We start from the raw sequence: 56442 nt of genomic DNA on the forward strand, positions 1-56442 counted from the left end.
AGGTCGGCAGAATTGATGACCTTTGCCCGCTCGTTCACATCCTTGCGGCCCTCCTCGGAAATGGAGAGCAGTTCAATTTCGGGCCGGGCGGCCAGACGGTCGGCAATGCGCAGACCCGTGGTGCCTGCGGAGCCGTCGATAAAGACCTTTACGCTCATGCGTTGTTCGCCTCCCATGCGGCCAGCTGGTCCATGGCCAGCCGGATCTGGTTGTTGACGCTTGCCTCGCTGGGGCCGCCGTAGCTGGTGCGGCCCTCACAGCATTTGATGAGGTCGATGGCATCATAGATATCGTTCTCGAACAGGGCGCTGTAGCCCTTGAACTCGTCAAGAGTCAGTTCCTCCAGGGTCTTATCCTTTGCGATGCAGTCGGAGACCATGCAGCCGGTCAGCTTGTAGGCATCCCGGAAGGGCATCCCCTTCTTGGTCAGGTAGTCGGCGCAGTCGGTGGCATTGATAAAGCCCTTGGCGGCAGCGCGGCGCATGTTGGCAGGCAGGGTCTTCATGGTGTCCAGCATGGGGGTGACGGTCTTGAGGCACAGCTCCAGCGTATCCACTGCATCGAAGATGGCTTCCTTGTCCTCCTGCATATCCTTGTTGTAAGCCAGTGGAATGCCCTTCATCATCACCAGCAGGGTGTTCAGGTCACCGTAGACGCGGCCGGTCTTGCCGCGGATCAGCTCGGTGACATCGGGGTTCTTCTTCTGGGGCATAATGGAGGAGCCGGTGGTAAAGGCATCGTCCAGCTCGATAAACTTGAACTCCCAGCTGCACCAGAGGATGATCTCCTCGGAAAGGCGGGACAGGTGCATCATGCAGATGGAGATGGCGTTGGCCAGCTCGATGCAGAAGTCACGGTCAGAAACGCCGTCCAGGCTGTTGGCACAGGGTGCGGCAAAGCCCAGCTTTTCGGCGGTGAACTGACGATCCAGCGGGTAGGTGGTACCGGCCAGAGCGCCGGAGCCCAGTGGGCACTGGGCATCCATGCGGGCGGTGGCATCCTCAAAGCGCTGCAGGTCGCGCAGGAGCATGGAGGCGTAGGCCATCAGCGCATGACCAAAGGTGATGGGCTGGGCGCGCTGCAGGTGGGTGTAGCCGGGCATGACAGCGGTGGTATTCTCCGCCGCCTTGCTGCAGATGACCTTGATGAGCTCCACGATGTAAGCCTGCAGGGTGTGGCTGTAGTCCCGCAGGGTCAGGCGGATATCCAGCGCCACCTGATCGTTGCGGCTGCGGCCGGTGTGCAGGCGCTTGCCTGCATCGCCGATGCGGGCGGTCAGGGTCTGCTCCACAAAGGTATGCACATCCTCGGCGTTGGGGTCGATCTCCAACGCACCGCTTGCCAGATCGTCGGCAATGGAGGCCAGCCCGCTGAGGATATCCTCGCAGTCTTTTTCGGAGATGATGCCCTGCTTGGCCAGCATAGCGGCGTGGACCCCGCTGCCGCGCATATCCTGCGCGATCATCCGCTGGTCAAAGCGGATGGAGGAGTTGAAGTCATTGACGCGCGAATCGACCGCCTTGGAGAAGCGGCCCTTCCAGAGTTGTTCTGCCATAATATTCTTCCTTTTCTGATAGGCGGCTCGCCCTCTCCGTCATTGCTTGCGCAATGCCACCTCTCCCAAAGGGAGAGGCTCTGGCGCAACCGAGAACTTCACGGCTTGACCGGAAACTTTGCCGTTATGCCAAGGGCTCTCCCTTTGGGAGAGCTGTCACCGTAGGTGACTGAGAGGGCGAGGATGTTTATCTTGTAAATAAAAACAGCTAAAAACGGCAAAGCCGCCGCAGGGGAAAACGCTCCTGCGGCGGTGCCGCCGGCAACTATGCCGGTTTTGGAACTCCGTTGTGAAAGTGTAGAAAACACACCGGAGAGAAAATTGGCTTTGTGTGATCCCGGTGGATCAGCCGCTTAGTCCTCGATCTTCGGCCAGCTCTTGGACAGCTTTGCGCGCTCCTTGATGGACAGGCCGAACAGGTTGATGAAGCCTGCTGCATCTGCCTGGTTGTAATCCTCGTCCTCACCAAAGGAAGCAGTCTGCTCATCATACAGGGTGAACGGAGAGGTGACACCGGCGTTGATCATGTTGCCCTTGTACAGCTTCAGCTTCACATCGCCAGTCACGGTCTTTGCCAGACTGTTGGCAAAAGCATCCAGAGCCTCACGCAGCGGGGTGAACCACTGGCCGTTGTAGACGATGTCGGCATACTTCTGAGCCAGCTGCTCCTTGAGGTGTGCGCTCTCCTTGTCCAGGGTGATGGTCTCCAGAACATTGATGGCCTTGTACAGGATGGCACCGCCGGGGGTCTCGTACACGCCGCGGCTCTTCATGCCCACCAGACGGTTCTCCACGATATCCAGCAGGCCGATGCCGTTCTCGCCGCCCAGCTTGTTCAGGTACTCCACCAGCTCCACAGCGCCCATCTCCTTGCCATCCACGGCAGTGGGAACGCCCTTTTCAAAGTGAATGGTCACATAGGTCGGGGTGTCGGGAGCCTGCTCGGGGCTGACACCCAGCTCCAGGAAACCGGGGTGGTTGTACTGGGGCTCGTTGGCGGGGCTCTCCAGATCCAGACCTTCGTGGCTCAGATGCCACAGGTTCTTGTCCTTGGAGTAGTTGGTCTCGCGGTTGATCTTCAGGGGGATGTGGTGAGCCTCGGCGTAGTCGATCTCCTCGTCACGGCTCTTGATGTCCCACTCACGCCAGGGAGCAATGATGGCCATATCGGGGCACAGGGCCTTGAGGGTCAGCTCAAAACGCACCTGATCGTTGCCCTTGCCGGTGCAGCCGTGGCAGATGGCATCTGCGCCTTCCTTGATGGCGATATCGGCCAGAGCCTTGGCGATGCAGGGGCGTGCAAAGCTGGTGCCCAGCAGGTAGTCCTCGTACTTTGCACCGAACTTCAGGGTGGGGAAGATGTAGTTCTCCACAAAGTCCTTCTTCAGATCCAGAACGTACAGCTTGGAAGCGCCGGTAGCCTTGGCCTTTTCCTCCAGGCCGTCCAGCTCGGTGCCCTGACCCACGTCACCGGAAACGGCGACGACTTCGCAGTTGTTGTAGTTTTCCTTCAGCCAGGGAATGATGATGGAGGTATCCAGCCCACCGGAGTATGCCAGCACGACTTTTTTGATGTTTTCCTTTTTCATAATAAACGCGCTCCTTTTAATAAAAATACACTTTTGTACCCTGATGCGCACTTTCCCTTCGCATCCTCTGTCTTTGATTCGCGGTTGATGCTTTTATTATACGCAGCGCGGCTTTTCCGTCAATGCTGAAAACTGCCAAACATGCCGCGCATTTGCGGCAGGATTTGTTACACTTTGTATGTTTATGCAATACTTTACGTTTATATTCAAATTTTATGCAGCCAAAATGTATATATGAAATGCAAAAAAGCGCCCCGAAGGACGCTTTCTTTATGCCTGGTATCTTCCCAGGATCTCCTCCACCTGTTCCTGTGTCAGCAGGTGGGTGGGCTCCGGCTTTTCATTGCCCCTGCGCAGGGGCAGCCACCAGGTGGACAGGCCCAGCCAGCCGAACTTATAGGCGGTGTGGGGCTCACGGCCCACGCAGGTGAAGCCCAGGCGGGCATGGATACGCTCACTGGCGGGGTTGGGGTCTGCCACAAGGGCGTAGACATTCCAGTAACCCATCCCGTCCAGAATATCCAGCAGGGCGCGGTAGAGGGTATCCCCCACACCAAAGCCCCGGGCATCGGGGGCACAGTAGATGGTGCTCTCCACAGCCCAGTCGTAGGCCTCCCGGGGGTGGTAGCGGTGGGCGCAGGCGTAGCCCAGCAGTTTACCGTCCCCATCCCGGGCCAGCAGCAGAGGGATCAGCGCACGGGTGCTTTCCACCCAGTCCTCATACTCCGGCAGGGAAGAGGGCGTTACCTGAAAGGTTGCCGTGTGGTGCAGGACATACCAGTTGTAGATGTCCAGGATCTCCGCCGCATCGGCCCGGGTGGCCAGCGAAAGCCGGGGCAGGTTCTTCTCAGCCCATTCGGCGCACAGGGTTTCCTTCTGCGCCTTGGTCAGCTTTTTCAGGGCTGCTTCCCGGCGCAGGGCGGCAGATTTGTCTGTGCACCGTTCCAGATACGCGAACCGCTGTGCCCCCAGCGCACGGGTGCACTTGGCTCCCTTCCCGCTCTTGTGGGCGTGCAGGCGGCTGGCCGGGTCATTTGTCCAGCCCGTGTAGAGCTGGCCCCCGGCGCAGCGCACCATATAGACATAGGCCCGCTCTTCTTTTTCCGTTTCCGCCGCCATGTTACAGTCTCCCGTTGTTTTTCAGCACCTGACGGCAGGCGGCCAGCGCCGTCTCCTTATCCTTTGCGGTGATGAGGAACCGGCTGGCGTGGCAGAAGCTGATGCCCTCGATGCCGCTCTTCTGCTCAATGACCTCCTGCGGCTGGCCCGCCCAGCTCTGGGGGAAGGGCAGCTTCGGCTTTTTGGTCTTGTGGTCGGTCACGCACTGGGCACTCCACCCGCCGCGCTGGCTGGGGTAGATGACGAAAAGGGCATCGGTCTTGTACAGGCCATTCTTCCAGGGCAGGTAGCAGGGCAGGATCACGATGCCGTCCCGGGAATTCTTATAGGCCTGCTGCACTTTCTCGTCGGCGCGGTTCACAGCGTTCGCGCTCTCGATCTGGTTTTCCAGGATCTGCTTTGCCACAGCCACCGCCTTGAAGAAGCAGGTGTCCTGATCCTCCTTGGAATCCCACACCGGGTTGAAGAAGCCGATGGCATCGCACAGGCTGTTCTGCTCGCCGGTGTTGTCGTTCAGATCAAGGGGCTGGATAAAGTTTTCATCGATGAGCCGGGCCTGACGCTCCCCCACCAGCCCCGGGCCCAGCACCCGCCACAGCAGGCCGAAGGCCGCATATGGGATGCCGTTGGCGCGGTACTCTCGGGGCTCCTGATGGTGATCGAACATGCCAAAGCCGATATCATACACGATGCCGTCGAAATCGTCCGGCACCACAAAGCCGCGGGTGATCCTGATGTCCGGCCGGATGATCTGCAGCAGCGCCGTTGCAAATACGTCGTCCGCATGGAACTTGCCGGCGTGGGTAAATCCGTTTGCAGGAATTTTCATAACAGCAATACCTCGTTCTCTTTCTTTGGGAACAGTATATCACATTCTGAAGCAGGGGACAATAAAACCCCGGAACACGGAGTTTTCTTCCTTGTCTCGGGGCTGTTCTCTGGCTTCTGGTCACTTTCTCTTCCGTGCTGTCTTTGTAACGGCGCGGGTGGGAGTCTTGGTCACAGCCGTGGTGGGCTTCACGGCGGGGGAGAGGTTCGGCTTTTCGGTGAGGGCGGCGGTGGTGGGCTCGCCCAGTGCCAGCACCTCGGCCAGTTCCTTCTGCACCTTTGCGTTGATGGGGTCATTCACAGCCAGAACATCGGAGTAGAACTGCTCCATCTCTTCGCGGGTGGAGAAGGTTGCAACGTACATCTGGTTGCCCATGGCACCGGACAGAGCCTCGGGGATGCGGTCCACCATCCGCATATTCTTCTGGTACTTCTGCATGATCTGCTCATGGCTGTACACAAAGTTCTTGCCATCGCGGCGGCCCGCAAAGGGGCAGTAGTAGTGCTCGCCCACCGGCATATCCGTGCCGCCGAAGGCGATCATATCTGCCCAGATCTTGTACACGTTGGTGGAGCGGGCAAAGTTGATCATATCCGGGGTAAAGCCGCCGCAGGGGCGCATATTGACCTCCAGTGCCACGAGCTGGCCCTTTTTGCCCATGCTGGCCTGATCCTCGGTCATGCGGAAGAACTCAAAGTGGACGAATCGGCTCTTCACGCCAAAGCTCTTGACGGCGGCACGTCCGGCGGCGCGGGTATCCTCGGGCAGGTCCTTGATGATATAGTAAATGGAGTTATCGTTGTCGTTGACGATGTCCATGATGGACACCGGGCTGACGTTGCCCGCCTCAAAGATGGGGTTGCCGCTGCCGTCAATGATGGCATCGTAGCTGTTGACCTCGGCGTGGACGAACTCCTCCATGATGTAGGCGAGGTCGGGGTGATAGGTGCTCTTGTAGAGCAGGAAGCGCTTCAGTTCCTCATCGCTGGACAGCTTATGGGTATCGGAGGCACCCACACCGTTGTCCGGCTTGACCACCACCGGATAGCCCACCTCGTTGATGAACTTCCTGCAGCCCTCCAGGTCGTCCACCATGTGGTAACGTGCGGTGGCGATGCCGGCCTTCTGGTAATACTCCTTCATCTTGCTCTTGTACTTGATGCGGGGCATATCCTCGGTCTGGAAGCCGGACTTGATGTTGAAGTCCGTGCGCAGGGCCGCATCCCGCTCCAGCCAGTACTCGTTGTTGGATTCCAGCCAATCGATGCGGCCATACTTGAAGGCGAAGAACGCCACCGCCCGGTAGACCTCGTCATAATTCTCCAGACTGCCGACCTTATAGTATTCGTTCAGGCTGTCTTTCAGCTCTGGCTTCAGCTCATCATAGGGCTGGTCACCGATGCCCAGCACGTTCATGCCGTCGTTTTTCAGCTCCCGGCAGAACTGCCAGTAGTTGGTGGGGAAATTGGGGGAGATAAAGATAAAGTTCTGCATAGCTTGATGATTCCTCTTTTATCCAAGAATATAAGGCATATAATATACGACCTGCTGATACCACCAATCCCAGTCGTGCTTGACATCATAGCCCCACAGGTCCACCCAGACAGGGATGCCCTTCTGCTCAAAGATCTGCTTGAGCTGCCGGGTGGTATCGGGCTGCTCCCAAGCGCCCTGACCGCAGCAGATAACCGCCTTCCTGCTGCGGTAGAGATCCATATAGGGGTGATCGGTGGGGAAGTTGGCCATATAGTCCACGGGGGAGTTCTGGTAGACCACCTCGTCCATGTAATCGCCAAAGCCGTATTTTGCGGTGTAGATGCCGCTGAGGGCCAGACAACCATCGAAAAGATAGGGGAACCGCAGGTAGAGGTTGACGGCATGGGTCGCGCCCAGGCTGCAGCCAAAGGCGATCACGCCGGGGAGGCCGTCCCAGCCGTTGCGCTCCTTGGCGATATACTGGATCTTGGGCACGACTTCCTCCACGATGTAGCGGATCCACTGCTCATAGCGGCGGATCCGCCAGTAGGGGTCGCCGTTGGTGTCGGACCAGGTCTCCTGATCGATGGTGTCGATGGAGATGACCATGATCTGCCCGGATTCGATCCACGGTGCCAGCGTACCGGCCATGTGGAAGTCCTCAAAGTCGAAGAAACGGCCATCCTGACAGGGGATAAAGAGCATGGGGCGGCCTGCGTGGCCGTAGACCTTGCATTCCATCTCCCGGCCCAGTGCGGGGCTGTAATCCTTGAAGTATTGTGTTTCCATGTAGTTTCCCTCCTCTATATAAAAAACCTCTCCGGCGCTCCGCTTGGCTCTCCTATCAGGAGAGGAGACATCCCGAAGGGATGACGGAAAGGTTCAGTCCAACTCGTACATCAAAGTATGGAACACGAACGGCAGCTGCTTTTCCCAGCTGGCTTCGCTGTGGGTGCCGCCGGGCACCAGGCGGCTGGTCAGGTGGATGCCCCGGACCATGATCTTGCTGCACATCTCGGCAAATTCCCTGCGCATTCCCTCGTGGCTGCCCATCTCCTGGGAACCGTAGTCCATGTAGAGCACCGTGCCGGGCTCCAGCTTTGCGCGGCCCACCAGACCGCTGAGCTTTTCAGGAGACACCCAGATCGACGGCGACAGGGCTGCCGCGCGGCTGAAGGTATCGTTATACTGCAGCAGGGCGTACAGGCTCATCAGGCCGCCCATGGAGCTGCCGCCAATGAACGTGTGCTCCCGGTCCGGCAGGGTGCGGAAATTGTGGTCAATGAAGGGCTTGAACCGGTGGATGAACCAGCTCATGGTCGCCTGCCCCTTGCCGTCAAAGTGGCCATAGGTCGGGTCATCAAAGCGGTAGGGCGAATACTCCACAAGGCGCTCATTGTTGGGGCCTGCATTGCACTCCACTGCCGCCACGATGAGCGGGGTATCGGTGTAGTCCAGATAATCCGCCACGCCCCAGCTCTTGCCGTAGGTGGCATCCGCATCAAAGAACACATTCTGGCCGTCGAACATATACAGCACCGGATACCGGCGCTCCGGGTCTGCTTCGTACATGGTGGGCAGGTAGACATACACCCGGCGCTGCTCCACACCGTTCACCGCAGGATAGCTGACGCTCCATTTTTTGACCATATTCCAGTTCCCTCTCGTTTCTGTTTTTCTGCACATAGTCTAGCACTGTGCAGGCGGAAAAGCAATCGGGAGACAAAACCATGATACGGCAAACGCCGCCCGGCGGCATTCCCACCCGGCGGCGTTTGCAAAAATTCTGAACAGAGAGAAGCGCGGGAAGGATCAGTACTTTTTCTCAACCGGAACGATCCAGCCCTTGGTATCGGGGATCTTGCCCCACTGCATCCCGGTCATGGTGTCGTACAGCTTCTGGGTCACAGGGCCGATCTTGCCATCGCCAATGTAGGCGTGCTCGCCCTTCCAGACCAGCTCCTTGACAGGGGAGACGACTGCGGCGGTACCAGTGCCGAAGACCTCTTCCAGCTTGCCCTCACGGGCGGCCTGCATGATGTCCGCAATGGCCAGCTTGCCCTCGATGACATCATAGCCCCAATCCTTCAGCAGCTCGATGCAGCTGCGGCGGGTAACGCCGGGCAGAACGGTGCCGACGGTTGCAGCAGTGTAGACCTTGCCGTCGATCTTGAACATGATGTTCATGCTGCCGACTTCCTCAACGTACTTCTTCTCCACGCCGTCCAGCCACAGCACCTGTGCGTAGCCCTGCTCCTCGGCCAGCTCACCGGCCTTGATGGAAGCAGCGTAGTTGCCGCCGCACTTGGTGAAGCCGGTCAGGCCGGGAGCGGCACGGATGTATTCATCCTCAACGTAGATGCGGACGGGGTTGATGCCCTCGGCGTAGTAAGCGCCGGAGGGAGCACAGATGATGCAGAAGATATAGTGCTTGGAAGCGTGCACGCCCAGACCCACATCGTTTGCAAAAACGAAGGGACGGATGTACAGGGAAGCGCCATCGGTGTGGGGCACCCAGTCTCGCTCCACATCCACCAGAGCCTCAACAGCCTGCACAAAATCCTCCTCCGGGATCTTGGGGATGCACAGACGGTCGGCGGAATCCTGGAAACGCTTTGCGTTGCAATCAGGGCGGAACAGCTGAATGGTGTCATCCGCGGTGCGGTAAGCCTTCATGCCCTCAAAGATCTCCTGCGCATAGTGGAACACCACCGTGGCCGGGTCCAGCGGGAAGGGTGCATAGGGGACGATGCGGGCATCGTGCCAGCCCTCGCCCTCGGTATAATCCATCACAAACATGTGGTCGGTAAATTTCTTGCCGAAGCCCAGCTTGGTCTCGTCCTGGGGCTTCTCCTTGGGAGAAGTGGTACGAGTGATCTTGATATCCAACATGATATATTTCCCTCTTTTCTGATCTCACACAGCAGATTTTGCGCGGCACGCGCCCGCACCTGAAATGCCGAATGTTGTTTTCTATTATAGTAGTATGAGCCGGATTTGCAAGGAAACGCAAAATCTTTCATGTTTGGGGGCTGTAAGTTGTCGCAAATTGTGATAGAATGAAAACATAAGCCCTCTCAGTCAACGCCGATGGCGTTGCCAGCTCCCCCAAAGGGGGAGCCCATTGCGGCTTTTAGATTTTGGTTTTGCGAAAACTTTTCTCAAGAGGCGGCATTGCAAAGCAATGACGGAGAGGGTTATAATAAAAGGAGTTCTACCATGATCAACGGCGTGATTTTTGATATGGACGGCCTGATGTTCGACACCGAGCGGATGTGGGCCACTTTCTGGGAACCGGCGCTGGCGGCGCTGGGTCTGGAGTACAAGGAAGGCCTTGCCGAGGCTGAACGCGGCACGGCAGGCGAAACTTCCCGTAACATCGTGCGGCAGTTCTACGGAGAGGACTGCGATGCCAACGCCATCATCGACAGCCTGCACCGGGTGGCCGATGAGGAGTTCCAGAAACCGGTGCCCAAAAAGCCGGGGCTGGACGAGCTGCTGGCCTGGCTGGATGCCAACCACATCCCCATGGCGGTGGCATCCTCCAGCCGGGTCCATGTCATCGAGGGCAACCTGAACAACTGGGGCCTGACCCACTACTTCAAGGCGCTGGTATCCGGCCAGCAGGTCAAGCACTCCAAGCCCGACCCGGAGATCTTCCTGCTGGCGGCGGAAAAGCTGGGCACCGACCCCGCCCACACGCTGGTGCTGGAGGACAGCTACAACGGTGTCCGTGCCAGTGCCGCCGGCGGTTTTGTCACCGTCATGGTGCCCGATCTGCTCCCCGCCGACGATGAGATGCGCGGCCTGTACACCATGGAATGCGCCAGCCTGAACGAGGTGCTGGACAAACTGAAAACGGGAGAACTGTAATTAAGGGAAAGCTCCGAAAAAGAGTTCCCTGTTCCGGTGTTTTATTGTCTCTCGCGTTATGTTATAATAAAAGAAAAGAAAAAAGGAGACATTCCCATGAAGATCGCAGTTCCTTATGAAAACGGTATGGTATTCCAGCACTTCGGCCACACGGCAGAGTTCAAGTTCTACGAAGTCGAAAACGGACAGGTGACGGCCAGCGAGGTCGTTTCCACCAACGGGCAGGGCCACGGCGCACTGGTGGGCTTTCTGGCCCAGCACAATGCCAATGTGGTGTTCTGCGGCGGCATCGGCCCCGGGGCACAGAACGCCCTTGCACAGGCAGGCATCCAGCTGTTTGGCGGGATCAGCGGCCCGGCAGACGCGGCAGTTGCGGACTATCTGGCCGGAAAGCTCCGCTTTGACCCCAACGCCCATTGTGACCACCACGACCACGGCGAGGGCCACCATTGCGGTGAACATCATTGCGGCGGGCACTCCTGCGGCCAGTAACCCATAACATCACAAAACCCCGGAGCGATGCATCACAGCAAACGTTCCGGGGTCATTTTATGCCTTAGAAGAACCGGCAGAAGCCGGGGCAGTGCCGCGAACACTCGGCCTCATCTTGACAGCATTTTATTGGGACACAAAAGAGATGCTCTCGGTCTGCTTCGATGCGGCCGGGCGGGGCGGGTCTGCCTTGGTCAGCATCTGCTGGAATTTCCGCGCCGCTGTGTTCAACGGGCGGTGGCGGTCGTAAACAAGGCAGATCGAACGGGTCGGGATGATCTCCTGCAGGTGGAGCTGCACCAGCTCGCCCCGCTCCAGGCTATCCCTCGCCATGGGTTCCGGCACAAAGGCAAGGCCCAGCTCGCTTTTGACCAGCGTGAGCATCTGGTCGGTGGTGGCGGCTTCCGTATCCGGCTTGAGGACCGCGCCGTGATCCAGGAAGAACTGCCGGTACAGGCTGCGGGTCACGCTCTCGTCGCTGAGGGAGATGAGGGGATAGCTGCGCAGCTCCTTCAGGGTCAGGCTCTGACTTGCCAGCGCGGTGAAGGTCCTGCCACCCACCAGCACCTCGTAAAACGGCTTCAGCTCCACCATTTTCAGCCCCGACTCGATCTCCGCCGGGGTGCTCACAATGGCAAAGTCCACCTCGCCGTTCTTCACGGCCTGCACCGCCTGCGGGGTGGAGTGGTTCGAGATGCGCAGCCGGATGCCGGGATATTCGGTGTGGAAATCCCGCAGCTTTTTGGAAAGATAAATGTTGAGCGCCGTCTCGGTGGCGCTGATGCTGATGGTTCCGTGCTCCAGCGTGGCACTGGCGCTCAGTTCCTCTTCGGCATCCTGGATCTGCACCGCCGCCGAAGCAATGCGGGAGTAGAGCATCTCGCCTTCCGGTGTCAGGGTCACACCCCGGTTGGAGCGGATGAACAGCACGCAGTTCAGCTGGCTTTCCAGCCGGTTCATCGAGTGGGTGATATTGGGCTGGTTGTTGCCCAGAACCCGCGCGGCCTTGGTAAAGTTCTGATACTTCGCCACATAATAGAATATCTTGTAATACTCCCAATCCACATACATGATATGCCTGCCTCCTCCATGTAAAAATCGCATTTCTGCCTTGTGCAGAATACTTTTTGCACATTCTTTCCCTGCCCGTATCATAACAACTGCAATCGAAAATTGCAAGAGGAAATTGAAAAATAGTACACCTATCAGGACGAGCACGGCAAGAGCTGCGACAAATGGGAGAGCTTTCCCACCAAAGAGGAGGCGGTGAAACGCCAGAAGCAGATCGAACATGCCGACCCGGAAATGAAGGCAAAGCTGCGCTTAGCACTGCTCACCTGATGCAAAAAAGGGCACTGATTGCAATGCAATACAGCGCCCTACATAATCGGACATGGATAACACCGACCGTGCAGAAACCGTGCAGCCATGGCTTACAAAACAAAAAAGCCATGGAATCTTTCGATTTCACGGCATTTTCTGGTGCGATGGAAGTGACTCGAACCCCCGGCCTACTGATTCGTAGAGAGCCTTTATATGAGTTTCGGCGTTTTCGGTCATTGAAGTTTATATAGATTCATCGTTATTTTTGTGTTTGTTCATGCATGGTCGTTTCACTTCTTTTCGATTCGATAAGGCACAAATAAGGCACATTCCAGAGGACATATCATCCCATAAAACGGACACCATGAAAAAGTCAAAAAGCAGACGGCTCACGAGGGCGGCAGAAACGCCCCTGTGAGCCGTCTTTTGTTATGCGTGGGTCTTTTCCTTGATACGACTAAAAACGTCCGTCAGCGCGTCCGCTGCCGCCGCATCGCTGGAACGGATGAACCCGGCGTAAATATCCGTGGTGGTGCTGGTCTTTGCATGGCCAAGTCTGCCCGAAACCGTTGTAACAGGCACATGAGCCGCTATCAGCAAGCTGGCGTTGGTGTGGCGCAGGCTGTGGAAGTGAACCGCCGGGAGATCATGGGCGGCCAGAAAGCCCGGAAACCACGATGTAACCGCGTTGGGGTCGAACGGCTGGCCGTTCCAGCGAGTGAACAGCAGGTCGTTGTCAACCGTCTTGCCGTTCTCGATTTCCACCCTGCGCACCCATTCGGAGCCGACCTTGAACCGTTCGGCCTTCTGGTGCTGGCGATACTCCCGCAGCAGCTGCACACATTCCGAGCCTATCTTGATGCACCGCCGGGAACGCTTTGTCTTGGGGGCCGTGAACACCGTGCCGCGCCCGGCGATGTTCTGCACTGTCCTGTTAATGGAGATCACCCCGGCGGCAAGGTCAATGTCTGACCAGCGCAGGGCGCAGATTTCGCCCCGCCGTGCGCCGGTGAGCAGGGCAAGCTGTGTGATAACGCTGTACTGTGCTGGCGCGTCCTGCAGGGCTTCCAGCAGCTTTGCCACATCATCTTCCTGCAAGGCTTCCACTTCGATTTCTGCCGCTTTGGGGGCTTCTGTACGCTGGCAGGGGTTTTCATCAATCAGCTGCCACTTGACCGCCTTTGTGAACACGCTGGACAGGAAGCGGTGATAGTGCAGCTGAGTGTTACCGCCCAGCTTGCCACCCTCTTTGACGTTCTCGGTGAACGCCTTGGACAGGGGCAGCCCGGCGGCATCGGCTACCTTCTCAGCGGTTTTCCGGCTGACAGGCTTGCCGCTGCACAGGCCGCGCATGGTTTCTTCACCTATCCCGGCGGCTTCCCGCACCTTTGCCCGCTTGCCCTTGGGGAGCAGCTTCAGCAGGGCCGCCGTAGCCGTGTAGGTGGAATCCTGCCGCACTCCATCTTCAGACAGGTTTGCATAGAACGCCATGAGGTGCGCCGGCCGGATCTGATTTACCTTCAGGTGACCCAGTGCCGCCGACACTCTCGGAACCAGCTTTCTGTACTCGGCGGCTGTCTTGGGCTTGAGCTGCTTATCTGCGTACTCTGTGAACCAGCGTGCTATCAGCTCATCCAGCTTCATGGACGCATCCAACGAAATGCCGCTGTGGACTTCCTGTTCAAAGGCATCTGCCTGCCGTTGCAGCTCTTTTTCCAGCTTCTTCCCGGTCAGACCCGGCGATGGGGTGAAGGTGCGGTTTACCAGCACCTGACGGCCCTGCCGATCATAGCCGTTGGAGACCCGGATGCAGTAGGAGCAGGTGCCGTCCTTCTTTGTGCGCTTTATGATTTTCGCCATACTGTTTTCCTCGCATCAGCATCTCTGCTTTACAGATTTTCTATATCCACCTCAACAGACAGTTCTTTCAGTTTTTCATGCTTCAGATGCTTCATATAGTCTTCGACCGCTCTTGATGCTCTGAACAGGCAAAGTTCCATATCTGACGAATCAGCATCTCTTAAATCCAATTCCGCCTCCCCTTTCAACAGTTCCTCTGCTTCATGCACCTGTTCTTCAGTTGCTTTCAAGTAAAGATAAATGCTATTTACAATTTGGTGCAAACAGCTTTCATCTGAAAGCATATCAGACAATATTTTCTTTTGACTTCTATCATAACACTCAAACATTTCCGAATCTTTGAGTGCCAAAATCGCATTTTCCGTCAGTCCCGTATAATCAGCAACCGCCCTTAAATCTGTGTCTACCGTTTGGGCTTCCGTCAAACCCAGCAGGTAATCCGCTGATACACCAAAATACTTGGCAAGCTTCGCAATGGAATCCCCTCGTGGGGTCTTATTTCCGTTTTGCCAATCTGACAGGACACCAAGCGACACATCCAAATCCTTTGCCACAGCCCGAAGATTCTGTCCCGTTTCTTTCTTTCTCTTTTCAATGATTTCTCTTAGTCTGTTTCCAAAATCTTCGTTTATATTTCGCTTTTCCTCTACTGCCACAGCTATTCGCCTCCGTTTGTTCCGTTTTAGAGAACTTCATTGACTTTTGTTCTCCAAAAGTTTATAATTACATCAACGAGAACAGCAACAAGGCTTGTTCACCCAAAATTATATCTTGTTGACGTTTTATTGTCAACGTCAACGAGAAGAAAGGTTGATATTATGTTAAAACAGGCACAGTCAAACAAAGACATCCGGGAGGCCGCTGCATCGGCTGGCGTTTTTCTCTGGCAGGTTGCCGAGGCTATCGGTGTGACCGATGGAACTTTTTCCAGAAAACTCCGCCGGGAGCTTCCCGATGATGATAAGGCCGTAATCCTCCAAATCATTCAGCAGCTTAGTTCTTCGGCCAAGTCATAATCGCTTTCATTCATTGTATTGATGAATCAATTTCATCAATATTTTTTGATATGCAAAATCAGCAGCATTTATCCATAAATCAGGTAGGCATCCCTCTGTGAATCTATTGCAAAACAAGGTAATCCGTTGCAAAGCATGACACGGGATATCACCAGATGACACCAGATGGATTTTGACGCAAAGGACTTCATTTCAACAATGGTTCATGGCATCAAATTTCAATCGAATTTTGGCGGTATTGCATTATTTTTCAATTTGTGCTTTACTGCTGACACGGCATCAAGAATCAACTTTCAAGCAACACCAAGGAGGTGTATCGAGTGGGAGATTTAATCCGATACCCGGTCATGAAAACCGTGAAGGACGCCGCCGCAATCTACGGTCTACCGCCGACCTATATTCGGACCCTCTGCCGGACAGGCAAGATCAGGTACGTTGTGGCCGGTCACCGTTGGCTCGTGAATATGAACAGCTTGGCCCAGTATTTTGAGCGAGGCGATCCAGTCCCGGCGGAACAGGGTGAAGCTGTGGGCGGTATCCGCCGGGTGGCGAGGTAAGCGAATGGCTGTAAAACGAATGTTCTCAAGTTCAGTGACTGAAACAGACAGCTTTCTGGAATTGCCACTGAAATCGCAGGCCCTGTACTTTCATCTTGGTATGCAGGGTGATGATGATGGGTTTGTAGCAAACCCCCGCGCCATTATCCGTTCTATTGGCTGTACCGCTCGTGATTTGAAGCCCTTGGAAACCGCCGGATATGTCATTTCTTTCCCTTCAAAAGTGCTCGTTATCACCGATTGGAAAGCCAACAACAATTTACGCAATGACAGATACAAACCAACTGCGTTTCAAAACGAACTTGCGCAGCTTGAAGAAAGTGCGAATAAACGTTATATTTTGGCAAACCTTGGTATACCAACTGGCAACCAAATGGATACCATTGGTATACCATCTGACAACCAAGTGACAACCCAGCATAGCATAGCAGAGCATAGCTCAGGAAGAAGTTGTAAGAAAGCCGCCACAACAGCAGCTCGGACAGATTCAGACCTTGCTCAGATCGTACAGCATTTTCAGGCCGAGATAGGCGAGTTTCCCCGCTCTGCGCTGGACAAGCTACAACGCTACCGGGAAGCGTTTTCAACTGAGCTGATTTGCAAGGCCATTGATGAAGCCGCAGAAAACGGCGTGAGAAAGTGGCGCTATGTTGACGGCATTCTGAAAGGCTGGCAGGCTGATGGGGTGCGCACATTGGGCGATGTAGAAGCCCGCCGGGAGGCCCGGCGGAAGCCTGAACCGCCGCAGGAAAAGAAAATGGAGGTACTAACATGAACACACACAAAATTTTACTGGGTGCCCTGCTCATAAAGCCCGACCTAGCACCCTATTCTCTGCCAGAGCTGGAAATCGAATATTTCCCGGCGGATCTTCAACCAGTATTCGCCGCCCTGTCTGGCTTTTGGAATGCGACCGGGAAGCTGGACGCTGTGGAGGCTTGTGCCCGATACCCTGAGCAGAGCACGGCCATTGTGGAATGCGCACAGGCGTGTGAAGCAGAATGCATCCGCATCACCCGTGAAACCGTGGAGAGCTGGACGCAGCTCATTCGAGAACAGGCCGCCTTGACCCAGTTCCAGAGTTTGGCCCTTCAGGCAGGCAGCAGCCTGACCACCTTTGCAGACCTACCCGACTTGTACAGCAAAATGGGCGAAGCCTTGACTCTTGACCGGGAGGATCAGGATTTTAAGCCTATCGGGGATCTGGTAGACAACTATGTCCGCAAGTTGAATGAAAAGCCAAAGTACATCCCCAGCGGTATCTCGGTGCTGGACAAGCACCTGCATTTGTCGCCCGGTAACCTGTTCATCATCGGCGGCAGACCCAGCGCAGGCAAAACGGCTTTATCCTTGCAGATGGCTTGTGAGATGGCCCGGCGAGGGCTGAGAGTGTGTTATTTCTCGCTGGAAACCGGCCCGGACACTCTTGCCGCCCGCATCATCGCAAACCGTCTGGCGGTCCCACTGGCCGATGTAAAAGCCAAGACCGTTCCACAGTCTGACCTTGATAGTCTTGCAGATTTGCACAAGCTGCCGCTGTTCATCCGCTCTGCATCCGGCAAGGGCACGGGATGGATCAAGGCACAGGCCCAGCGAATGAAAGCACAGGTTATTTTTATCGATTATTTGCAGCTGCTAACCGTCAGCAAGGCAAAAGACCGATACCAGCAAATCACCAGCATTTCCATCGCCCTACACGAACTGGCACAGACCACAGGAATACTTGTGGTAGCTCTGGCCCAGCTGAACCGCAACGCTGCACACGCATCCCCCAGCACCGCCGATCTGAAGGAATCCGGCCAGCTGGAACAGGATGCAGACGCTATTTTGCTCCTGTCTGCTGACAAGGAAGAGTATCAAGCCATTCTGGCCAAGAATAAGGAAGGCAAAATTGGCGAAATTCCCTTGACCTTCGACAAGACCCGCCAGCGCTTTCTCGCCGTCACGAGTGAACTGGAAGGGAGGTGAACACACATGAAGCACAGTCAGAACAAACCGCGCCGCCGGGAACCGTACCACTATGACGCAAGCGGTGCACAGTATATCGCCTGCATCGAAACCGCCTTGCAGCACGGCCAGAGCATCCCGGTGCACGTTTTGCAGCTGGTCTACCATATGCTGCTGCCGTATATGCACAACTAAGCCACTTACCACACTTAACAACAGGAGGCACAGATGAATACCAACATCCATGTCAACGTGGACGAGATCCCGCCGGAGGTCGCAGAGCGAATCGGTCGAGTTTTCCTCGAATACCATAAGCGGTTCCAACAGGATCCGAAGCTCATGGCCGAGTTGGAAGCATACCGAGCCGCACGTCATCTGAACCATAAAGGCAGCGAGAGCGAGGCAACCACATGAGCAATCCCAATTCCGGCACACCGCAGCAACCCGGCAACGCCCCGCCGCAGGGTATCACACAAGAGTATGTTGCACAGTTGGTCCGTTGCCTTTATGCAGCTGTACGCTTGTATCCTCGCTCTACCCGGCGGGTATGAGGCTCTGCAAGCCGCCCAAGATATCATCACCTCGGACGCAAAACGGCCGGCAAACAGCATCGTCTTTCCGTTCCGGCAAACAAAGGGCAGACCATAGGGCAAAACAAAAGGCCGCCATGCAAGCAGCGAACTCGCAAGGCAGCCAAGCGGGAGCGATTGACAGACCACATCCCGCAGCCATTCTATCACACCCGGCAGCCCACCTCAAGCCCGGCGGCCCACTAATGCAAGGAGGACAGCTACATGAAAATCATCATCGCCATCAACGGCCACGGCCTCCGCTGGCACGTCTGCAACGCAATCGCCAAAGGTATCGTTGCTGAACTCTCTGCCAAAGATGGGAAGTATTACAGCCTCGAAGGTGCACGAGTAATGGTTGAAGGGGTTCCGACCCGGCGGCTATTCGTCCTCTTTGCAAAGTTTGTGCTCCTCCGCCCCATCCGGCGCACACCCTAAGCCCCCTCAAGGTACTGTGAACGGGTACCCTAGCCCTTAGCGGGTTCGATGACCCCTGTTGTGAGCTAGTCTTATAGGAAAATTTTGACCGTTTCGTTACGCATCCTGCACCCGGCCCTATATCCTCTTTGCACCCGCTGATGAAACAAACAAAGGATATTTCAGGAGGTAAGACTATGGGCAATGATATTCACATTCATCTTGACGAAATCCCCCCGGAAGTTGCTGACACTCTAGCGCGTGGCTGTCTGCGGCTCTATTATCAGATCATCGCCATGCCAAACGGACGAGAACTGCTGGATGATGCATGGGAAAAATATCAGCAGCGGAAGAAAGCTGAAGCTGCAACCCCATCTGCTGATAGCAGTTCCGAATAACCTACACCCCGCCGGGCGAGGCGTAACGCACTAGACTTTGTTCCAAAGTCCGTGTGCCCTTTCAGGGGGCTTTTAGCACTTGCAAGCAGTGCTTTTGTACGCACAAAGCCTTGCAAGCAATGTCTTTGTCTATACAAAGCCCTCTTGCCTTGCAAGAACTTGTTGGGCAGCATCCCAAACCCTTTAACCGTGCAGCACCCGCCGAGAGCTGCACTTCAGCCACACGATTCTGTTGACCTCAACAAAATCGCTGCATGACAAAGCCCCCAGACCACGACAGCGCGCGTCTGAGGGCTTTTCTTGTTGCTTGTTGGTAGATTATTGCGGCGGCTCTATCCGCGCTCTGGCAGCCCCGGCGGGCTATTACGCTGCACAATCTGGGAAGTTCACAACGGTGATATCTGCAATGGCCTTTTGAAACCGAGCGGGGTGACACTTCCCACATCTCCGAACGATGGGCGACGGCTGCCTGTTCTGTCCTCCGGTTTTTGGTTATTTAAGTGCGTCCTTGCCTTTTGCCAGTTTCTTTTCTTCCGACTTCAACCTGCGCTCCAGCTTTTTAATATCCTCTTCAGGTGGAAGTTCTTCAGGACGAATGCCACGATCCAGCAACATATTGCGAACGCTGGTATTGTTTTGAACGTGTTCCCGAGTAATAGAGCTTTCCCCTTGAAGGTCTTTTTGTTCAACGTTAAGATTCGTCATTTCCGTTGCAAGGTTCTTTGCTGCCAGCGTAACAGGCGGGAGAACATCCGCAAGCGGCCCGCTCTTCACTCCATACTGCACCTTCATTTCCTCGGTAGACCGACCACCAAACAATGCGCTGTCGCCTTTTGAGCGAATCCGTGCAAAGCCACGATCATCTACGCCGCGTTCATAAATATTTTGAGACAGCCGCTTTTCGGAAGTGCGTAACTGCTGGCGCTGCTGCACCCTGTTCAAGTCGGAAATGCGTTGTTCTAGCAATTCCTGTTTGCGTGTCTGCAAGGCAAAATATGCCTGTGCAAAAGCAATCTCAGGTTTTCGAGGATCACCGTTCTGAGCAATCAGATAGCAGGCATAGCGAATCAACATCACATCAGCAATATCCTTTGTTCCGCCATTCGGCATGGGGGATGTTTTCGTGACGTCACGAAAACATTCATCTACATCCCGCCCACTTGTTGCACAGGATACCTTTGCTTTTTCGATAGCGTTCACAAAGTTTTCCCAACGAGTATATCCAAGCGCACGTTGGAGTTCTCGCGCATACCAGAACTCTATTCCATCTTCTGTAACATGTACAATCTGATCAAACGTGTTTTTTAGCTGTTCAACCTGATTAGAATCCATCATTTTTCACGTCCTTCCTGTTCATTCCCCGGCGGTGTCCTCTGTGGGCACGTGTTCCAGCAGATCGCCCGGCTGGCAGTCGAGCAAGCGGCAAACCGTATCTATCGTTTTCCATGATGCAAGCTCACCATGACGCAGCTGCTGCAAGGTGGCCTGACCCATGAGTTTATCTGTACGAATTTTGTTGGTACTGTATCCGGCAGCTTTGAGTGCTGGCAGGATTTCGATTTTATACCGAATCATTGTAGCACCTTCCTTTCCATGCTTATTCTATCGCATACCTGCACTTTTTGCAAGTGCAAAAGCGACGATTATTGCACTTATTTATTGTGCAATTCATCAATAGACTGCACCCAAATTAAGTGCTATAATAAAAACACAGCAAGGGAAGCACGACCGGAAGGCAAGGGGCGAAGTAAGACCGGGAGAGCAAATACCGAGAGTTAGCGAAGCGATGTAACCCACTTCCCGATATGCTGTGTAAAAGAAAATGGCCCGGTGTCCGCTACCAACGAAACCACCGAGCCAAACCCACCAAAGGGTCAAGCCCATTATACAGGAGCTGGCCCGCAAAGTAAAGCGAGGACAGAATGAAGAAGTACAATCTTTCCGAGATCATGCACAAGGCGTGGAAGCTCTACCGCAAGGGCGCGGCGGCTTTTGCCGAGTGCCTGCACCGGGCATGGAACAGCGCAAAGGCGCAGCCCATCAACGCCCAGCGCATTGAGGAAGCCCAGCAGGCCGCCGGGATCACCGAGCCTGTGAACACTTGGGCAGGCTGGAAAGCCGCCGGGTACATGGTGGAGCATAGCGCAAAGGCCCTTTTTCAGACGGTGCTGATCCACAGCAGCAGGGGAGACGGCCAGACCTACCGGGCATCGTTCTTCGGTGCATCGCAGGTGAAGCCGCTGGAAGCCCTGTAACACGAACAGAGACCCCGGCGGGAAGATGGAAGTCCGCCGGGCATGATGGGAGGATATGACCATGAGGTTGGAGAAGAAAATCAGCTTACACGCCTTTGAGGTGGAGTACATCGACCAGCGGGAAGCAAAGCCCCGCACCCTGCACCGGGAAAGCATCGTGCTGGATGGTGGCCGGATGAACACGCTCGACCACCTGAACCAGACCCCGCAGAGCTGGATCCGGCAGCAGTACGCCCAGCAGGGCTACACCGTGTCAGCGATCCACAAGGGTGAGAGCCTGACCGCCAAGGTTGACACCGGCTTTCTGTGGAAGCTGGCCGCGCTGGATGCAGCCGCAGCAAAGGCCGGCAAAAGCGTGGCCAAGCTGCTGGAAGGGGGTACAGCAGTATGACCGCAGCCCAGTGGCAAGAAGTCCTCTGCCGTGTCCGCAGCCTGTCAGCTGCCGACAAAGACCGCCTGTTGACCTATCTCCATGCGCTGCACGATGCAGCGCAGCAGTCCCAGAGAGCCGAATCCATGCCGAATATGCCCAAGGTACTGTAAAACCCCAGCCGGGCTGGCAGCGGGCTTTCCAAGCCCTATCTTTACCCAGTCAGCCGAGAAAATTTCCGGCACTTTAATTGAATTTTGAAAGTGAGGTACACTATGCAGCACACTGATTACACCCCCAGAATTCCCACCGTTACCGCAGAAGAAGCCGTGAAAATATCATGGCTGTGGAGTTCGTCCCAGACCCTCAAGGAAGTGAGTCAGCTTTTCAACGCCATTACAGAAGTCCCCAATGAATTTGGCCTAACAGGCGCATATCGCTTCATGGGGCTTATCACCGCCCTTTGGAACGCTGGCAGGGTGCAGGGCATCCGGGAAGAACGCGCCCGGCGGAAGCGCAGGGCACAGACCATCGAACAGTGACAGAAACACCCTCTGACAGCCCACAAACGGCCGCAGAGGGTGTTTTTCATCGTTCTATGATAGATTCTTGGTTTCTTCTGTGGTAAAATAGGCGCAGTCGAATTGATGAAAGGGGAAACAATGACACTCACAGAGATCTCTCGCTACTTCCACCTGAACGAGATCATCCAAAAGAACCGCGAGGCTTTGAAGTTCCTGCGTGAACGAGCCGAACCCGCTGCACCCTCATTGAACGGTATGCCCCACGCATCCGGCGTGAAAGACAGCACCGGGCGGCTGGCCGTTGAGATCGCCGACATGGATGCACGAATCACCTACCTTGAGGAACAGGCCGAACAGGAGCGAGATAAGGCCGTTGCCTTTTGCTCCACGATTCAGGACGCACGCCTATATCTGATCTTCCGTCTGCGCTTTGTCCGCTGCCTGACATGGGCAGAGGTTGCGGACCTCTTGGGGGACTACTACACCGAGGAAGGTGTCTGCCGGATGGCCTACAACTACCTTGCCAAGACTGAAAAAGAGAAGCCCTCTGCCCAGAGTGCATGACCCACGATAGAGCCGCAGCACCTACAAACAGCACGAAAGCCCGCCCGGCACACGCCGGACAGGCTTTTTTGCTATCAAACAGGCGGTAAACAGGCACAAAACCGTCTCTCCGGGCATCCAGCATAAGGCACTCTGTAAGGCACACGGCAGGTTGTTTTTTGAGCGATAAGGCACAAATAAGGCACTTTCCAGCCCTTTTGACCGCTATGTAAAACAAGAAATCCCACGATTTACGCCGTATTTTCAACGGTCAATCGTGGGATTTTACTTGGTGCGATGGAAGGGACTCGAACCCCCGGCCTACTGATTCGTAGTCAGTCACTCTATCCAGCTGAGCTACCAACGCATACGTTCCGGTTGGAACAAGATGTATTTTATCACGCAGAGCGGGGTTTGTCAACAGTTTTTTGCAGATTTTTTGATTTTATTTTCGTTTTTTATTTTTTCGTGCGAAAAAGTACGTCTTTTCGTTTTTTCAGTATCTTTCGTAATTCTCCGTGCGAACCTCAGGCTTCCTCTGCCAGACGCTCGGCGATGCGGACACCGGTCGGCGTTGCGGCAAGGCCGCCCTGGCCGGTCTCTCGCAGATCGGGGGAGAGCAGACTGCCCACGCGGCCCATGGCATCAATGACTTCATCGCAGGGGATGGCGTAATCTACCCCCGCAAGCGCCATATTGGCGCAGGAAACGGCGTTCACGGCACCCACAACATTGCGCTTGATGCAGGGCACCTCCACCAGACCGGCCACAGGGTCGCAGACCAGGCCCAGCAGGTTGCCCAGTGCCATAGCGGCAGCGGCGGCGCACTGCTCCGGGGTACCGCCCTTCAGGTGGCAGAGGGCGGCGGCGGCCATGGCGCTGGCGGCTCCCACCTCAGCCTGACAGCCTCCCTCGGCACCGGCCAGAGTGGCCCGGGCGGCGATGACCTGCCCAAAGCCTGCGGCCACATAGAGGGCATCACAGATGGCTTCTTCATCGGCCTCGCCTGCACGGGCAAGAGGAAGCAGCACCGCCGGGAGCACACCGCAGCTGCCCGCCGTGGGGGCAGCTACGATCCGTTTCATGCAGGCGTTGCACTCAGCGGTCTTGAGGGCTTCGGCGGTCACCTCAGCAAGGTAATCCCCGCCATAGCTCCTGCCCGCCTGATGGGCCTGTTCCACCTTGGCGGCATCGCCGCCGGACAGGCCGCTGCGGCTGCGCTGGGCAGGGTCATAATCCAGGCTGGTGGCCTCCATTACATGCCACAGGTGATGCATGGCATGGCGGCTGGCCTCTTCGGTCAGGCGGCTCTCGGCCAGATCACTGCGCAGGATGGCCTCGGCAAGGGAGATGTTCTGGCTGCGGGCAGCGGCCAGCATTTCTTCACAGGATAAAAAGGACATGGTCATTCCTCCGCGTCTTCTTCGGGCTCGTCGATGTTCAGGCAGGTCACCTTCAGGATGCCGGGCAGGGTTGCCAGCTTCCGTTCCAGCGGGTGGGGGATGTGGGAATCGCACTCCAGTACCATAACGGCATAGCCGCCGGTTCCTGCGCGGAACACCTGCATCGATGCAACGTTGATCCTGCGCACGGCAAGGCAGGTGGTCACCTCGGCGATGCAGCCGGGGGTGTCCTCATTGTGAATGATCAGGGTGTTGCTGTCGCCGCCGAAATCGGCGGGCACGCCATCGATTTCGGTCACGCGGATGCGCCCGCCGCCCACCGAAGCGGCTTTCATGGAAAGCACCCGCCCCTCCCGGCCCGTCAGGGTGAGAACAGCGGTATTGGGGTGCGCAGAGCGCAATTCCACCGGATGGATCCGGAATGCCATGCCCTGCTCTGCGGCCAGGGCAAAGCTGTCGGGCAGGCGGGGATCATCGGGCCGCAGGCCAAGCAGGCCGGCGACCAGGGCTTTATCCGTGCCATGTCCCTTTCCGGTGGTGGCAAAACTGCCGTACAGGCCGATATCCGCCTGCGCCGGGATCTCGCCCAGAAGCTTCTGGGCCGTGTAGCCGATCCGGGCGGCACCCGCTGTATGGCTGGAAGAGGGGCCGATCATAACCGGCCCGAGAACGTCAAACAAGCGCATCCGATGCACATCCTTTCGTGCTCCGCCGGGCAAAAATCGCCCGCTTCGCACTTTTTTCTCTCTTTTATTATACCGCTTTTGCCCCACTTGTGCTATAATAACTTTACTAATGTTTGAAATCGCTCCTTTGGGGGCAACACGGAGGTTGGATTCCTATGAAACTGGTAAGCGTGGAAACTCCCGAAAAGAGTGTCTGCAAGATGACCTTCAGCGCAACGGCTGAGGAGCTGGAGACCGCATCCAATGCGGTGTATGAGCGCACCCGCGCCAGCTACACCATCAAGGGCTTTGCCAAGGGCGAGGCCGACCGTGCTCAGATCGAGGCCGACCGCGGCGAGCACACATTCTGGTATGATGCCATCAACGACCTGATGGATCGCGATGTTCCTGCCCTGTACGAGGCCGCCATGGCCGAGCACGGCTTCAAGGCGGTGGATGAGCCCAGCTATGACCTGGTCAGCGTTAAAAAGGACGAGGGCTTTGTGGCAACCGCCACCACCCCGCTGCAGCCGGAGCTGAACCTGACCCAGACCACCGGCTTCCATGTGGAGTGCGTGACCCCCGCCGTCACCGACAAAGAGATCGATGCCGTGCTGGAGCGCCGCCGCAATGCTGCCGCCGAGCTGGTGCCCCACAAGGGCCCGGCTGTCAAGGGCAACATCGTTCATATCGATTACGAGGGCCTGCTGGACGGCAAGCCCTTCCAGGGCGGTTCCGCACAGAACCAGACCCTGCAGCTGGGCAGCGGCCGGATGATCCCCGGCTTTGAGGATGGCATTCTGGGCCACAAGGGCGGCGAGGAATTCGAGATCAACGTCACCTTCCCGGTACGCTATCATGTCAAGGATCTGGCCGGAAAGCCCGTTGTCTTTAAGATCAAGCTGATCGATGTCTGCGTCCGCCAGCTGCCCGCCCTGAACAGCGATTTTGCCAAGAAGGTGGGCAAGGTGGACACTATGGACGCGTTCCGGGAGCAGGTGCGCAAGCAGCTGCACGACGGCAAGCACGCCAGCGCCCTGAACCGCGCCAAGGATCAGGTGTTGACCCAGCTGGCCTCTGCCGCTGAGGGCGAGCTCCCCAGCGTTCTGGTGGAGAGCACCTACCAGCAGGAGATGCAGAACATCCAGCAGCAGCTCCAGATGCAGCGCATGAGCCTGGACCGCTACCTGAGCCAGATCCACCAGACCCGCGAGAACTTCACGTCCAACGTTCACGCCGTCGCCGAGAAGAACACCCGCGCCCGGATGGCTCTGCTGCAGGTCGCCCAGAACGAGGGTCTGGTGCCCACCGATGAGGAGATCACCAAGAACCTGCAGGAGCGCGCTGACCGCACCAAGAAAACGCTGGAAGAGGTCAAGGCCAATGCCAACATCCCCGCCATGCAGCGCAGCGAGGCCATCCGCCGTGCCGCCGACTGGGTGATTGAGCACTCCACCATCGAAGAAAAGTAATTTTCAAAAGTACAACAAAAAGAGCCTGTCTCCAAGGAATTTCGGGAGACAGGCCCTTTTCTTTTGCAGTTTATTTTGTCAGGAGATTAAAGCCCATGACCACGATGCCCAGCACGACCAGAACGATGCCGGTTGCACGGTTCAGGGTCTTGGCATCGGCCTTATTGGCAAAGACAGCAGCGATGCGGGCCCACAGCAGGGTGAACAGGACGCAGAGGATGAACACGGTCCAGTCCGGTGCGCCGCCGATGGCAAAGTGGGAGGCCGCACCGGTCAGGGCGGTGAAAGTCATAATAAACACGCTGGTGCCCACGGCAGTCTTGAGCTCGTAACCCAGCACGCTGGTCAGGATGAGCAGCATCATCATGCCGCCGCCGGCACCAATGAAGCCGCAGATCATCCCGATGACCACACCGCAGACGATGGACTGGAGGGCACGCTTCTTAGCAGAGACCCCCTGCATGGCTTCTTTGGTGGTCATAACGGGCTTGACGATGAATTTAATGCCCAGCAGGAACGTCATAAACACCGAGAAACTGCCCATGGTGGTGGAAGGCACCAGGCTTGCCACCCAGCTGCCCACCACGGTGAACAGCAGCACACTGGCCATCATGATCAGGCCGTTTTTGATATCCAGGTTTTTGTTTTTGTGGTAGGTGTAGGCAGACACCGCACTGGCCAGCACATCCGAGGAAAGGGCAATGCCGACCGCCATGTAGGGGTCCATCCCCAGGAAGGTGATGAGCATCGGGCTGATGACAGCGGCGGCGCTCATGCCCGCAAAGCCGGTGCCCAGGCCCGCGCCCATTCCGGCAAAAAAGGTAACGATGATGGTAAACAGCAGGTTCATCTTATTCTTCTCCTTCTAGGATCGCATCCAGATTTTCGCTCATCGTATCGATGACTTCAAAAAATATCTCGAGTTTTTCTTCCTCCAGCCCTGCCATCAGGCGGCGGATGAAATCATCCTGCATCCTGCGGCCCTGTTCGATGATGGACTGCGCCTTTTCGGTGCAGGCAAGCTCCGTTTTGCGGCGGTCGCCCAGCACCGGACGGCGCTCCAGAAAACCCTCCTGCACCAGCTTGTCCACATTCACCGAGACAAGGTTCGCCTTGATGTGGCGCACCTCCACGATATCGCGGGCGGTCGTGTAGTTGGGGTTGTTGGCAAGGAACATCAGGATATCAAACGCTGTCTGCGGCAGGTGCAGCTTCTGGCACAGCGGCTTGCAGACGGCGCTGTACGCAAGGCCCGTCTTGTTGGCAAATTCCACACTGGGGTTCAGCTCACGCATTGCGCGCCCTTCTTTCTCTCTTTTTGAATCGTTCATTTTTGAAATATTTTAGCATAAGGAATCTCTGTTGTCAAGGGCAGGCAGCGTAAAATCTCCTGCTCCATATATTTTGTCCAACGCAAAAAGCCCGCACCATGAAGATTTTCACGGTACGGGCTTTTGATATGCTTCAGGACAGGGTCACAGCACCGCCACGGCGAGGAACCGCACAACGAGCGCGGCAAGCCATGCCACAACGCACTGATTCACGACCATAACGGTGGCCCAGCGGCCGCCCATCTCCCGCTTGACCGATGCCACAGCGGCGATGCAGGGGGTGTAGAGCAGGCAGAACACCAGCAGGGGAGCCGCAGCCGCCGGGCTGAGCGCCGCGCCCAGTGCGGCAGAGGAGCCATACAGGATGGTAAGGGTAGATACGACGCTCTCCTTTGCCATAAAGCCGGTGATCAGCGCCGTGGACACCCGCCAGTCGCCAAAGCCCAGCGGCGCAAACAGCGGTGCGATGCCGCTGGCGATCCAGGCCAGAATGCTCTCCTGCGGGTCTGCGGTCAGGCTGAGCTGGAAGTCAAAGTTCTGCAGGAACCAGATGATGATGGTTGCCAGGAAGATGACCGTAAAGGCACGCTCGAGGAAATCCCGGGCCTTTTCCCAGAGAAGCTGGGCCACATTTTTCAGGCCGGGCAGGCGGTAGTTGGGCAGCTCCATGACAAAGGGCACGGCCTCGCCCTTGAACAGCGTCCCCTTGAGCAGAAAGGCCATACCAATGCCCACAAGGATGCCCAGGAAATACAGGCCCACCATGACCAGTGCGGCGTACTCCGGGAAGAAGGTCACCGCAAACAGGCTGTAGATCGGGAGCTTGGCCGAACAGCTCATAAAGGGCGTGAGCAGAATGGTCATTTTCCGGTCCCGCTCCGAGGGCAGCGTGCGGCTTGCCATCACACCGGGGACCGTGCAGCCAAAGCCGATGAGCATGGGCACGATGCTGCGGCCCGAAAGACCGATGCGCCGCAGCAGCTTGTCCATCACAAAGGCCACGCGGGCCATATAGCCGGTATCCTCCAGCAGGGAAAGGAAGAAGAACAGGGTCACGATGATGGGCAGGAAGCTCAGCACACTGCCCACACCGGTAAAGATGCCGTCGATCACCAGCGAATGCACTGCATCGTTGACGTTCCACGCCGTCAGGGCATTGTCCGCAAGGATCGTCAGATTCTCAATGCCCAGTTCCAGCAGGCCTTGCAGCCCCGCACCGATCACACCGAAGGTCAGATAGAACACCAGCGCCATGATGCCCACGAACGCCGGGATCGCCGTGTACTTTCCGGTGAGGAAGCGGTCGATCCTTGCGCTGCGCAGCTGCTCCTTGCTCTGGTGGGGCTTTACCACGGTCTGATTCACCAGCTGATGGATAAAGTGGAACCGCATGTCTGCAATGGCGGCGGCGCGGTCCAGTCCGCGTTCCTGCTCCATCTGCAGGATGATATGCTCGATCATCTCTTTTTCGTTCTGATCCAGCTTCAGGGCCTCCTCAATGCGGGGGTCGCCCTCCACCAGCTTTGTGGCGGCAAAGCGCACCGGGATCCCCGCCGCCCGGGCGTGGTCCTCGATGAGATGGATGATGCCGTGGATGCAGCGGTGAACCGCACCGCCGTGGTCATCCTCGCCGCAGAAGTCCATCCGGCCCGGACGCTCCTGATACTTTGCCACATGGATGGCGTGATCCACCAGCTCATCCACGCCCTCGTTCTTGGCGGCGGAAATGGGGACCACCGGGATGCCCAGCATCGCTTCCATCTCGTTGATGTTGATGGTGCCGCCGTTGCCGCGCACCTCATCCATCATATTCAGTGCCAGCACCATGGGGGTGTCCAGCTCCATCAGCTGCATCGTTAAGTACAGGTTGCGCTCGATGTTGGTGGCATCCACGATGTTGATGATGCCCGTAGGCTTTTCGCCAATGATGAACTGGCGGGTCACGATCTCCTCGCTGGAATAGGGCGACATGGAGTAGATGCCGGGCAGGTCGGTGACTTCGGTATCGGGATATTCCCGGATGGCACCGCTCTTGCGGTCCACCGTCACGCCCGGAAAGTTGCCCACATGCTGGTTGGAGCCGGTGAGCTGGTTGAACAGGGTCGTTTTGCCGCAGTTTTGATTTCCGGCCAGCGCAAATGTCAGCACCGTTCCCTCCGGCAGCGAGTGTTCGCCCTTTTTGGTGTGGTAGCGGCCGCCCTCGCCCAGGCCCGGGTGCTCCACCATCCGGCCGGCCTTCCGTGCCGGGGCCGCTGCAGGTGCTTCCGCCGGGGTGATCTCGATCCGTGCCGCATCGTCCAGCCGCAGGGTCAGCTCATAGCCGTGGATCTGCAGCTCCATGGGGTCTCCCATGGGGGCAAATTTCACCAGCGTGACCTTCTCGCCGGGGATCAGCCCCATATCCAGAAAATGCTGGCGGAGTTCTCCCGTTCCGCCCACTGTATCGATCACGGCACTTTCGCCGATCTTCAGTTCCTTTAATGTCATGGCAGATGCCTTTCCTTCGACAAAATGTTAGTGTATGTGAACAGTCTTAATATAAGCTAACTCAAAGGCATTGTCAAGGCAGGAAGCGGCAAAAATTCTCGCCTGTCCCCGCTGTTTTTTGTAGAAATCTTTCTCCTGTTCCGGCAGATTTCCGGGCAAAAGAAAACGCACCCCTGAATTTTTACGTTCAAAGGTGCGTTTTGAGAACAGTTCTGTTTACTTCACGGTGTGGTAGCCATCGGGGTTGTTCTTCTGCCAGTTCCAGCTGTCGGCACACATCTCCTCGATGCCGTACTCAGCCACCCAGCCCAGCTCATTCTTGGCCTTGGTGGGGTCGGCATAGCACTCGGCGATATCGCCGGGGCGGCGGGGATCGATCACATAGGGGAGCTTCTTGCCGCAGGCCTTCTCAAAGGCGTGGATGACATCCAGCACGCTGTAGCCGTGGCCGGTGCCCAGGTTGCAGATGAACAGGCCGCAGTTGGTCTGCAGCTTCTTGATGGCGCAGACATGACCCCGGGCCAGGTCAACCACATGGATGTAATCGCGCACGCCGGTGCCATCGGGGGTGGGGTAGTCGTTGCCAAAGACGTGCACCTTTTCCAGCTTGCCCACGGCCACCTTGGCGATGTAGGGCATCAGGTTGTTGGGGATGCCGTTGGGGTCCTCGCCGATCAGGCCGGACTTGTGGGCACCGATGGGGTTGAAGTAACGGAGCAGGGCCACATTCAGAGTGGGGTCAGCCTTGCAGACATCGGTCAGGATGCGCTCGGTAAAGGCCTTGGTGGTGCCGTAGGGGTTGGTGGTGGCACCCACGGGGAAGTCCTCGGTGATGGGCACGCTGGCGGGGTCGCCGTAGACGGTGGCGGAGGAGCTGAACACGAAGTTGCGGCAGTTGTGGCGGCGCATCACGTCCAGAATGACCAGCGTGCAGTTGAGGTTGTTATAGTAGTACTCGATGGGCTTGGAAACGCTCTCGCCCACAGCCTTATAGGCGGCAAACTGGATGACAGCATCGATATCAGGGCACTCGGTGAAGATCTTCTCCACGTCCTCGTGCTTTGTCATATCAGCCTGATAGAACCGGAAGTCCTTGCCGGTGATCTGCTTGACCCGATCCAGCACCACAGGGGAAGCGTTGTAATAGTTATCTGCCACCACGATGTCAAAGCCAGCGTTCAGCAGTTCGATACAGGTGTGGCTGCCGATATAACCGGCACCGCCGGAAACCAAAATTGCCATAAAAGTACCTCTCTTCTCGTCACCAAAGTTGCTTGCGCGGGGCAGGCCCGCCTTCTGCCACAAGGATACAACGTTTTGGCCTCAGAATCAAGTAACGGGAATTTTATAAGGATGGATTTTTGTTTCCATTTATTTTTTCGTGCATTGATTTACAAGCGTTTTTTGTTTTTTGCACATGGAGTGATGGAACACTTTGTGCAAATCAGAGAAAAAGGCCCTCTCAGGCAGAGCCGTCAGGATCTGCCTGAGAGGGCCGTATCTTACAGTTTCCCGCACTGTTTGCCGGTGAAGAACCGCAGGGTGGTATTGGCGCGGAACACTTTCCCGGCCCGCAGGGCGGTGGAGGGGAACTCCGGGTGGGAGGGACTGCAGGGGAAGTGCTGGGTCTCCAGCGCAAAGCCGCCGTATTTCTGCATCGGCACGCCGCCCTTGCCGGGGGCAGGGCAGTCCTGCAGGAAATTGCCGGTGTAGAGCTGCACGCCGGGCTGGGTGGTATAGACCTTCATGCTGATGCCGGTCTTATCGCTGGAAGCCCAGGCGCACAGGCTCTGGCTGGCACCGCGGCCCCTGTCGATGACAAAGCAGTGGTCATAGCCGCCGCCCACCATGGTGGTCTGGGAAAAGCCGGTGTCGATGTCCCGGCCAATGGGCTTGCCCGCCCGGAAATCCATCGGCGTGCCCGCCACGGGCAGGATATTGCCGGTGGGGCAGGTCTCGTTGTTGCCCTCCAGATAGCGGGACGCATAGATGCGCAGCTTCTGGCCCAGCACATCGCCGCCGCCATCCAGATTGAAGTAGGTGTGGTTGGTCAGGTTGATGATGGTGTCGGCATCAGAGGAGACACGGTAGTCCATCCGCAGGGCGTTGTCCTCGGTGAGGATATACCGCACCGAGATCTTCAGATTTCCCGGGAAACCATCCTCTCCATCGGGGCTTTCCGCCTCCAGAAGCAGGGTATCGCCAAAGGTCTTTACCTCATACAGCTTGCGCGGAAAGGTACCGTGCAGGTGGTTTTTCCCGTTGTTGGCTTCCAGCTGGTAGGTCTTGCCGCCCACGTTGAACACGGCATTCTCAATGCGGTTGGCGTACCGGCCCACGAACGCGCCGCAGCAGGTACTGCCGGACGATTCAAAGTCCTTGACGTAATCGGCGTAGGTATCGTGGCCCAGCACCACATCCACCGGCCCGCGCTTGGTGGGCACCCAGATATTCTTGATGATACAGCCGTAGTTCAGCACACTGACCGCCAGCCCGCCGGGGTTCGAGATGATGTATTCATTGATCCTTTCGCCGTTTGGGGTCATGCCAAAGGGCTTGGAGAGAAACTGTGCCATAGGGCTCGCCTCCTTTTGTATTTTTTGGGGACAGCACACTCTCTGTTTTATCCTTTATTGTTTTGATTATATCACAATTTTCCCCTTCTGTGTTGGCATTTTTTAAGGGAATCTATCCAATATTTCGAGAGATTTTTTGTAAGTTCTGCCCCATAGGCAGAAAAAAGCCCCGGAGGGCCAGGGGTAGGCGCTCCGGGGCTTGTATGTCAGATCAGATATTACTGCTGGGTATACTCTTTATAACCCTTCAGGTCAATCTTATTCTGAATTTCTTCAGGAATCTCATTGATCCATTTATTAACTTTCAGGGTTACAGTCTTACCAGAAACAGTTTCCACAATGTATGCCAGCTTATCGCCGTTGAAGCAATAAACAACCTGCTGTCCATCAACCATAACAGACTCAGCATACATAGTCTCACCAGTGGCTTCAATCTTATATTCAGGAATAACCTTGATGCTCTTTACAATGTCCGCAGAAGGAACTGTGGCATTACCTGCACTCACAAGATCCGTAGGCTTAGCCATCTTCTTATAATATCCCTGGTTTAAAATATAGCATGCTTCATCCTTAACAACCATATCATATGCTGTACCCATGTTAACGAACATCTTCTCCCCGTCAACAGCAAACTTCACAGTTGCAGGAGTTGCTTCCACGCCATATACGACAACTTCGGAATAAACCTTTCCGGACTTCTGATTTGCTTCCACGACCTTCTGCAGACGGTAAGAAGGTGCGCTGTCCTCGCCGCAAGCGGTCAGCATCAGAGTTGCCATTGCCACAGCCATGATAGCTGCTGCGATTTTCTTGAGCATTTTCATTTGTAGAACCTCCAATGTAAAATGATATTTTACCACACAGAAAGCATACCCCTACACCTTCCGTAGTGTGACCTCATTTTACATCTACCCCCCCCCCCCTGTCAATATTTTTTATTGAATTCCCCAATTTTTGGAGACTGTTCCAAAGCTGCGGCGAATTTTTTAGCAGATTGACAAAAAGCACCCCTCACATGGCTGTGAAGGGTGCTTTGGGGAAGGTTTCTTATGCAGAACACGGTTCGGTAATTGCCTCCCGCACCTGTTCTAACGAAAGTTCGGTAGTCTGGGCGATCTTATCCAGATCATGCTCTCCGTTCTTCCAGAGATTGAGCGCAATGCGCTTTCCCTTTGCCACCTCGGCATCTTCTCGTTCCCGATCAACGATCACCTGCATTGTCTTGCACATAGCTGCCACTCCTTCCGTTTCTTCTTTAAAGTATTTTACTCTTGCCCTTATTTTGGGGTTCCGGATATCCCGATAGTCATCACAGCGGAAATCCTGCATCAGCGCGCCGACCTCATCCGTTCCTCGATATGCGCCGTTCACATATACAATATGTGCACGGTCGTGGAACAGCTTCCCGGTTTCCCGAATCGTCCGTTCAATATTGTAAACCGGCAGACCATCTCCCAAAACATCATTTGCCGTAATAAATATGATATATGTCTCAGGCAGGTCAGAATATTTTTCACCAGAAGTTGTCAGGCGGGAATCAAACATCGCACTGTTCAGCCGCGCCCGTTCCGGAGCGGCTCCCTTATCTTCCTGCTGTACTTCGATATCATACTGCTTGCCTGCTTCATCCGTTGCATAAATGTCCAGCCGTACAGAACGGCCAAACAGATTGCCGATCGTAAGCTGTGTTGCAGACCTTGCGACGGTCAGATCTTTTCGTTTCAGGATGATGCGAAGCAGCTCCTGTGTGCTCTCTTTATCTCCTGAAAACACCTGTGTCATAAAGGTGTCATCCATCAGGGTGAATTTACGGATAGCATTCATGCGTTCTTCATTCTTCTCATCCAACTGTACGAACCGCATTTCCGTCATCCTTTCGTTTCAGAAAAAGAGTACTTTTCTACGTTTATATTTTATCATCATTTTATCTGTACTGCAAGTATCAAAAAAAGCACCCCTCACATGGCTGTGAAGGGTGCTATGGGGAAGTTTTCTTACTCCGGCTGAGCGGTGTTCTGGGCGATATACTCGGCGGCATCATCGGGGATGTCGTCAAGGTTCTCATCGCCGATATCCACGTTCAGCGGCGGCTTCTTGAAGAGGATGTCATACATCAGGGGCACAACGTACAGGGTCATCAGGGTGGCGTAAGTCAGGCCGAAGATGATGACGATGGCCATGCCGCTCATCAGCTGGCTGGCCATATCGCCGCTGAACACCAGCTGGAGCATGGCCAGAACGGTGGTCAGGGTGGTCATCAGGATGGGGCGCATTCGTGTTTTGCCGGTGGCGATCAGGGCCGCGCGGCGCTCCATGCCGTCGATGCGCAGCTGGTTGGCGTAATCCACGAACACGATGCCGTTGTTGACGACCGTGCCCATCAGGACGATGAAGCCCATCAGGGAGATCATAGTCAGCTGCTGGCCGGTGAGCAACAGGCCCAGCAGGCCGCCGGTAAAGGCCAGCGGAATGGTGAACAGAACGATGAAGGGGGAGAGCAGGCTCTGGAACTGGGCCACCATAACAAGGTAGACGAAGGGCAGCGCCAGGAACATCCACTGGCCCATCTGATCCACCACCATGCCGTTGATCTCAGAGCCGCCGCCCATATAGAAGCTGCAGCCCTCGGGCATTTCATCGGATGCGGCAAACTCGTTCAGCTTCTTTTCCAGCGCGCGGGTCTCGGTGGTGGTATTGGTGCCCTCCACTGCGTCCGCCGTCACACTGATATAGCGGGTCTGGTTCTTACTGGTGATGGAGTCCGGGGTGGAGCCGGTGACCCAGGTGGCCATATCGCCCAGCGTGCAGGTGCCGGTCTCGGTGGTGCCGTCGGCGGCCATGACGGAGGTCGTAAACGTCATATCCATCATGTTTTCCTTGGTCATGGGGTCCAGATTGTTGCTGATCTGGACGTTCATGGTGGAGCCATCAATGGCAACGGGGGTCTGGGCCGTGGTGGTGGTGGTCAGTTTGGCGGCGATCTGCTGGTAGACCTGCGCCACGGTCAGGCCGTAGGAACGGACCTTATCCCGGTCGATCTGCAGGTTGATGGTGGCATCGCCGCTGCCCAGACCGTTGGTTGCATTGGTAAAGCCGTCCATCTCGTTGACCATATCCACCACCTTCTCGGAGAGGGCGGTCATGGTGTCGATGTCGTTGCCGGAGACCTGGACGGTCAGCCCCATATCCAGCTGGCTGGTCAGCTCCTGCATTCCGCTGATCTCAACGGTGGCGGTGCAGTGCTCCACGCCGTTCACCGCTTCCTCCAGCGCCTCACGGGCCTGTTCGATCTGCCGGGAGGAGAGGCTCTCGTCCAGCATCACGTTGATCTGGTAGGTGCCGTAGCTGTTGGCGGCGTTCAGCAGGTCAGTGATGGTCTGGGGCAGGCCCAGCTGGCCGACATCCATTCCGGCCACGCGGCTGTCGGTGGTAACACCCACCTCTTCCACGTTGTCCACAGCCAGCAGGGCATCAATGACATTCTCAGCCACGGCATAGGATTCTTCCTTGGTCATATCCTTCTCGGTGGAGAGGGTGACGATAGCCTCGTTGCTGGTGATGGTGGGCAGCATCTCAACGCCCATGGACATCACGCGCCAGCCGCAGAACACCAGCAGCACCACTGCCGCGCCCAGCGGTGCCCAGCGGTGCTGGAAGCACCATTCCAGGCTCTTGACATACTTTTCCTGCACCTTGTCGAACCACTTGAGCTCTTTGGGCTTGGAGTTTTTCAGCAGGGTAGAGGAGGCCGCCGGGGCAACCGTCAGGGCCACGATGAGGGAAGCAGCCAGACAGTAGCCGATGCACATGGACATGGGCTGCAGCAGGCTCTTGATGACACCGGAGGTGAAGATGACGGGCAGGAACACGCAGACAGAGGTGAGGGTGGAAGCCATGATGGCCATGCCCACCTGCTTGGTGCCCTGGACCGCCGCGCGGGCAGCGGGCACGCCGCGGCTGCGCAGACGGTAGATGTTCTCGATGACGACGATGGAGTTGTCCACCAGCATACCAATGCCGAGGGACAGGCCCGCCAGCGTCATAATATTCATATCCAGACCGGTGAAGTACATGAGCACCACGGCAAACAGCACCGACAGCGGGATACTGATGCCGACCACCAGCGTGGGCTTGATATCCTTGAGGAAGATGGCCAGCACGATGATGGCAAGGGCCGCACCGATGAGCATACTGCTCAGGATGCTGCTGACGATGATGCTGATGTAGTTGCCCTGGTTGGACAGCACGACCACATGCAGGCCATCGTATTTCTGTTCCAGCTCCTTGAAGGCGGCCTTGCAGTTGCCGGAAACTTCACCGGCGCTGGAAGAATTGCTCTTGAAGATTTTCAGCACCACGGAGCGCTCGCCGTTCAGGCGGGTAAAGCTGTCTTCCGCGTTGTCGATGATCTGCACATCGGCCACGTCAGACAGGCGGACATCGCCAAAGCCGTCCACATGGAGCAGCAGGGCACCGGAGATATCCTCGATGCTGTCGTACTCCTCGCCGACCTTCAGCAGCCAGGACTTGTTGCTGGAATCCTTGACATAACCGGCGGGCATGGAGAAGTTCTGGGCATAGATCAGCTGTGCCAGCGTGTTGATATCCAGCATCTTGGCCACGTCGGAGTTCTCCATGGCCATCTGCTTGGCATCCTCATACTGCTGCTTGGCATCTGCCAGCTGCTGCTCGTAATTGTTCAGCATCTCGCGGGCCTCGGTGAACTTGATATAGGCCTGCAGCTGCTGCTGGGAATAGCTGCCCACGATCTGGGTGAACTGGTCCATCAGGCCGGGCACGTCGTCCATGGCCTTGATGGTGCTCTCCAGCGTGTTATAAATGTTGCTCAGGCTCTGCTGCACCTGCAGATCATCGACCAGCTCCCCGGCCGTTGTGCCGGCGGTGTCGCCCTGCGCGTTCAGGCGCTGCTGCAGATCCTGCAAAGCGGTGGTCAGCTTATCGGTGATATCGCGCAGCTCCGCCACGATCTCGATCAGAGAATCGATATCCTGCATTCCGGTCTCGTTGAACTTGTCCACGACCCGCTGCAGGCCGCCCCGCACATCGATCAGGGCCTGCTGGATCTCAGGCTCGTTGACCACGGCAATGAGCTGGTTGACGCTCTCCAGAAGGGCCTGTGCCTGCTTCTTGACCAGCATGAAGGAATCCTGCAGCTCGCCGGAGTACTGGCTGTTGATGGTATCGCTGACCAGCTTGTCGTAATTGGCCAGCTGGGTCTCGTACTCCTTTCTGCCTGCCTCGATCTGGGCCTCGGCATCATCCAGCTGGGCCTTTGCATCGGCCAGCTGCACGTCAATGACCTCCAGCAGCTTTTCGTTGATGGCATCGATCTTTTCTTGATCGAGCTGCACCTGCACCATCCGGGTAACCAGACCATTGGCGGAAATATTGGAAACGCCGCCCTGACGCTCGATATAAGGGACCATGGTGTCGTTGACGAAATCGGCCAGCTCATAGGAATCGCTGCCCTCACGGCTGACGGCCACGGTCATAAAGGCGTTCATGTTCAGGGTATATTCAATGATGGAGGGGGTCATACAGGTGCTTGGCAGGCTGGAGGTGGTCTGATCCACCTTGTTGGACACCTTGACCACGGCACTGTTCATGTCCGTATCATCCTCAAACTCCATCAGCAGCAGACTGTAGTTTTCTGCCGAGGTGGCGGTGACGTTTTTCACGCCCGAGATGGTGCCCAGCGCACTCTCCATCACGTCGGAGACCTCGTTCTCCACACGCTCCGGGCTGGCACCGGGATAGACCGTGACCACCATCAGGTACGGTGTGTTCACGTTTGGCAGCAGGTTGGTCTGCATATTCTGCACGGACACAAGGCCCAGCATAATGACCATGATGACTGCAACCAGAACGGTGAACGGTTTTTTGACGCTGAATTTTTCCATTTCTTCCTACCGTTTCTGTGTTTTCCCACGCATTGCGCGGCTGCTCTTTTTCTCAGAGCGGCTCAAAGTCGATATCCCTATTATACACCCGGTTCCGGGGCTTGCAAGGCTTGCCCGGAGATTCTTTAGCAAATCTTGAAAATCTTTTGTGAAATCCGGGTGATACCTCAGTTTTTTGACGTTTTGGAGATCAAATTTCAGACGGAGTTCAAGTGGGATACGAATGAGCGGAGCGGAATGTTGCAGAGAATGAAAATTTTTACGCTTCAAACCTCTCAGGCGCTGCGCGCCAGCTCCCCTAGTAGGGGAGCCCTTGGCAGGCCGTCACGTTTTCGTGGGCAGACGCTTCGCTACTTTTTCTGCATCTATGGCATATTTTCTCCAGTTATGTTATACTAGAGAATAGAATGGATTTTCAGGCCCTTCTGTGGGCCTTTTTACAAGATAGGGGAGTTTCCCCTGTGAGGAACAGTATGAAAAAAGTCATCTCTGTCCGTTTCAAGGAAAACGGCAAAAGCTATTATTTCGACCCTGCCGGGGCCGACATCAAAACCGGCGAATATGTGATCGTGGAGACCGCCCGCGGCATTGAGTGCGGCGAGGTGGTGCAGGGCGTGAAAGAGATCGCCGACAGCGCCGTTTCCAAGGCGCTCAAGCCCATCACCCGGATGGCCGACAGCGTGGACGTGCGCCGGATGCGCCAGAACCGCGAGGATGAGAAGCGCGCCTACCACACCTGCCAGGAGTGCATTGCCCGCCACGGCCTGGAAATGAAGCTGGTGGAGGCCGAGTACACCCTTGACCGCTCCAAGATCATGTTCTACTTCACCGCCGATGGCCGGGTGGACTTCCGCGAACTGGTCAAGGATCTGGCCGGCATCTTCCACACCCGCATCGAGCTGCGCCAGATCGGCGTGCGCGACGAGAGCAAAATGATCGGCGGCCTGGGCATCTGCGGCCAGCCCTTCTGCTGCAGCCGCTTTCTCAAGGATTTCCAGCCCGTTTCCATCAAGATGGCCAAGGAGCAGGGCCTTTCCCTGAATCCCACCAAGATCAGCGGTGCCTGCGGCCGGTTGATGTGCTGCCTTTCCTACGAGGAAAACGCCTACGAGTACCTGAACAGCATCATGCCCATGGTGGGCAGCACCGTGTGCACCCCGGATGGTCTGGGCACCGTGCTGGAAGTGAACCCCATCTCCGGCTACCTGCGGGTGCGCTGCGGCACCGAAGCCCTGACCCCGCGCTACTATAAGGTGGGCGTGTGTGAGTATATCAGCGGCGGCAAACGGGCACCCCGCCGCCCCGACCCGGACGACGATTATTCCGGTGTGCGCAACCCCGCCCCGGTGGTGGCATCTGCCGATGAAAAGGGCAATGTGGGCTGCGGCAAATGCCCCAAAAAAGAGAAATAATTCCCAGAAAAATAGTGGGATATCACGGTGGTTAGTATCATAAAACTAACCTTTCTTCGTGATTTTCGCCAAAAAACTCTCTTAATTTTCCCGCAAAGTTAGGCCTTGCTTTTGTGCAACCCCACAAAAATAAAACTTTGGGCTTTTATGGCACACGGTTAGTCTTGCCTTTTCTTTTCCACTTTGTTAGAATGCAGACAAGGATGAATTCCGGGGAAGCCTGCTGGCACCGTGCGAGGGCAGACTTCTTCTTAAAGCTAGTGCACGGGTGATAAAAGGAGAGTTTTATTATGGCACACAAGGTTTCTGACGCATGTGTTGGCTGCGGCGCTTGCGAGGGCGCTTGCCCCGTTGGTGCTGTCACCATTGAGAATGGTGTTGCAGTTGTGAATGCAGACGCTTGCATCGATTGCGGCGCTTGCGAGGGTGCTTGCCCCACCGGTGCTATCACCGCTGAATAATTTCACGGCGAACACTGAAAAACGCATCAAAAGCAGCAGACCTGTCAAAAGCGGGTCTGCTGCTTTTCTTTCATGCACAATTTTCCCCGATTTTTCCGCCCGATATTTTGGCAGTGGATTTTAGGTGCTGTATATGGAACATTCCACCGAGATTTTGTATAATAGAACAAGAGTCTATTGTTCAGCCGTGCACCGCTTTGGCTCGGACGCGCTGCTGCTGGCCCGGTTTTCGGAGCCAAAGCGGGCCTGGCGCGCCGCCGACCTGTGCTCCGGCTGCGGCATCGTGAGCCTGGAATGGCATGACCGGGGCCACCGCGGCCCCTGCCTGGGGCTGGAGCTGCAGCCCGAAGCCAGCGCGCTACTGGCCGCCGCCTGCGCCGAACAGGGCATTGAGCACATCACGCCCGTCTGCGCCGACCTGCGCTCCTTCCGGGAGGGCGAGGGCAGCTACGACCTGTGCGCCTGCAACCCGCCCTATTTCACAGCAGGGGAGCAGGCCGCCGACAGGGCCCGGGCCACTGCCCGCCACGAGACGGACTGCACGCTGGACGATGTCTGCAAGTGCGCGTTCCGGCTGTTGAAGGATGGCGGGCGGCTCTCGCTCTGCCACCGGCCTGAGCGGCTGGCCGAGGTGCTGGCGGTCCTGCGGGCCAACCGGCTGGAACCCAAGCGGCTGGCCTTTGTGAAGAACCGGCCGGATGCCGCCCCCTGGCTGTTTCTGGTGGAAGCACAGAAGAACCGAAAAACAGGGCTGCGGGTCGAGCCGGATGTGCTCATCTCGGCAGGCGCGGCACTGTATGGACGCTGAACCTCTCAGGTGCTGCGCGCCAAGTGCGGGTTGCGGCTCCTGGTAGGAGAGGTGGCATCCCGTAGGGATGACGGAGAGGTTTTGTACAAATCAAATGGGAGGATACTATGGCAGGTACTCTTTATATCGTTGCCACACCCATCGGCAACCTGGATGACATGCCGCCCCGTGTGGCAGCCACCTTTGGCGCGGCAGATTTTATTGCCGCAGAGGATACCCGCGTGACCATGAAGCTGCTCAACTTTCTGGGGCTGAAAAAACCGATGGTGAGCTACTACGAGCATGCCCTGCAGAAGGGCGAGGGGATCCTGCGCCGCATTGAGGCAGGCGAGAACTGCGCCCTGTGCAGCGATGCCGGTATGCCCTGCGTCTCTGACCCGGGCGAAGTGATCGTGCGGGACGCACTGGCCCGGGGCATCAAGGTGGTGCCTGTTCCGGCAGCTTCCGCCTGTGTGACGGCGCTGGCCGTCTCCGGTCAGGACACCTCCCGCTGGGTGTTCGAGGGTTTTCTGCCTGTAAACAAAAAGCAGAAGCGGGAGCGGCTGGCCGAGCTGCAGGGCGAAAAGCGGACGGTCATCTTCTACGAAGCGCCCCACAAGCTGCGCACCACGCTGGACGACCTGACCGCCGCCTTCGGCCCTGAGCGGAGCATCACCCTCTGCCGGGAGCTGACCAAGCTCCACGAGGAGATCTGGAAAACGACGCTGGGCGAGGCCCAGACCCATTATTCCGAGAATGACCCCCGCGGCGAGTATGTTCTGGTGATGGCCGGTGCGCCCGCCGCCGAGGCCGAGGAAGAGCTGACACTGGAGCAGGCCGCCCAGCGGGCGCTGGAACTGACCCGGAACGGCTGCGCGGCCTCTGCCGCCGCCAAGGCCGCCGCGCAGGGCACGCCGTATTCCAAGAGTGAAGTGTACAAGCAGCTGCTTGCTTTGCAGGCAGACTGACCTCTCTGTCCATGCTTCCCATTGCCCCCCTCTCCTGACAGGGGAGCTGTCGCCGAAGGCGACTGAGAGGTTTAATACGTATAAATAAGGAGGACGTAGTCCCGTGACGAAACTTTTGATCCTGAGCGACAGCCACAACAGCGCCAGTGCAGTGGAGCGCATCCTGCACGCAGAAAGCGATGCAAATGCCGTTGTCTTTTTGGGAGATGGCCTGCGCGACCTGGAAGATGCACTGACCCTGCACCCCAAGATGAAGGTCTACGCCGTAGCCGGTAACTGCGATTTTGGTGCGTTGGAGCCGCTGGATGGGCTGGCCGCCTTCGATCAGGTGGTCGTTTTCTATACCCATGGTCACATGTACGGTGTAAAATACGATCTGGACACGTTGGCAGATGCCGCCGCCGCCCGCGGCGCTGAGGTGGCATTGTTCGGCCACACCCACAAACCCATCGCCCTCCAGAAAAACGGCGTGTTCCTGTTCAACCCGGGCTCCTGCGGCCGCTGCTACACCGGCCCCAACACCTACGGCGTGATGCTGTTGGACAAGGGCAGGATCACCAGCTTTGCACACAAAGAGGTACCGCAGCAATGAGCATCAATGAGGTGCGTTATCTGCCCGAATGCGGCAGCACCAACGCGTATATGAAAGAGCATTTTGAAGAGTTCGGCCCGGTGGGCGCGGTATACACCACCAACCAGACCGCCGGGCGGGGCCGCCTGGGCCGCACCTGGGTCAACGCCGAGGGCAAGGCGCTGTACTACACGGTCGCCATCCGGGAGCCGCTGGCGCAGCCCGCCACCCTGCCCCTGCTGGCCAGCCTTGCCGTGCGCAGACAGCTGGCCCTGCGCTACGGCGTGGACTGCCAGATCAAGTGGCCCAACGACCTGCTGCTGAACGGCAAAAAGATCGTGGGCATCCTGTGCGAAAGCGTCTGCTACGGCTACCAGCAGCAGGGCCGGGGCATCCTGTGCGGCATTGGCATCAACCTGGCCCAGCCGCAGAGTTATTTTGATGCCGCCAACCTGCCCCATGGCACCTCGCTGGCCCTGCAGGGTGCCGCGATCGATCTGGAGCAGGATCCCGGCTGGCTGGCCGAGGCTTTGACGGATTTCGGCTTTGATCGGCCCCTGTACACCTTTGCGCGGGATGGCTTTGCACCTTTCCGGGAGGAGTACAAGGCCGCCTGTGTCAACATCGGACGGCGGGTGACCTTTGACCTGCCGGACGGCGGGCAGGGAGCAGGCGAGGCCGTGGATGTAGACGAAGAAGGCCGTCTTGTTGTCCTCACCGACAGCGGCGAGGAACATGTGTTCACCGGCGAGGTCTCCGTGCGCGGCATCTACGGTTCCCTCTGAAACTTGATATAAAACAGCGCCCCCGGCAGAGGATTGCTCTGCCGGGGGCGCTGTTTCAGACAAACAAAAGTCCCCTCCGGCGCTTGCGGTACACCGGAGGGGACTCTTGTTTTGGGGTATTGCTTTGGTGTGAGGAGGAATCATGTGCAAGGGAGACGGTTGCGGCCCCACTCCCTTGTGCTCATAGTATACCCGATTTCGGCGCAAAAGTCATTACTTTCTTGTGAAATCTTGTGAAAATTCTGTTAAGCTTCGCACGAAATTATTTCGCTCACTCGTTTTCACCTTTTTCCTCTTTCCGCAGGGCTGCGGCGTGACGGCGGCCCTCCCCCACATAGTGGGCGGCATTGGCAAGGTTGGCGGCTGCCTGTTCGGGGCTGACCTGCTTGATGATCCTCCCCGGCACCCCCACCACAAGGGAATCGTCCGGGATGATCTTGCCTTCCGGCACCAGCGCACCGGCCCCGATGATGCAGTTTTTGCCCACAACACAGTGGTTGAGCAGGGTGGCGTGCATCCCGATCAGGGAACCGTCTCCCACGGTGCACCCGTGGACAAGGGCACAGTGGCCCACGGTCACGTTTTTGCCCAGCGTGACCGCCCCGCCCGGGTCACAGTGGAGCACCGCATTATCCTGCACATTGGTGTTCTCGCCCAGGGTCAGGGTGCCGTCGTCCCCGCGCAGAACCGCACCATACCAGACCGAGGAGCCCGGTCCCAGCACCACATCGCCCAGCACCGTGGCGTTGGGTGCCACGAACACCGCACCCTCGTCCCGGGGAACTTTTCCACCAAAAGGCAACAACATTGTGAAAAACCACCTTTCTCTTTTCCGTCATTTATGGTATTCTTTTATATAGTGTTTTAGTTTTTCGATTCAGGGAAGCCGGGAGCTTCCGTTGGAGGATACGCTTATGCAGAACTCTACTCTCTTCCGCCGGGCGGCGGCCCTGCTGCTGACCGCAGCGCTGGCCCTGACCCTTGTCCTGCCCGGTCTGGCCGCATACGAAATGCCCATCCAGACCGTGAACGAGGGCGAGTCGGTCTACCTGTTCAACGCGGACATCGACAAACCCATTCTGGAGCAGAACGCGGACCAGCAGCGCTACATTGCCAGCCTGACCAAGATGATGACAGCCCTGCTGTTTCTGGAAAGCGGCAAGGACATGAACGCGGAGATCACCATCCCCGCCAACCTGACCCAGGAGTTCAAGGACATCCAGAACGCCAACGGCAGCACCATCAACCTGCGCATCGGTGAAACGGTGCGCCGCATCGACCTGCTGTACGGCCTGCTGGTGGCCAGTGCCAACGACGCGGCCAGCGTGATCGCCAGCGATGTTTCGGGCGGCGACCTGACCGCCTTTGTGGCCCGGATGAACCAGCGTGCCAAAGAGCTGGGCTGCACCAGCACCAGCTTTACCTGTGTGCACGGCCTGTATGATTATGGCAACGTCTCTTCGGCCCACGACCTTGCCCTGATCGCCAAGGCCTGCGCCGAGAACGAGACCTATATGCAGGTGGCAAACACCCTGAGCTATACTCTGCCTGCCACCAACCTGCACCAGAACGAGCGCACCATCACCTCCACCAACCTGATGCTCAACCCGGAGTACCCCTACTACCGGGATTACATCCGGGGCATGAAGACCGGTTTTACCACCCTGGCGGGCCGGTGCTATGTGACCTTTGCTCAGAAGGATGGCCACACCTACGGGCTGGTGGTGCTGGGCTCCGACCTTGACAACATTTACAGGGAGGCCTCCGAGATCCTGGACTGGGCCTTTGCAAGCTTTTCTGACCGGGAGCTGGTGGACACCGAGACCCCGCTGACCACCGCCCCCCTGAAGAAATGCCGCTCTTATGAGGAAGTGGAGCTTTACGCTGCCGCGCCGGTCAGCGGCTACGGCCATGCGGACGACAAGGTGACCTTCACCTACGACCTTCAGGAGAATATCTCCGCCACCGTCAAGGATGGGGCTGTCCTGGGCACAGCCACCGTTTATCTGGACGGCTATGAGGTGGGCACGGTAGACCTTGTGACCCATCAGGAATATGTCTCCGACTTTCGCACCGACCTTCAGTCCACGCTTCTCCTGATGGCGGCTCTCATCGTTCTTCTGGCTGTCCTCAGCTTCTTCACCCTCGTTGCCGGGGGCGGCTCGCTGAATCTGGGCCGGCGCAGAAAAGCACGGAGAAGATGATCTCACCCTCTCAGTCTCGCTAACGCTCGACAGCTCCCCCGAAGGGGGAGCTTTTTGTTTTGGGCAAAACCCGGCTAAACCTCTCAGCCGTCGCTAACGCTCGGCAGGTACGGGTTACAGCCCCCGGAATCTTGCGGCCAGCACACTCAAGGTGATCTTAGGGTTCACCTGCGCACCCAGCCGCTGGATCGCCGCATCGGCGGCTGCAAGGGCCTTGCGGGCGGCATCGCCCTGCACCAGGGCACGGGGGCTGCCGCGCAGTCCTGCGGCCGCTACGGCCCGGAAATCAGCCAGCAGAGCGGCGGCCCCCACCTTATCCTTTTCGTAAGCTGACAGCAGAACAGCGGCGGCATAGCTGTCCTGCGCGGCCGCTGCTTTGGCAAGGGCAAGCGCCTTGTCCACCTGCGCCCGGCGGGCCTCATCCCGGGCCGCATCCAGCACTGTGCCGATGTGGCCATCGAACAGCTCACTGTACAGGGTGGCATCCTTGCTGTCCACCCCCTGTGCAGTGCAGTAGCGGGCGCAATCGGCGGGGGAGACGGGAGCCACTGCAAAGCTGATGCAGCGGCTCCGGATGGTGGGCAGAACACCTGCCAGCGAATCCGCCGTCAACAGAAAAAGCACGCCCTCGGGCGGCTCCTCCATGACCTTCAGCAGGGCGTTGGCCGATTCCTCGTTCATCCGCTCCACATGGTAGAGCAGCACTGCGCGTCCCTCTGCCGAAAGGCTGGTGTTGAAGATCTCGCTGCGCATGGCCGTGACCTGACCGACCAGATACCGCCCGCCGCTGCCCATACCGGTCACGGAGATGGCTTCCCGGACGATGCCCGTCTCGATCTGGCCGCTGTCGCGCTTACCGGCCTTTGCCACGGCACGGCAGCACTCGCCCCGGAGCAGGGCTTCGGCGGGCGCGCCGCCGTTGGGGTAAAGGTAATCCGCCGCCACGCAGCGGGCCGCAAACCCGGTTCCCAGCCCCTCTTCGCCCACCAGCAGAACACTGTGGGTCATGCGGCGGCCCCCCAGCATCAGCCGGACGCTGGTCTTTAATTCCGAATTGCCTTCCAGACGATCAATCATCATCTCCGATTTTTCCTCTTCCACTGCTCCCGGCGCACCCAGGCGCGGATGTTATGCCAGGCCTGCGGCCCGAAGAACAGAAGGAAGCCCAGCATACAGAGCAGATAGTTCAGCTTGCCCAGCATCCCCATGCTCAGGAAGCTGAACACCCACAGGGCAGCGGCAAAGATGCCGAAATATTTCACCTTGAGGGGGATGACGAAGAAGAGCAGCACCTGCAGCTCCGGGTAAAGCATGGCAAAGGCCAGCAGAAGGGAAAGGGACAGACAGTAGGTATCGGCAGAGCCTGTCAGCAGGCAGGCCAGCCACGCGCCTGCCATCCCCAGCAGGACATAAAGGTTGAAGCGGAAATCGCCCCACTCCCGTTCCAGCGCACTGCCGACGAACCAGGTAAAATAGATGCCCAGCACCACGCTGAGCGGCCCGCCGCCTGAAAAAGGCACCAGCACAAAGGTGAACAGCCGCCAGATCTGCCCGGCGAACAGGGCACTGCGGCTCAGGGAGAGATAAAAGGAAATATACTGGTTGACGAACAGTTCAATGGCGTAGACCAGGATCTGGCCGCCGATGAGGATGTTGATGAGGTTGGGAATGCAGAACCGGCCGTATTTCCGTTCCAGCTTGGTGATCCAGTTCATAGGCAGAAGCCTCCGTTATTCGTAAAATTTGCGCCCCGTTGGCCGGGAACGCTCTCTTTTTTCATTGTACCATGATTGGCAGGGCCATTCAAGGCGAAGGGTGTGAACAAAGGGATCTGGCTGTCTGTTCATCCGAGTGCTAAAACAGCAGGTTGTATCCACTTTTGGTGTGTTCAGATGGACTTATCCACTCTTTCCACTGGGTTTTCCACCGGAATTGTGAAAAAAGGCCCGGTTTTCCCACGATATTTTCCACTTTTTCCACTGAGTTTTCCACATTTTCCTGTGATGTGGTTTATACATGGTGTATTGTACCGCGCGAATCTTTGCGAAAATCAGGGGAATTATGGGCCTTTGCACCTTTTTTCTGAAAGAAAGTCAAACCCGAAAATTTACTTTTTACAGCAGGCAGAAAATCCGCTCCTTGAATTTCTCCCCGTTGGAATGAAGGAGACGGTAGTTTTCCACACCCATTTTCTACAAAAATCGACCTGTGGAAAACAGCGGGAAAACCTGAGTTTTCAACAAAAAGAAACAACCCTCTCAGTCAAAGCCGTCAGGCTTTGACTGAGAAGGTTGCTCCTATAAAATCAAACGTTACATCATATTCCGGAACACGACCTGCGCGATCTGGAAGTACAGGATCAAGCTGCAGGCATCCACGATGGTGGTGATGAAGGGGGTCGCCATGATGGCCGGGTCCGCACCCAGCTTCTTGGCGGCAAGGGGCAGCATACCGCCCACCAGCTTTGCCAGGATGACGCTGAAGAACAGCGACACGCTGACGACGATGGCATAGCCCATCACATTGTCATACTGACCGGCAAAGATGAAGGTGTACATCAGGTAGATGCGCAGACCGTTCACCAAGCCCAGCACCGCACCCACGATCGCGGAAACGCGGAGTTCCTTGGCCAGCACCTTGAGGAAATCGGCGGGTTCCACCTCGCCCAGCGCCAGACCGCGCACCATCAGGGTGCTGATCTGGTTGCCGCAGTTGCCGGCGGTATCCATCAGCATGGGCATGAAGGAGACCAGCAGGGGTAGGCTGACAAAGGCTTCCTCGTAATGGGTGGTGACCATACCGGTGAAGGTGGCCGACAGCATCAGGATCAGCAGCCAGGGGATGCGCTGCTTGGCGTGGGTCCAGACACTGGTGCCAAAATAAGTCGTGGCCTCATCCGCAGGCAGAATGGCGGCCATCTTCTGCATATCCTCGGTGCTCTCATCGGTCAGAACATCGATTGCATCGTCGATGGTGATAATGCCCACAAACATGCCCTCGTTGTCCACAACGGGCATTGCGGTAAAGTCGTAGCGCTGCATCTCACGGGCCACAAACTCCTGGTCATCCGTGACCTTCACGGTGACCACGTTGTCGTCCATAATATCGGCCAGCGGGGTATCGGGGTCTGCCAGCAGCAGGTCACGGGCAGAAACAACACCCTTCAGGCGGTTGCGCTCCACAACATAGTTGATATAAACGGTCTCGGCGTTCTCGCCCTGCCGCCGGATGGCATCCAGCGCCTGCCGGACATTCATCTCTTTTTTCAGCCGGACATATTCAGGGGTCATCAGGCTGCCGGCCGAGCTCTCGGGGTAGTTCAGCAGCTTGTTCAGGCTCTCGCGGGTCTGCTTGGAGGATTTCTCCAGCACCCGCTTGACCACGCCTGCGGGCATATCCTCCAGCAGGTCGGCAGCATCGTCCAGGCTCATCTCCTCAATGGCGCTGACCAGCTCCACGTCGGAGAAGGCGTTGACCAGGTCATCCCGGGCTTCATCGGACATATAGGCGAAGGCCTCGGTGGCCACTTCCTTTTTCAGTAGGCGGAACACCACCAGACGGTTGTTCTCGTCCAGCTCCTCCAGCAGCTCTGCCAGGTCGGCGGGCTGCTCCTCCTCGGTGACCTCACGCAGCTTGACGTACTGCTTTTTTACCAGCATCTTGAGCAGGCGGCTCTTGGTCAGCATCTCGGGGTCAGCCTTGACCTCTTCGTCCCGTGCTTCCTCTTTCTCGGCCTCCCGGATGTCCTGCTTCAGGTCCTCCGTGGCTTCCTCGTTCAGATCCTTGGCCAGCTTCTGGCGCACCTCGTCCGGGATATCAGCGGGCAGCTCCTGCACAGGCAGGGCGGCCTCGGTCAGTTCATTTTTCTTTTCTTCCATTTCCATTTTGCGTACCTCCTACCGTATTCCGGCGGTTGGTACAGGGCAAAACAAAAAGCGCCGCCAACGGCCCGCATCCACCCTTCGCCAGGGCTTCCACGCGCACAAAGCCGCGCCCTTTCTCCCCGCTGAGAAGTGCCCGAACAGCACCTCTTACCGGGCAAAAAAGGCGAACGCAGCCTGCTCTATGTCCCGTCCTATCGCACCAAAACCGCATCTTCGACTATGATCCGGGTCCATTGTCCTGCGTTCACCTCCTAAAGATCTTTTCCACTTTTTATTATAGCGCCGGCCAAAAGGCCGGTCAACCCTAAATGCACCGAATCAGGCGGGAATTTCCACCAAAACACGCAGAAAGCCCCTTCCAGTGCTTGCGGACCACTGAAAGGGGCTTTCTGTTTGGATATTGCCTTGGTGTGAGGAGGAATCATGTACAAGGAATCGGTTGCGGCCCCGGTTCCTTATGTCAGTAGTATAGCACCAAAAGCACGGGTTTGCATGAAAATCCTATGAAGAAATTGTAAAATAGCGAGAAGATATTTTTATCGCACCCTTGACAAAATGGGATATATCATATATTATAGAAATAGGATATATCCCATAGAGGAGGGCTGCCGCTTGGAATGTTACGATGTAGACTTCTATCATAAGGAGAATGGCGACTGTCCGGTAGATGATTTTCTGGAATCCCTTGACACCAAAATGCGTGCAAAGGTATTGGGTGCTGTCGCACTGCTGGAAGCCAACGGGCCACAGCTGCGGGAGCCCTACTCCAAGTTTATTGGGGACGGGATTTTTGAGATCCGTGCTAAGCAGAGCAGCAATATCACACGTGTTCTGTATTTCTTTTACATTGGAAAGCGCATTGTTCTGACCAACGGCTTTATCAAGAAAACGCAAAAAACGCCACCAGAGGAAATTGCCCTGGCCAAAAAATATCGTGCAGACTATCTTGAACGAAAGGAGAAGATATCGTGAGTGATTTTCGGAATTTTCTCAACAAACAACTGGAAGACCCTGAATTCAAAGCGGAGTGGGAGGCACTTCAGCCAGAGCTTTCACTGGTACAGGCAATGATCGATGCCCGGAAGGTAAGCGGCCTGACCCAGAAGGAGCTCTCGGAGCGTACCGGCATTGCTCAGGCAGACATCAGCAAACTGGAAAACGGCAACGCAAATCCTTCTCTGCGGACGCTGCAGCGCCTTGCCGCCGGTATGGGAATGCAGGTCAAAATTGAATTCGTTCCTGTTTCCGCAAAATAGTATATGGATGAGAGAACCGCTGTATGGAACATTCCGTACAGCGGTTTCTGTTTTCTTACACAAAAATACGCCCCGTTCACTATAAAGTGAGCGGGGCGCTAAAAACGGATTCGTTTTTGACTGCGGCAAGATCCCTGCAGGGCAGGTCTTATGCAGCAGGCGGAACAAGGTATCTGTTGCCAGACCTTATGCTCCTGACACACGCGGGGTGTGCTTTCAAGGACCCTCGCGGGCGCTTTGGTATTTCAAACACCCTGCCCGGCGCGGTTCGCGGGCCGCGGCGGGCGAGGGAATGAAATCAGAAGTTTGCGCAAATGCTCGTTTGCACGTTCATCATGCTTTGTTCAGGGCGGCGGGGCCGCAGTTTCGCACTGCTGCGTTGCGCAGTAATCGCCAGTGCGGAGCAGCCGCCTTGCGGACTAGGGTGCCGCTGCGGCCATTGCCAGCCATTGTTCAGAAAACAGGATTACTTGTACAGCTCGACCAGACGGGTCAGGTGCTCGTAACGATCGTTTGCAACCTGCTCGTTGCGTGCGAACAGAGCCTTTGCACGCTCGGGGAATGCACGGGTCAGGCGGCTGTAACGGGTCTCGTTTGCCAGCAGTGCCTGATACTTCTCGGCATCCACAGCCTTGGAGGTCAGGGTGAAGGGGTTCTTGCCCTGAGCCTTGTTGGCGGGGTTGAAGGTGAACAGGTTCCAGTAACCAGCCTCAACTGCCTTCTTCATCTCGTTCTGGCAGTTGGTCATGCCGCCCTTCACACCGTGCAGCTCGCAGGGAGCGTAGCCGATGATCAGAGAGGGGCCGGGATAAGCCTCAGCCTCAGCGATCGCCTTGACAGCCTGGTTCATGTTAGCGCCCAGAGCGATCTGAGCAACATAGATGTAACCGTAGGTCATTGCGATCTCGGACAGGCTCTTCTTGCTGATTTCCTTACCAGCAGCAGCGAACTGGCAGACCTCACCAATGTTGGAAGCCTTGGATGCCTGTCCACCGGTGTTGGAGTACATCTCAGTATCGAAGACCATGACGTTGACATCCTCGCCGGAAGCCAGGACGTGATCCAGGCCGCCGAAGCCGATGTCGTATGCCCAGCCGTCACCACCGAAGATCCAGACGGACTTCTTGGCGATGAACTCCTTGCTCTTCAGAATCTCAGCGGACTCGGTGCAGCCAGCGGCAGCAGCCTTCTCCAGCTCAGCGATCAGAGCCTTGGCGGGTTCGTCGTTTGCCTTGGTGTTGTTCTTGGTCTCCATGAACTTGTCGAAGGCAGCCTTCAGCTCAGCGGAAGCCTTGTCAGAACCAGCAACCTCAGCAATGCGCTTGATCAGGTTCTCACGAACGGTCTTCTGGCCGAGGTACAGGCCCAGACCATGCTCAGCGTTATCCTCGAACAGGGAGTTGCACCATGCAGGACCATGGCCGCTGTCCTTGTTGACGGTGTACGGAGAGATGGAAGCGGTACCGCCCCAGATAGAGGAGCAGCCGGTAGCGTTGGAGATGTACATCTTCTCGCCGAACAGCTGAGTGATCAGGCGAGCGTAAGAGGTCTCGGCACAGCCTGCGCAGGAGCCGGAGAACTCCAGCAGGGGCTGGTTGAACTGAGAACCAATGACGGTGTCATCAGCAAACTTGCTGGGCTTCTTGGAGATGTTGGCGACGCAGTAGTCGAAGACTGCCTGCTGATCGGCCTGGCTCTCCTGAGGAACCATAGCAATTGCCTTGGTGGGGCAGACGGTGACGCACTCGCCGCAGCCCATGCAGTCCAGAGGAGAAACAGCCATCACAAACTTGTACTCGTTTGCGGGGCGGTTGTCACGGCTCTTGGTCTGAGCAGGAGCAGCTGCCAGCTCGTCAGCGGTCAGCTGGAAGGGACGGATGGTAGCATGAGAGCAGACGAATGCACACTGGTTGCAGCCGACGCACTTGGAAGCATCCCACTCGGGAACGTTCACAGCGGTGCCGCGCTTCTCGTATGCAGATGCGCCCTGCTCCCACTCGCCGTTTGCATTTGCAACGAAAGCGGAAACGGGCAGGCTGTCGCCGTCCATACGAGCGATGGGCTCCATGACATCACGGATCTGCTTGACCAGCTCCGGACGGCCGGTGAGAGCCTTGGGAGCGGGATCAGCCTCGGGGTTGGACCAGGAAGCGGGAACGTCGACCTTGTGGATCGCGTCAACACCGGCATCGATGGCCTTCCAGTTCATCTCAACAACGTCCTGGCCCTTCTTGCCGTAGCTCTTCTGAGCTGCCTGCTTCATGAAGTTGACAGCGTCCTCGATGGGCATAACGTCAGCCAGCTTGAAGAAAGCGGACTGCAGGATGGTATTGGTGCGCTTGCCCATACCGATCTCGATAGCCTTATCGATGGCGTTGATGGTGTACAGCTGAATGTTGTTGTCAGCAATGTACTTCTTGGCCTCAGCGTTCAGGTGCTGGCCCAGCTCCTCATCGGTCCACTGGCAGTTGATCATGAACACGCCGCCGGGCTTGACATCCTGGACCATCTTCATGCCCATGTGGATGTAAGCGGGGTTGTGGCAGGCCACGAAGTCAGCCTGGTTGATGTAGTAGGGGCTGCGGATGGGCTTGTCGCCGAAACGCAGGTGGCTGATGGTCACGCCGCCGGTCTTCTTGGAGTCATACTGGAAGTATGCCTGAACATACTTATCAGTGTGGTCGCCGATGATCTTGACGGAGTTCTTGTTTGCGCCGACAGTACCGTCGCCGCCCAGACCCCAGAACTTGCACTCCTTGGTGCCAGCAGCTGCGGTGATGGGAGCGGGCTTGACCTCGGGCAGGGACAGACCGGTGACATCATCGGTGATGCCCAGAGTGAAGCGCTCCTTGGGCTGATCCTTCTCCAGCTCCTTGAACAGAGCGAAGATGGAGGACGGGGGAGTGTCCTTGCTGCCCAGGCCGTAACGGCCGCCGGTCAGGACGACATCGTTCATGCCGGCCTCACGCAGGGTAGCAGCAACATCCAGGTACAGGGGCTCGCCCAGGGAGCCGGGCTCCTTGGTACGATCCAGAACTGCAACCTTCTTGGCAGTCTTGGGCAGGACCTTCAGCAGAGCGGAGGACACCCAGGGACGGTACAGGCGGACCTTGACGATACCGACCTTCTCGCCCTTGGCGTTCAGGTAGTCGACGACTTCGTCAGCAACGTCGCAGACAGAGCCCATAGCGATCATCACACGGTCAGCATCGGGTGCGCCGTAGTAGTTGAACAGATCGTAGTTGGTGCCCAGCTTCTCGTTGATCTTGGCCATGTACTTCTCGACCACTGCGGGCAGTGCATCGTAAACGGAGTTGCAGGCCTCACGGTGCTGGAAGAACACGTCGCCGTTCTCGTGGGAACCGCGCATCTTGGGGTGCTCGGGGTTCAGAGCCTTGGCACGGAACTCCTCAACAGCCTTCATGTTGCACATTTCCTTCAGATCAGCGTAGTCCCACTTCTCGATCTTCTGGTACTCGTGAGAAGTACGGAAGCCATCGAAGAAGTTCAGGAAGGGAACCTTGCCCTCGATTGCTGCCAGATGGGCAACAGGGGACAGATCCATAACTTCCTGCACGCTGCTCTCGACCAGCATTGCGAAGCCGGTCTGGCGGCATGCCATAACGTCGCTGTGATCACCGAAGATGTTCAGGGACTGGGTAGCAACGGTACGTGCAGAAACATCGAACACGCAGGGCAGCTGCTCAGCAGCGATCTTGTACATGTTGGGGATCATCAGCAGCAGGCCCTGAGAAGCGGTGAAGGTGGTGGTAACAGCACCTGCACCCAGAGAGCCGTGCACAGCGCCGGCAGCGCCGGCCTCAGACTCCATCTCGACGACCTTGACCTGGTTGCCGAAGATGTTCTTCTGACCAGCTGCGGACCACTGGTCCACAGAGTCAGCCATCGGAGAAGACGGGGTAATGGGGTAGATAGCAGCCACGTCCGTGTAGGCGTATGCTACATGAGCGGCAGCGGTATTGCCATCCATGGTTTGCTTTGCTCTAGGCATTTTTCTTCCTCCATTGTTCAGAATTTGGTACCTTTTGCGCGGGGCAATCGCGCCCCGCTGGGGCCGGAGAACCCCAAAAGGCACTATTGCTCATATATTATATTAGCAAATTCCGCCCTCAAAGTAAATGCATACCCACTGGCAAAACGCAACAAAATTTCAAGAAATTTTTTGGTGCTTTTTTACGCTTGTGTTTTTTGTTGCATCTAACCTGACAGATTATTAAGAATCCGGCTTTTTTGCTGTATTTTTCTTAATTTATCCTCAATTTTGAATTGACAACCGGCGCTTTGTTGCCGTAAACTTGAACCAGCATCATTATCATCTGGAAAGGACGCAAATACGATGGACGCTGCACATTTTGAAAAGATGCTCACAAGTGAGGTGCTGTTCGAGGGCCGGGTGGTCACCCTGACCAAAGATACCGCCCTTTTGGAAAATGGAAAGACCGCCACCCGCGAGGTGGTCCACCACCACGGCGGAGCCTGCATCGTGCCCTACTTTGAGGACGGCACCATCTGCATGGTGCGCCAGTTCCGCTACGCCATGCAGCAGGAGCTGTGGGAGCTGCCCGCCGGCAAGCTGGAAAAAGGGGAGGACCCCTTTGAAGCCGCCAAGCGAGAGCTGGAGGAGGAGTGCGGCCTGACCGCCGACAAGTATACTTCCCTGGGCGAGTTCTACCCCACCGTGGGCTATGATACCGAGGTCATCTACACCTGGGTGGCCACCGGTCTGCACGAGACCCGGATGCATCTGGATGCGGACGAGTTCCTGACCCCTGACCGGGTACCGCTGACCCAGGCCTATGAGATGGTGATGCGCGGCGAGATCAAGGACGGCAAGACCATTGCAGGCGTGCTCAAGCTCAAGGCCCTGTTGGACGAGGGCAAGCTGTGAACATTCTCTACGAAGATACTGCCCTTGTGGTGCTGGACAAGCCCGCCGGGCTGACCAGCGAGGATGGCGTGCCCGCTGCCCTGCGCCAGCGGTGGGGCAGGCCGGATGCATACGTTGGGGTCATCCACCGGCTGGACACCGGTGTTTCGGGGCTGATGGTCTATGCCAGAACCCCCGGAGCCGCAGCTGCCTTGACAAAGCAGGTGACGGAGAGCCAGCAGGCCTATGCCATTCTGGACGGCAGGGCAGAGGCTGGCCCCGGTGCACCGGCACAGCCCTGCTTTCTTAAAACATACCGGGCCGTGATCGCAGGCGGGCCGGACGAACAGCTGCCGCCCGAGGGCATCCTGCGGGACTATCTGTTCAAGGACAGCCGGAAAGGCCGGGTCTTTCCGGTAAAGCGCCCCCGCAAGGGGGTGCGGGAAGCCGTGCTGGAATACCGCATCGTAGAGACGGCACCGGACGGTTCCCTGAGCCTTGCGGAGATCACGCTCCACACCGGACGGACACATCAGATTCGGGTGCAGTTTGCCTCCCGGAAGCACCCGCTTTACGGAGACGGCAAATATGGCAGCCGGTTCAAAGGGGACATTTCCCTGCAGAGCGCAGGGCTGCAGTTCGTCCACCCGGAGACCGGC

At 56.9% G+C, this 56442-nt stretch carries 57 protein-coding genes and 1 tRNA gene (2 of these 58 only partly in view); 28 read left to right on the top strand and 30 right to left on the bottom strand.

Annotated elements, in window-relative coordinates; translation table 11 throughout:
- The 9 genes from argC to D3F01_RS05625 all read right to left on the bottom strand — a co-directional run.
- Positions 1-158, bottom strand: the 5' portion of a protein-coding gene (argC, locus tag D3F01_RS05585) for an N-acetyl-gamma-glutamyl-phosphate reductase (protein WP_242886638.1). It extends 778 nt beyond the left edge of the window; 158 of the gene's 936 nt are visible here — the first part of the coding sequence; its start codon is at positions 156-158; its stop codon lies beyond the left edge, outside the window.
- Positions 155-1555, bottom strand: a complete 1401-nt coding sequence (argH, locus tag D3F01_RS05590) for an argininosuccinate lyase (RefSeq protein WP_242886641.1) — start codon at positions 1553-1555, stop codon at positions 155-157. Before argH ends, argC begins: the two co-directional genes overlap by 4 nt.
- Positions 1556-1908: 353 nt before the next feature.
- Positions 1909-3144 carry an argininosuccinate synthase gene (locus tag D3F01_RS05595; RefSeq protein ID WP_005928879.1) on the bottom strand — a complete coding sequence of 412 codons (1236 nt, stop codon included), beginning with the start codon at positions 3142-3144 and terminating at the stop codon, positions 1909-1911.
- Between the two features lie 270 nt (positions 3145-3414).
- On the bottom strand, positions 3415-4263 hold the full coding sequence (locus D3F01_RS05600; protein ID WP_242886644.1) for a GNAT family N-acetyltransferase: 849 nt from the start codon (positions 4261-4263) through the stop codon (positions 3415-3417).
- Between the two features lies 1 nt (position 4264).
- The gene (locus tag D3F01_RS05605) at positions 4265-5092 is read right to left on the bottom strand and encodes an MYG1 family protein (protein ID WP_005928891.1); all 828 of its coding nucleotides are present in this window, start codon (positions 5090-5092) and stop codon (positions 4265-4267) included.
- Positions 5093-5212: 120 nt separating this feature from the next.
- Entirely contained in the window at positions 5213-6586 is a 1374-nt protein-coding gene (locus D3F01_RS05610; RefSeq protein WP_242886647.1) for a carbamoylphosphate synthase large subunit, read from the bottom strand.
- A gap of 18 nt (positions 6587-6604) precedes the next feature.
- On the bottom strand, positions 6605-7357 hold the full coding sequence (locus D3F01_RS05615; RefSeq protein ID WP_035393214.1) for an alpha/beta hydrolase-fold protein: 753 nt from the start codon (positions 7355-7357) through the stop codon (positions 6605-6607).
- A 93-nt stretch (positions 7358-7450) separates the two neighbouring features.
- The gene (locus D3F01_RS05620; protein ID WP_097769825.1) at positions 7451-8218 is read right to left on the bottom strand and encodes an alpha/beta hydrolase-fold protein; all 768 of its coding nucleotides are present in this window, start codon (positions 8216-8218) and stop codon (positions 7451-7453) included.
- A gap of 162 nt (positions 8219-8380) precedes the next feature.
- Complete coding sequence (locus D3F01_RS05625; protein WP_156062429.1) at positions 8381-9460, bottom strand: branched-chain amino acid aminotransferase; 1080 nt, start codon at positions 9458-9460, stop codon at positions 8381-8383.
- Between the two features lie 327 nt (positions 9461-9787).
- Here D3F01_RS05625 and D3F01_RS05630 point away from each other — a divergent pair, with 327 nt between their 5' ends.
- Positions 9788-10441, top strand: a complete 654-nt coding sequence (locus D3F01_RS05630; protein ID WP_242886650.1) for an HAD family phosphatase — start codon at positions 9788-9790, stop codon at positions 10439-10441.
- 96 nt (positions 10442-10537) lie between these two features.
- Positions 10538-10933: a NifB/NifX family molybdenum-iron cluster-binding protein gene (locus D3F01_RS05635; protein ID WP_117476608.1), complete on the top strand. Its 396-nt coding sequence runs from the start codon at positions 10538-10540 to the stop codon at positions 10931-10933.
- A 126-nt stretch (positions 10934-11059) separates the two neighbouring features.
- On the opposite strand, the gene D3F01_RS05640 is transcribed toward D3F01_RS05635, so the two are convergent.
- From D3F01_RS05640 to D3F01_RS05650, 3 genes are all read right to left on the bottom strand, one after another.
- The gene (locus D3F01_RS05640) at positions 11060-12004 is read right to left on the bottom strand and encodes a LysR family transcriptional regulator (protein WP_097769829.1); all 945 of its coding nucleotides are present in this window, start codon (positions 12002-12004) and stop codon (positions 11060-11062) included.
- A 681-nt stretch (positions 12005-12685) separates the two neighbouring features.
- Positions 12686-14116: a site-specific integrase gene (locus tag D3F01_RS05645; RefSeq protein WP_242886666.1), complete on the bottom strand. Its 1431-nt coding sequence runs from the start codon at positions 14114-14116 to the stop codon at positions 12686-12688.
- A 29-nt stretch (positions 14117-14145) separates the two neighbouring features.
- Positions 14146-14772, bottom strand: a complete 627-nt coding sequence (locus D3F01_RS05650) for a helix-turn-helix transcriptional regulator (RefSeq protein ID WP_179860538.1) — start codon at positions 14770-14772, stop codon at positions 14146-14148.
- Between the two features lie 162 nt (positions 14773-14934).
- Between D3F01_RS05650 and D3F01_RS05655 the strand changes: the two genes are divergently transcribed.
- The 8 genes from D3F01_RS05655 to D3F01_RS05690 all read left to right on the top strand — a co-directional run bounded on the left by D3F01_RS05655 (position 14935) and on the right by D3F01_RS05690 (position 19020).
- Positions 14935-15132, top strand: coding sequence for a hypothetical protein (locus tag D3F01_RS05655; RefSeq protein WP_242886670.1), 198 nt, complete (start codon positions 14935-14937; stop codon positions 15130-15132).
- A gap of 347 nt (positions 15133-15479) precedes the next feature.
- Complete coding sequence (locus D3F01_RS05660; protein ID WP_242886959.1) at positions 15480-15689, top strand: helix-turn-helix domain-containing protein; 210 nt, start codon at positions 15480-15482, stop codon at positions 15687-15689.
- Positions 15690-15693: 4 nt separating this feature from the next.
- Positions 15694-16464, top strand: coding sequence for a DnaD domain protein (locus tag D3F01_RS05665; RefSeq protein ID WP_242886674.1), 771 nt, complete (start codon positions 15694-15696; stop codon positions 16462-16464).
- Positions 16461-17657 carry a DnaB-like helicase C-terminal domain-containing protein gene (locus D3F01_RS05670; protein WP_242886677.1) on the top strand — a complete coding sequence of 399 codons (1197 nt, stop codon included), beginning with the start codon at positions 16461-16463 and terminating at the stop codon, positions 17655-17657. The genes D3F01_RS05665 and D3F01_RS05670 overlap by 4 nt, the downstream gene beginning before the upstream one ends.
- A 6-nt stretch (positions 17658-17663) precedes the next feature.
- Positions 17664-17831 (top strand): hypothetical protein, encoded by a 168-nt coding sequence (locus tag D3F01_RS05675; RefSeq protein WP_179860536.1) that lies wholly within the window; start codon positions 17664-17666, stop codon positions 17829-17831.
- 33 nt (positions 17832-17864) lie between these two features.
- The gene (locus tag D3F01_RS05680; protein WP_242886680.1) at positions 17865-18050 is read left to right on the top strand and encodes a hypothetical protein; all 186 of its coding nucleotides are present in this window, start codon (positions 17865-17867) and stop codon (positions 18048-18050) included.
- Positions 18051-18430: 380 nt separating this feature from the next.
- Positions 18431-18643 carry a hypothetical protein gene (locus tag D3F01_RS05685; protein WP_097785182.1) on the top strand — a complete coding sequence of 71 codons (213 nt, stop codon included), beginning with the start codon at positions 18431-18433 and terminating at the stop codon, positions 18641-18643.
- 176 nt (positions 18644-18819) lie between these two features.
- The gene (locus tag D3F01_RS05690) at positions 18820-19020 is read left to right on the top strand and encodes a hypothetical protein (RefSeq protein ID WP_242886697.1); all 201 of its coding nucleotides are present in this window, start codon (positions 18820-18822) and stop codon (positions 19018-19020) included.
- Between the two features lie 492 nt (positions 19021-19512).
- On the opposite strand, the gene dinD is transcribed toward D3F01_RS05690, so the two are convergent.
- Positions 19513-20355, bottom strand: a complete 843-nt coding sequence (gene dinD / locus D3F01_RS05695) for a DNA damage-inducible protein D (protein ID WP_347567993.1) — start codon at positions 20353-20355, stop codon at positions 19513-19515.
- Positions 20356-20373: 18 nt separating this feature from the next.
- Complete coding sequence (locus tag D3F01_RS05700) at positions 20374-20595, bottom strand: helix-turn-helix transcriptional regulator (protein WP_242886700.1); 222 nt, start codon at positions 20593-20595, stop codon at positions 20374-20376.
- 347 nt (positions 20596-20942) lie between these two features.
- On the opposite strand from D3F01_RS05700, the gene D3F01_RS05705 reads away from it, so the two are divergent.
- The 5 genes from D3F01_RS05705 to D3F01_RS05725 all read left to right on the top strand — a co-directional run bounded on the left by D3F01_RS05705 (position 20943) and on the right by D3F01_RS05725 (position 22733).
- On the top strand, positions 20943-21275 hold the full coding sequence (locus D3F01_RS05705) for a hypothetical protein (protein WP_242886703.1): 333 nt from the start codon (positions 20943-20945) through the stop codon (positions 21273-21275).
- A 61-nt stretch (positions 21276-21336) separates the two neighbouring features.
- A complete protein-coding gene (locus tag D3F01_RS05710) occupies positions 21337-21666 on the top strand; it encodes a hypothetical protein (RefSeq protein WP_242886706.1) in 330 nt (109 codons plus the stop codon).
- A complete protein-coding gene (locus tag D3F01_RS05715; RefSeq protein ID WP_242886709.1) occupies positions 21663-21818 on the top strand; it encodes a hypothetical protein in 156 nt (51 codons plus the stop codon). Before D3F01_RS05710 ends, D3F01_RS05715 begins: the two co-directional genes overlap by 4 nt.
- A gap of 102 nt (positions 21819-21920) precedes the next feature.
- The gene (locus tag D3F01_RS05720) at positions 21921-22187 is read left to right on the top strand and encodes a hypothetical protein (RefSeq protein ID WP_242886712.1); all 267 of its coding nucleotides are present in this window, start codon (positions 21921-21923) and stop codon (positions 22185-22187) included.
- 120 nt (positions 22188-22307) lie between these two features.
- Complete coding sequence (locus D3F01_RS05725; RefSeq protein WP_242886728.1) at positions 22308-22733, top strand: hypothetical protein; 426 nt, start codon at positions 22308-22310, stop codon at positions 22731-22733.
- A gap of 269 nt (positions 22734-23002) precedes the next feature.
- Here D3F01_RS05725 and D3F01_RS05730 read toward each other — a convergent pair.
- The 3 genes from D3F01_RS05730 to sdaAB all read right to left on the bottom strand — a co-directional run bounded on the left by D3F01_RS05730 (position 23003) and on the right by sdaAB (position 24801).
- A tRNA-Arg gene (locus tag D3F01_RS05730) sits at positions 23003-23079 on the bottom strand.
- 160 nt (positions 23080-23239) lie between these two features.
- A complete protein-coding gene (gene sdaAA, locus D3F01_RS05735) occupies positions 23240-24115 on the bottom strand; it encodes an L-serine ammonia-lyase, iron-sulfur-dependent, subunit alpha (protein ID WP_242886731.1) in 876 nt (291 codons plus the stop codon).
- Positions 24116-24117: 2 nt separating this feature from the next.
- Positions 24118-24801: an L-serine ammonia-lyase, iron-sulfur-dependent subunit beta gene (gene sdaAB / locus D3F01_RS05740; RefSeq protein ID WP_117476624.1), complete on the bottom strand. Its 684-nt coding sequence runs from the start codon at positions 24799-24801 to the stop codon at positions 24118-24120.
- A gap of 155 nt (positions 24802-24956) precedes the next feature.
- Between sdaAB and tig the strand changes: the two genes are divergently transcribed.
- Complete coding sequence (gene tig / locus D3F01_RS05745; protein ID WP_242886751.1) at positions 24957-26252, top strand: trigger factor; 1296 nt, start codon at positions 24957-24959, stop codon at positions 26250-26252.
- Between the two features lie 70 nt (positions 26253-26322).
- Here tig and D3F01_RS05750 read toward each other — a convergent pair whose 3' ends face one another.
- The 8 genes from D3F01_RS05750 to D3F01_RS05785 form a co-directional block, all read right to left on the bottom strand.
- Positions 26323-27102 (bottom strand): sulfite exporter TauE/SafE family protein, encoded by a 780-nt coding sequence (locus tag D3F01_RS05750; protein WP_223385349.1) that lies wholly within the window; start codon positions 27100-27102, stop codon positions 26323-26325.
- A 1-nt stretch (position 27103) separates the two neighbouring features.
- Complete coding sequence (locus D3F01_RS05755; protein ID WP_223385348.1) at positions 27104-27547, bottom strand: MarR family transcriptional regulator; 444 nt, start codon at positions 27545-27547, stop codon at positions 27104-27106.
- A gap of 180 nt (positions 27548-27727) precedes the next feature.
- Positions 27728-30070 (bottom strand): ferrous iron transport protein B, encoded by a 2343-nt coding sequence (gene feoB, locus D3F01_RS05760; RefSeq protein ID WP_242886754.1) that lies wholly within the window; start codon positions 30068-30070, stop codon positions 27728-27730.
- A gap of 216 nt (positions 30071-30286) precedes the next feature.
- A complete protein-coding gene (galE, locus tag D3F01_RS05765) occupies positions 30287-31312 on the bottom strand; it encodes a UDP-glucose 4-epimerase GalE (protein ID WP_035393228.1) in 1026 nt (341 codons plus the stop codon).
- Positions 31313-31572: 260 nt separating this feature from the next.
- On the bottom strand, positions 31573-32646 hold the full coding sequence (locus D3F01_RS05770) for an aldose epimerase family protein (RefSeq protein WP_242886757.1): 1074 nt from the start codon (positions 32644-32646) through the stop codon (positions 31573-31575).
- Between the two features lie 218 nt (positions 32647-32864).
- Complete coding sequence (locus tag D3F01_RS05775) at positions 32865-33470, bottom strand: hypothetical protein (protein WP_242886760.1); 606 nt, start codon at positions 33468-33470, stop codon at positions 32865-32867.
- A gap of 223 nt (positions 33471-33693) precedes the next feature.
- Entirely contained in the window at positions 33694-34494 is an 801-nt protein-coding gene (locus D3F01_RS05780) for a PD-(D/E)XK nuclease family transposase (RefSeq protein ID WP_242886762.1), read from the bottom strand.
- A gap of 146 nt (positions 34495-34640) precedes the next feature.
- Positions 34641-38567, bottom strand: coding sequence for an efflux RND transporter permease subunit (locus D3F01_RS05785; protein ID WP_242886779.1), 3927 nt, complete (start codon positions 38565-38567; stop codon positions 34641-34643).
- 473 nt (positions 38568-39040) lie between these two features.
- On the opposite strand from D3F01_RS05785, the gene D3F01_RS05790 reads away from it, so the two are divergent.
- The 6 genes from D3F01_RS05790 (at position 39041) to D3F01_RS05815 (ending at position 43551) form a co-directional block, all read left to right on the top strand.
- Positions 39041-39979: a stage 0 sporulation family protein gene (locus tag D3F01_RS05790; protein WP_242886782.1), complete on the top strand. Its 939-nt coding sequence runs from the start codon at positions 39041-39043 to the stop codon at positions 39977-39979.
- 290 nt (positions 39980-40269) lie between these two features.
- Positions 40270-40440, top strand: a complete 171-nt coding sequence (locus D3F01_RS05795) for a 4Fe-4S binding protein (RefSeq protein ID WP_097769877.1) — start codon at positions 40270-40272, stop codon at positions 40438-40440.
- A 133-nt stretch (positions 40441-40573) separates the two neighbouring features.
- Positions 40574-41248, top strand: a complete 675-nt coding sequence (locus D3F01_RS05800; protein ID WP_242886785.1) for a methyltransferase domain-containing protein — start codon at positions 40574-40576, stop codon at positions 41246-41248.
- 107 nt (positions 41249-41355) lie between these two features.
- Positions 41356-42195, top strand: coding sequence for a 16S rRNA (cytidine(1402)-2'-O)-methyltransferase (rsmI, locus tag D3F01_RS05805; protein WP_223453316.1), 840 nt, complete (start codon positions 41356-41358; stop codon positions 42193-42195).
- Positions 42196-42298: 103 nt separating this feature from the next.
- Positions 42299-42787 carry a YfcE family phosphodiesterase gene (locus D3F01_RS05810; protein WP_242886788.1) on the top strand — a complete coding sequence of 163 codons (489 nt, stop codon included), beginning with the start codon at positions 42299-42301 and terminating at the stop codon, positions 42785-42787.
- Positions 42784-43551 (top strand): biotin--[acetyl-CoA-carboxylase] ligase, encoded by a 768-nt coding sequence (locus D3F01_RS05815; protein WP_242886791.1) that lies wholly within the window; start codon positions 42784-42786, stop codon positions 43549-43551. Before D3F01_RS05810 ends, D3F01_RS05815 begins: the two co-directional genes overlap by 4 nt.
- A gap of 271 nt (positions 43552-43822) precedes the next feature.
- On the opposite strand, the gene D3F01_RS05820 is transcribed toward D3F01_RS05815, so the two are convergent.
- Complete coding sequence (locus tag D3F01_RS05820; RefSeq protein WP_242886794.1) at positions 43823-44359, bottom strand: gamma carbonic anhydrase family protein; 537 nt, start codon at positions 44357-44359, stop codon at positions 43823-43825.
- Between the two features lie 106 nt (positions 44360-44465).
- Between D3F01_RS05820 and D3F01_RS05825 the strand changes: the two genes are divergently transcribed.
- A complete protein-coding gene (locus tag D3F01_RS05825; RefSeq protein ID WP_242886796.1) occupies positions 44466-45755 on the top strand; it encodes a D-alanyl-D-alanine carboxypeptidase family protein in 1290 nt (429 codons plus the stop codon).
- Between the two features lie 114 nt (positions 45756-45869).
- Here D3F01_RS05825 and D3F01_RS05830 read toward each other — a convergent pair whose 3' ends face one another.
- Entirely contained in the window at positions 45870-46835 is a 966-nt protein-coding gene (locus tag D3F01_RS05830; protein ID WP_242886798.1) for a hypothetical protein, read from the bottom strand.
- Positions 46832-47470 carry a rhomboid family intramembrane serine protease gene (locus tag D3F01_RS05835; RefSeq protein WP_097769884.1) on the bottom strand — a complete coding sequence of 213 codons (639 nt, stop codon included), beginning with the start codon at positions 47468-47470 and terminating at the stop codon, positions 46832-46834. The genes D3F01_RS05830 and D3F01_RS05835 overlap by 4 nt, the downstream gene beginning before the upstream one ends.
- A 102-nt stretch (positions 47471-47572) precedes the next feature.
- Between D3F01_RS05835 and D3F01_RS05840 the strand changes: the two genes are divergently transcribed.
- Positions 47573-48037, top strand: a complete 465-nt coding sequence (locus tag D3F01_RS05840; protein ID WP_242886800.1) for a hypothetical protein — start codon at positions 47573-47575, stop codon at positions 48035-48037.
- Between the two features lie 30 nt (positions 48038-48067).
- On the opposite strand, the gene mgtE is transcribed toward D3F01_RS05840, so the two are convergent.
- On the bottom strand, positions 48068-49639 hold the full coding sequence (gene mgtE, locus D3F01_RS05845) for a magnesium transporter (protein WP_242886802.1): 1572 nt from the start codon (positions 49637-49639) through the stop codon (positions 48068-48070).
- A gap of 612 nt (positions 49640-50251) precedes the next feature.
- On the opposite strand from mgtE, the gene D3F01_RS05850 reads away from it, so the two are divergent.
- Complete coding sequence (locus tag D3F01_RS05850) at positions 50252-50611, top strand: type II toxin-antitoxin system RelE/ParE family toxin (protein ID WP_035393236.1); 360 nt, start codon at positions 50252-50254, stop codon at positions 50609-50611.
- A complete protein-coding gene (locus D3F01_RS05855) occupies positions 50608-50895 on the top strand; it encodes a helix-turn-helix transcriptional regulator (RefSeq protein WP_242886804.1) in 288 nt (95 codons plus the stop codon). Before D3F01_RS05850 ends, D3F01_RS05855 begins: the two co-directional genes overlap by 4 nt.
- Before the next feature lie 466 nt (positions 50896-51361).
- On the opposite strand, the gene nifJ is transcribed toward D3F01_RS05855, so the two are convergent.
- The gene (gene nifJ / locus D3F01_RS05860) at positions 51362-54907 is read right to left on the bottom strand and encodes a pyruvate:ferredoxin (flavodoxin) oxidoreductase (protein ID WP_117534299.1); all 3546 of its coding nucleotides are present in this window, start codon (positions 54905-54907) and stop codon (positions 51362-51364) included.
- A gap of 345 nt (positions 54908-55252) precedes the next feature.
- On the opposite strand from nifJ, the gene D3F01_RS05865 reads away from it, so the two are divergent.
- Both D3F01_RS05865 and D3F01_RS05870 read left to right on the top strand, forming a co-directional pair.
- Positions 55253-55804: an NUDIX hydrolase gene (locus D3F01_RS05865; RefSeq protein ID WP_097769889.1), complete on the top strand. Its 552-nt coding sequence runs from the start codon at positions 55253-55255 to the stop codon at positions 55802-55804.
- Positions 55801-56442 carry the 5' portion of an RluA family pseudouridine synthase gene (locus tag D3F01_RS05870; RefSeq protein WP_242886820.1) on the top strand. Its footprint extends 63 nt past the window's final position, so the window shows 642 of its 705 coding nt (coding positions 1-642); it begins with the start codon at positions 55801-55803; its stop codon lies beyond the right edge, outside the window. Before D3F01_RS05865 ends, D3F01_RS05870 begins: the two co-directional genes overlap by 4 nt.

The organism is Faecalibacterium sp. BCRC 81149 (assembly GCF_022750605.1).
In the GTDB taxonomy this organism is placed as follows: Bacteria; Bacillota; Clostridia; order Oscillospirales; family Ruminococcaceae; genus Faecalibacterium; species Faecalibacterium duncaniae.

Bases quoted from the DNA above. Each gene is read 5' to 3' on its own strand.
- argH (WP_242886641.1), bottom strand. From the start codon at position 1,555: ATGGCAGAACAACTCTGGAAGGGCCGCTTCTCCAAGGCGGTCGATTCG.
- D3F01_RS05595 (WP_005928879.1), bottom strand. From the start codon at position 3,144: ATGAAAAAGGAAAACATCAAAAAAGTCGTGCTGGCATACTCCGGTGGG.
- D3F01_RS05600 (WP_242886644.1), bottom strand. From the start codon at position 4,263: ATGGCGGCGGAAACGGAAAAAGAAGAGCGGGCCTATGTCTATATGGTG.
- D3F01_RS05605 (WP_005928891.1), bottom strand. From the start codon at position 5,092: ATGAAAATTCCTGCAAACGGATTTACCCACGCCGGCAAGTTCCATGCG.
- D3F01_RS05610 (WP_242886647.1), bottom strand. From the start codon at position 6,586: ATGCAGAACTTTATCTTTATCTCCCCCAATTTCCCCACCAACTACTGG.
- D3F01_RS05615 (WP_035393214.1), bottom strand. From the start codon at position 7,357: ATGGAAACACAATACTTCAAGGATTACAGCCCCGCACTGGGCCGGGAG.
- D3F01_RS05620 (WP_097769825.1), bottom strand. From the start codon at position 8,218: ATGGTCAAAAAATGGAGCGTCAGCTATCCTGCGGTGAACGGTGTGGAG.
- D3F01_RS05625 (WP_156062429.1), bottom strand. From the start codon at position 9,460: ATGTTGGATATCAAGATCACTCGTACCACTTCTCCCAAGGAGAAGCCC.
- D3F01_RS05630 (WP_242886650.1), top strand. From the start codon at position 9,788: ATGATCAACGGCGTGATTTTTGATATGGACGGCCTGATGTTCGACACC.
- D3F01_RS05635 (WP_117476608.1), top strand. From the start codon at position 10,538: ATGAAGATCGCAGTTCCTTATGAAAACGGTATGGTATTCCAGCACTTC.
- D3F01_RS05640 (WP_097769829.1), bottom strand. From the start codon at position 12,004: ATGTATGTGGATTGGGAGTATTACAAGATATTCTATTATGTGGCGAAG.
- D3F01_RS05645 (WP_242886666.1), bottom strand. From the start codon at position 14,116: ATGGCGAAAATCATAAAGCGCACAAAGAAGGACGGCACCTGCTCCTAC.
- D3F01_RS05655 (WP_242886670.1), top strand. From the start codon at position 14,935: ATGTTAAAACAGGCACAGTCAAACAAAGACATCCGGGAGGCCGCTGCA.
- D3F01_RS05660 (WP_242886959.1), top strand. From the start codon at position 15,480: ATGAAAACCGTGAAGGACGCCGCCGCAATCTACGGTCTACCGCCGACC.
- D3F01_RS05665 (WP_242886674.1), top strand. From the start codon at position 15,694: ATGGCTGTAAAACGAATGTTCTCAAGTTCAGTGACTGAAACAGACAGC.
- D3F01_RS05670 (WP_242886677.1), top strand. From the start codon at position 16,461: ATGAACACACACAAAATTTTACTGGGTGCCCTGCTCATAAAGCCCGAC.
- D3F01_RS05675 (WP_179860536.1), top strand. From the start codon at position 17,664: ATGAAGCACAGTCAGAACAAACCGCGCCGCCGGGAACCGTACCACTAT.
- D3F01_RS05680 (WP_242886680.1), top strand. From the start codon at position 17,865: ATGAATACCAACATCCATGTCAACGTGGACGAGATCCCGCCGGAGGTC.
- D3F01_RS05685 (WP_097785182.1), top strand. From the start codon at position 18,431: ATGAAAATCATCATCGCCATCAACGGCCACGGCCTCCGCTGGCACGTC.
- D3F01_RS05690 (WP_242886697.1), top strand. From the start codon at position 18,820: ATGGGCAATGATATTCACATTCATCTTGACGAAATCCCCCCGGAAGTT.
- dinD (WP_347567993.1), bottom strand. From the start codon at position 20,355: ATGATGGATTCTAATCAGGTTGAACAGCTAAAAAACACGTTTGATCAG.
- D3F01_RS05700 (WP_242886700.1), bottom strand. From the start codon at position 20,595: ATGATTCGGTATAAAATCGAAATCCTGCCAGCACTCAAAGCTGCCGGA.
- D3F01_RS05705 (WP_242886703.1), top strand. From the start codon at position 20,943: ATGAAGAAGTACAATCTTTCCGAGATCATGCACAAGGCGTGGAAGCTC.
- D3F01_RS05710 (WP_242886706.1), top strand. From the start codon at position 21,337: ATGAGGTTGGAGAAGAAAATCAGCTTACACGCCTTTGAGGTGGAGTAC.
- D3F01_RS05715 (WP_242886709.1), top strand. From the start codon at position 21,663: ATGACCGCAGCCCAGTGGCAAGAAGTCCTCTGCCGTGTCCGCAGCCTG.
- D3F01_RS05720 (WP_242886712.1), top strand. From the start codon at position 21,921: ATGCAGCACACTGATTACACCCCCAGAATTCCCACCGTTACCGCAGAA.
- D3F01_RS05725 (WP_242886728.1), top strand. From the start codon at position 22,308: ATGACACTCACAGAGATCTCTCGCTACTTCCACCTGAACGAGATCATC.
- sdaAA (WP_242886731.1), bottom strand. From the start codon at position 24,115: ATGTCCTTTTTATCCTGTGAAGAAATGCTGGCCGCTGCCCGCAGCCAG.
- sdaAB (WP_117476624.1), bottom strand. From the start codon at position 24,801: ATGCGCTTGTTTGACGTTCTCGGGCCGGTTATGATCGGCCCCTCTTCC.
- tig (WP_242886751.1), top strand. From the start codon at position 24,957: ATGAAACTGGTAAGCGTGGAAACTCCCGAAAAGAGTGTCTGCAAGATG.
- D3F01_RS05750 (WP_223385349.1), bottom strand. From the start codon at position 27,102: ATGAACCTGCTGTTTACCATCATCGTTACCTTTTTTGCCGGAATGGGC.
- D3F01_RS05755 (WP_223385348.1), bottom strand. From the start codon at position 27,547: ATGCGTGAGCTGAACCCCAGTGTGGAATTTGCCAACAAGACGGGCCTT.
- feoB (WP_242886754.1), bottom strand. From the start codon at position 30,070: ATGACATTAAAGGAACTGAAGATCGGCGAAAGTGCCGTGATCGATACA.
- galE (WP_035393228.1), bottom strand. From the start codon at position 31,312: ATGGCAATTTTGGTTTCCGGCGGTGCCGGTTATATCGGCAGCCACACC.
- D3F01_RS05770 (WP_242886757.1), bottom strand. From the start codon at position 32,646: ATGGCACAGTTTCTCTCCAAGCCCTTTGGCATGACCCCAAACGGCGAA.
- D3F01_RS05775 (WP_242886760.1), bottom strand. From the start codon at position 33,470: ATGAAAATGCTCAAGAAAATCGCAGCAGCTATCATGGCTGTGGCAATG.
- D3F01_RS05785 (WP_242886779.1), bottom strand. From the start codon at position 38,567: ATGGAAAAATTCAGCGTCAAAAAACCGTTCACCGTTCTGGTTGCAGTC.
- D3F01_RS05790 (WP_242886782.1), top strand. From the start codon at position 39,041: ATGAAAAAAGTCATCTCTGTCCGTTTCAAGGAAAACGGCAAAAGCTAT.
- D3F01_RS05795 (WP_097769877.1), top strand. From the start codon at position 40,270: ATGGCACACAAGGTTTCTGACGCATGTGTTGGCTGCGGCGCTTGCGAG.
- D3F01_RS05800 (WP_242886785.1), top strand. From the start codon at position 40,574: ATGGAACATTCCACCGAGATTTTGTATAATAGAACAAGAGTCTATTGT.
- rsmI (WP_223453316.1), top strand. From the start codon at position 41,356: ATGGCAGGTACTCTTTATATCGTTGCCACACCCATCGGCAACCTGGAT.
- D3F01_RS05815 (WP_242886791.1), top strand. From the start codon at position 42,784: ATGAGCATCAATGAGGTGCGTTATCTGCCCGAATGCGGCAGCACCAAC.
- D3F01_RS05820 (WP_242886794.1), bottom strand. From the start codon at position 44,359: ATGTTGTTGCCTTTTGGTGGAAAAGTTCCCCGGGACGAGGGTGCGGTG.
- D3F01_RS05825 (WP_242886796.1), top strand. From the start codon at position 44,466: ATGCAGAACTCTACTCTCTTCCGCCGGGCGGCGGCCCTGCTGCTGACC.
- D3F01_RS05830 (WP_242886798.1), bottom strand. From the start codon at position 46,835: ATGATGATTGATCGTCTGGAAGGCAATTCGGAATTAAAGACCAGCGTC.
- D3F01_RS05835 (WP_097769884.1), bottom strand. From the start codon at position 47,470: ATGAACTGGATCACCAAGCTGGAACGGAAATACGGCCGGTTCTGCATT.
- mgtE (WP_242886802.1), bottom strand. From the start codon at position 49,639: ATGGAAATGGAAGAAAAGAAAAATGAACTGACCGAGGCCGCCCTGCCT.
- nifJ (WP_117534299.1), bottom strand. From the start codon at position 54,907: ATGCCTAGAGCAAAGCAAACCATGGATGGCAATACCGCTGCCGCTCAT.
- D3F01_RS05865 (WP_097769889.1), top strand. From the start codon at position 55,253: ATGGACGCTGCACATTTTGAAAAGATGCTCACAAGTGAGGTGCTGTTC.